The sequence below is a fragment of the Streptomyces sp. NPDC047072 genome (assembly GCF_040643855.1).
GTDB lineage: Bacteria > Actinomycetota > Actinomycetes > Streptomycetales > Streptomycetaceae > Streptomyces.
Window position 1 is genome coordinate 18489 of sequence record NZ_JBEYVC010000042.1, and the last position, 49998, is coordinate 68486.

Annotated in this window: 39 protein-coding genes; 20 read left to right on the forward strand and 19 right to left on the reverse strand. The window is 70.1% G+C overall.

The features are described 5' to 3' along the window. Positions 1 to 768 precede the first annotated feature (768 nt). Together ABZ896_RS19975 and ABZ896_RS19980 are read right to left on the reverse strand one after the other, a co-directional pair. On the reverse strand, positions 769 to 963 hold the full coding sequence (locus ABZ896_RS19975) for a hypothetical protein (RefSeq protein ID WP_360930363.1): 195 nt from the start codon (positions 961 to 963) through the stop codon (positions 769 to 771). Between the two features lie 1577 nt (positions 964 to 2540). After that, positions 2541 to 3797, reverse strand: a complete 1257-nt coding sequence (locus ABZ896_RS19980) for a Fic family protein (RefSeq protein ID WP_360930366.1) — start codon at positions 3795 to 3797, stop codon at positions 2541 to 2543. 2048 nt (positions 3798 to 5845) lie between these two features. Between ABZ896_RS19980 and ABZ896_RS19985 the strand changes: the two genes are divergently transcribed. From ABZ896_RS19985 to ABZ896_RS19995, 3 genes are all read left to right on the forward strand, one after another. Then, entirely contained in the window at positions 5846 to 7048 is a 1203-nt protein-coding gene (locus ABZ896_RS19985; RefSeq protein ID WP_360930369.1) for a hypothetical protein, read from the forward strand. A gap of 355 nt (positions 7049 to 7403) precedes the next feature. Continuing rightward, a complete protein-coding gene (locus ABZ896_RS19990) occupies positions 7404 to 8504 on the forward strand; it encodes a bifunctional DNA primase/polymerase (protein WP_360930372.1) in 1101 nt (366 codons plus the stop codon). Then, positions 8501 to 10111, forward strand: a complete 1611-nt coding sequence (locus ABZ896_RS19995; RefSeq protein ID WP_360930375.1) for a hypothetical protein — start codon at positions 8501 to 8503, stop codon at positions 10109 to 10111. The genes ABZ896_RS19990 and ABZ896_RS19995 overlap by 4 nt, the downstream gene beginning before the upstream one ends. Before the next feature lie 441 nt (positions 10112 to 10552). Here ABZ896_RS19995 and ABZ896_RS20000 read toward each other — a convergent pair whose 3' ends face one another. After that, positions 10553 to 11029, reverse strand: a complete 477-nt coding sequence (locus tag ABZ896_RS20000) for an NUDIX hydrolase (protein WP_360930378.1) — start codon at positions 11027 to 11029, stop codon at positions 10553 to 10555. A 605-nt stretch (positions 11030 to 11634) separates the two neighbouring features. Between ABZ896_RS20000 and ABZ896_RS20005 the strand changes: the two genes are divergently transcribed. Both ABZ896_RS20005 and ABZ896_RS20010 read left to right on the forward strand, forming a co-directional pair. Then, complete coding sequence (locus ABZ896_RS20005) at positions 11635 to 12183, forward strand: peptide deformylase (RefSeq protein ID WP_360930381.1); 549 nt, start codon at positions 11635 to 11637, stop codon at positions 12181 to 12183. 406 nt (positions 12184 to 12589) lie between these two features. Beyond that, on the forward strand, positions 12590 to 13261 hold the full coding sequence (locus tag ABZ896_RS20010; RefSeq protein ID WP_360930384.1) for an HAD-IA family hydrolase: 672 nt from the start codon (positions 12590 to 12592) through the stop codon (positions 13259 to 13261). Here the strand turns inward: ABZ896_RS20010 and ABZ896_RS20015 are convergent. Next, the gene (locus ABZ896_RS20015) at positions 13247 to 14539 is read right to left on the reverse strand and encodes a helix-turn-helix transcriptional regulator (protein ID WP_360930387.1); all 1293 of its coding nucleotides are present in this window, start codon (positions 14537 to 14539) and stop codon (positions 13247 to 13249) included. The two genes, ABZ896_RS20010 and ABZ896_RS20015, sit on opposite strands and share 15 nt — an antisense overlap. Before the next feature lie 212 nt (positions 14540 to 14751). On the opposite strand from ABZ896_RS20015, the gene ABZ896_RS20020 reads away from it, so the two are divergent. The 5 genes from ABZ896_RS20020 to ABZ896_RS20040 all read left to right on the forward strand — a co-directional run bounded on the left by ABZ896_RS20020 (position 14752) and on the right by ABZ896_RS20040 (position 21334). Next, complete coding sequence (locus ABZ896_RS20020; RefSeq protein ID WP_360930390.1) at positions 14752 to 14946, forward strand: FxLD family lanthipeptide; 195 nt, start codon at positions 14752 to 14754, stop codon at positions 14944 to 14946. A gap of 79 nt (positions 14947 to 15025) precedes the next feature. Next, the gene (locus ABZ896_RS20025; RefSeq protein ID WP_360930393.1) at positions 15026 to 17062 is read left to right on the forward strand and encodes a lantibiotic dehydratase family protein; all 2037 of its coding nucleotides are present in this window, start codon (positions 15026 to 15028) and stop codon (positions 17060 to 17062) included. Continuing rightward, a complete protein-coding gene (locus ABZ896_RS20030) occupies positions 17059 to 18126 on the forward strand; it encodes a lanthionine synthetase C family protein (RefSeq protein WP_360930396.1) in 1068 nt (355 codons plus the stop codon). Before ABZ896_RS20025 ends, ABZ896_RS20030 begins: the two co-directional genes overlap by 4 nt. A 54-nt stretch (positions 18127 to 18180) precedes the next feature. Then, on the forward strand, positions 18181 to 20235 hold the full coding sequence (gene fxlM / locus ABZ896_RS20035; RefSeq protein ID WP_360930399.1) for a methyltransferase, FxLD system: 2055 nt from the start codon (positions 18181 to 18183) through the stop codon (positions 20233 to 20235). Positions 20236 to 20239: 4 nt separating this feature from the next. Continuing rightward, positions 20240 to 21334 carry a hypothetical protein gene (locus ABZ896_RS20040; RefSeq protein WP_360930402.1) on the forward strand — a complete coding sequence of 365 codons (1095 nt, stop codon included), beginning with the start codon at positions 20240 to 20242 and terminating at the stop codon, positions 21332 to 21334. A gap of 138 nt (positions 21335 to 21472) precedes the next feature. Here ABZ896_RS20040 and ABZ896_RS20045 read toward each other — a convergent pair whose 3' ends face one another. Beyond that, on the reverse strand, positions 21473 to 22744 hold the full coding sequence (locus ABZ896_RS20045) for an MFS transporter (protein ID WP_360930404.1): 1272 nt from the start codon (positions 22742 to 22744) through the stop codon (positions 21473 to 21475). Between the two features lie 94 nt (positions 22745 to 22838). Here ABZ896_RS20045 and ABZ896_RS20050 point away from each other — a divergent pair, with 94 nt between their 5' ends. Further along, positions 22839 to 23615, forward strand: coding sequence for a phosphotransferase (locus tag ABZ896_RS20050; protein ID WP_360930407.1), 777 nt, complete (start codon positions 22839 to 22841; stop codon positions 23613 to 23615). 405 nt (positions 23616 to 24020) lie between these two features. Beyond that, positions 24021 to 24794 (forward strand): SGNH/GDSL hydrolase family protein, encoded by a 774-nt coding sequence (locus ABZ896_RS20055; protein ID WP_360930410.1) that lies wholly within the window; start codon positions 24021 to 24023, stop codon positions 24792 to 24794. Positions 24795 to 24939: 145 nt separating this feature from the next. Here ABZ896_RS20055 and ABZ896_RS20060 read toward each other — a convergent pair whose 3' ends face one another. From ABZ896_RS20060 to ABZ896_RS20070, 3 genes are all read right to left on the reverse strand, one after another. Next, positions 24940 to 25743 carry a class I SAM-dependent methyltransferase gene (locus ABZ896_RS20060; RefSeq protein ID WP_360930413.1) on the reverse strand — a complete coding sequence of 268 codons (804 nt, stop codon included), beginning with the start codon at positions 25741 to 25743 and terminating at the stop codon, positions 24940 to 24942. A 116-nt stretch (positions 25744 to 25859) separates the two neighbouring features. Beyond that, the gene (locus ABZ896_RS20065) at positions 25860 to 26504 is read right to left on the reverse strand and encodes a hypothetical protein (RefSeq protein ID WP_360930416.1); all 645 of its coding nucleotides are present in this window, start codon (positions 26502 to 26504) and stop codon (positions 25860 to 25862) included. Positions 26505 to 26817: 313 nt separating this feature from the next. Then, positions 26818 to 28044, reverse strand: coding sequence for an IS110 family transposase (locus tag ABZ896_RS20070; RefSeq protein WP_360930419.1), 1227 nt, complete (start codon positions 28042 to 28044; stop codon positions 26818 to 26820). A gap of 125 nt (positions 28045 to 28169) precedes the next feature. Here ABZ896_RS20070 and ABZ896_RS20075 point away from each other — a divergent pair, with 125 nt between their 5' ends. Further along, positions 28170 to 28505 (forward strand): helix-turn-helix transcriptional regulator, encoded by a 336-nt coding sequence (locus tag ABZ896_RS20075; protein ID WP_360930421.1) that lies wholly within the window; start codon positions 28170 to 28172, stop codon positions 28503 to 28505. Between the two features lie 211 nt (positions 28506 to 28716). Here ABZ896_RS20075 and ABZ896_RS20080 read toward each other — a convergent pair whose 3' ends face one another. Beyond that, positions 28717 to 29178 carry an NUDIX domain-containing protein gene (locus ABZ896_RS20080; RefSeq protein ID WP_360930424.1) on the reverse strand — a complete coding sequence of 154 codons (462 nt, stop codon included), beginning with the start codon at positions 29176 to 29178 and terminating at the stop codon, positions 28717 to 28719. Between the two features lie 118 nt (positions 29179 to 29296). Then, entirely contained in the window at positions 29297 to 30004 is a 708-nt protein-coding gene (locus ABZ896_RS20085) for a hypothetical protein (protein ID WP_360930427.1), read from the reverse strand. A gap of 386 nt (positions 30005 to 30390) precedes the next feature. Between ABZ896_RS20085 and ABZ896_RS20090 the strand changes: the two genes are divergently transcribed. Further along, positions 30391 to 32037: a hypothetical protein gene (locus ABZ896_RS20090; protein WP_360930430.1), complete on the forward strand. Its 1647-nt coding sequence runs from the start codon at positions 30391 to 30393 to the stop codon at positions 32035 to 32037. Between the two features lie 108 nt (positions 32038 to 32145). On the opposite strand, the gene ABZ896_RS20095 is transcribed toward ABZ896_RS20090, so the two are convergent. Beyond that, entirely contained in the window at positions 32146 to 33297 is a 1152-nt protein-coding gene (locus ABZ896_RS20095) for a tetratricopeptide repeat protein (protein ID WP_360930433.1), read from the reverse strand. Between the two features lie 254 nt (positions 33298 to 33551). On the opposite strand from ABZ896_RS20095, the gene ABZ896_RS20100 reads away from it, so the two are divergent. The 4 genes from ABZ896_RS20100 (at position 33552) to ABZ896_RS20115 (ending at position 37265) form a co-directional block, all read left to right on the forward strand. Then, entirely contained in the window at positions 33552 to 35042 is a 1491-nt protein-coding gene (locus tag ABZ896_RS20100) for an IMP dehydrogenase (RefSeq protein WP_360930436.1), read from the forward strand. Between the two features lie 193 nt (positions 35043 to 35235). Then, positions 35236 to 35883 carry an imidazole glycerol phosphate synthase subunit HisH gene (gene hisH, locus ABZ896_RS20105; RefSeq protein WP_360930439.1) on the forward strand — a complete coding sequence of 216 codons (648 nt, stop codon included), beginning with the start codon at positions 35236 to 35238 and terminating at the stop codon, positions 35881 to 35883. Further along, positions 35880 to 36683, forward strand: a complete 804-nt coding sequence (locus ABZ896_RS20110; RefSeq protein WP_360930442.1) for an imidazole glycerol phosphate synthase cyclase subunit — start codon at positions 35880 to 35882, stop codon at positions 36681 to 36683. Before hisH ends, ABZ896_RS20110 begins: the two co-directional genes overlap by 4 nt. Positions 36684 to 36872: 189 nt before the next feature. Then, positions 36873 to 37265, forward strand: coding sequence for an HIT domain-containing protein (locus tag ABZ896_RS20115; protein WP_360930445.1), 393 nt, complete (start codon positions 36873 to 36875; stop codon positions 37263 to 37265). Between the two features lie 47 nt (positions 37266 to 37312). Here ABZ896_RS20115 and ABZ896_RS20120 read toward each other — a convergent pair whose 3' ends face one another. The 5 genes from ABZ896_RS20120 to ABZ896_RS20140 form a co-directional block, all read right to left on the reverse strand. After that, positions 37313 to 38323 carry a transcriptional regulator gene (locus tag ABZ896_RS20120; RefSeq protein ID WP_360930448.1) on the reverse strand — a complete coding sequence of 337 codons (1011 nt, stop codon included), beginning with the start codon at positions 38321 to 38323 and terminating at the stop codon, positions 37313 to 37315. 402 nt (positions 38324 to 38725) lie between these two features. Next, positions 38726 to 39763: a serine hydrolase domain-containing protein gene (locus ABZ896_RS20125; protein WP_360930451.1), complete on the reverse strand. Its 1038-nt coding sequence runs from the start codon at positions 39761 to 39763 to the stop codon at positions 38726 to 38728. Next, positions 39763 to 39933, reverse strand: coding sequence for a hypothetical protein (locus tag ABZ896_RS20130; protein WP_360930454.1), 171 nt, complete (start codon positions 39931 to 39933; stop codon positions 39763 to 39765). The genes ABZ896_RS20125 and ABZ896_RS20130 overlap by 1 nt, the downstream gene beginning before the upstream one ends. Before the next feature lie 307 nt (positions 39934 to 40240). After that, positions 40241 to 40537 carry a hypothetical protein gene (locus tag ABZ896_RS20135; protein WP_360930457.1) on the reverse strand — a complete coding sequence of 99 codons (297 nt, stop codon included), beginning with the start codon at positions 40535 to 40537 and terminating at the stop codon, positions 40241 to 40243. Continuing rightward, a complete protein-coding gene (locus ABZ896_RS20140) occupies positions 40534 to 41076 on the reverse strand; it encodes a hypothetical protein (protein ID WP_360930460.1) in 543 nt (180 codons plus the stop codon). The genes ABZ896_RS20135 and ABZ896_RS20140 overlap by 4 nt, the downstream gene beginning before the upstream one ends. 538 nt (positions 41077 to 41614) lie before the next feature. Here ABZ896_RS20140 and ABZ896_RS20145 point away from each other — a divergent pair. Both ABZ896_RS20145 and ABZ896_RS20150 read left to right on the forward strand, forming a co-directional pair. After that, positions 41615 to 42292, forward strand: a complete 678-nt coding sequence (locus ABZ896_RS20145) for a hypothetical protein (RefSeq protein ID WP_360930463.1) — start codon at positions 41615 to 41617, stop codon at positions 42290 to 42292. A gap of 120 nt (positions 42293 to 42412) precedes the next feature. After that, the gene (locus tag ABZ896_RS20150; RefSeq protein ID WP_360930466.1) at positions 42413 to 45697 is read left to right on the forward strand and encodes a Helicase associated domain protein; all 3285 of its coding nucleotides are present in this window, start codon (positions 42413 to 42415) and stop codon (positions 45695 to 45697) included. A 23-nt stretch (positions 45698 to 45720) separates the two neighbouring features. Here ABZ896_RS20150 and ABZ896_RS20155 read toward each other — a convergent pair whose 3' ends face one another. The 3 genes from ABZ896_RS20155 to ABZ896_RS20165 all read right to left on the reverse strand — a co-directional run. Next, on the reverse strand, positions 45721 to 46350 hold the full coding sequence (locus ABZ896_RS20155; RefSeq protein ID WP_360930469.1) for a hypothetical protein: 630 nt from the start codon (positions 46348 to 46350) through the stop codon (positions 45721 to 45723). 56 nt (positions 46351 to 46406) lie between these two features. Then, on the reverse strand, positions 46407 to 47453 hold the full coding sequence (locus tag ABZ896_RS20160) for an SWIM zinc finger family protein (protein WP_360930472.1): 1047 nt from the start codon (positions 47451 to 47453) through the stop codon (positions 46407 to 46409). Further along, positions 47450 to 49998, reverse strand: a 2549-nt coding sequence (locus tag ABZ896_RS20165) for a DEAD/DEAH box helicase (protein ID WP_360930475.1), incomplete at its 5' end; no start/stop codon positions are given. The genes ABZ896_RS20165 and ABZ896_RS20160, both read right to left, overlap by 4 nt.

Below are 49998 nucleotides of genomic sequence, written 5' to 3' on the forward strand. Positions count from 1 at the left end.
ACAGGCTTCAGGAGTTACCTGGCGATTGGCTGGTCGGTCGAACTCGGGGGAGCCCGATTGCGACACCACGAGCCTGCCCTTCAGACACGCGCTACGTGTCCCCTCCGGATAGGACCTCCTTCAGGCCGCCATGAGCGCCATCACGGCGCCGTTTGGGTGAGCAAGTCGGCGGTCTATCGGAGCTGGCGTTTTGTAGCCGCAGTAGCGTGATTCCGGGCTATGCGGCTGTGATGCCGATGGGCAGGCCAGATTGCTGGTCTACTGACCCACGATCTTGCTGGAAGGCAGGCATAGCAGTTGGTGTGCCACAGTGCGGATCCGCTCAGAAGCCTCGCCAACCAGGACCGACTTATCCCTTTTGCGGGCATATAGGCGCGCCGAAAAAGGGCCTCTGACCTGCATGTTTACGCTGTGACGGCCGATCTCGCATCGGCTGCTCCAACTGTCCGCTCGCGGCCTGAACGGCCGCGAGAGGGGCCATTCTGTCCCTTGGCTGGTCCATGAGGCGCCCGGGAGTGCTTGTCACGGCGCGACTCGGGGGTCGGCTAACGTGTGCAGTCTGTAGCCACGGTCAGGTAGCCGCGGCGGAGACAGCGAATGCGCTGATGATCGTGCAGGGGTCAGGTGACTTCTCGTAGGTGCCCATCCGGTCAGGCTCAGTGCGGTCGGCAGCTATCGCTGGGTGGAGTCCGACGAATCGGCAGGATGACGGACTCCAGGGTGCCGAACACACCGGCCCACCAGTCGGGCCGCACAGCGCGTCGACACTCAGCGCGCTCCAGTGCAGCCGCGCACGAGCTTCTCCAGCGGCTCCAGCTCTCGCGGGCCGTCCGGCACCTGACAGGTGTCACCGTCACTGAAGGAGTCAGCGAGCCGGTAGAGCCGTTCTTCCTCGCCGGCCATGCGGTGTCCGCGCTCGGCGCGGCGGGTGCAGCGTTGCTCGGCGACGGCCGCAGCAGTCACCTTCGCCGGGCACCCGCGGGAACCGCCATACGCAGCAGTTCCTCAGCCGCCTCCAAGCCGGCGGCGCCGCAGGTGATTGTCCCGCTGGCAGCCAACCGGACCTGCGGGCAGACGAGTGGGGGCAACCTGCTACTCCAGGTTGGCGAGCATTGCGGGCCGGGGCGGCCACGAGCGCGCTGAAAAGAAGGCCCGGCCGCTCGAGGAAAGGCACCTCGCGGGAGCCATGGGGAACGTCCGAGCTCAGGACGGGGGAGGCCGCCAGATAGGCGACCGGCGACTCCCGGCCGCCAGTCAGCGGCCGGTCTCTCACCAGGAGCAGGCGGTCTGTCGCGTCGGCCGCTGGCCTCAGAGCCTTCCCCAAAGCGGGCGCACATCTGCGCAACCACGTCGGGCCACCTCAGCGCCAGCACCGCCATTTCCCAGGCCGAGGGGCTCGCCGTGGATGCTACCGCTGGCGTGCGGCGACGCGGGCAGGCAGGCTTTGTCGACGCTCCGGCTCCGGCCAGCTCCGCAGCGACCGCAACTCGGACCAGATCGGCGGCCTGGCGGGCCGAGTGACCGCGGAAGGACGCCGCCAGACATACCCCCGCACACCAGCGCCACGGTGCCCCGCTCAGACGGCGGCCCGTACATCCGCTCCCGCGTCCGGAAAACCGCGCCGACCTCCACGCTCACCCGCTCCGCTGCCCGGTGCAGCGGGAGTCCAGCTGAGCGGCGCACCGCGTCCCGAGCCCCGTTGTACGCCTCAGCCTCGGAGCAGTCGACGTAGGCGGCGCAGACGTCCAGTAAGGCCCGGTGATCGGCGGTGAGCCGGCGGGCCCCGGCCAACTTGTCGGCGACGTCGGCGAGCGCGAGATCAGTGCGGACGTCCTGAAGCCACTGCTCTACCTGCTCGTCGTCTGCGAGGTCGTGGCGGGCGGCGTTGCAGGCGTAGCCAAGCCGGGTCCGCGGTTCGGGGTCTGCCAGCGCCCTTTCCGCAACGTCGCGGCGCCGTGCGGCGAACGCGGCAGCGCGCGACAGGGCCTACGGTGCGGGTGGCGGGACGATGGCGCACTTCTATGCAGCCCCGGTCGGAATCCTCCAGCGACACATAGGTGGCGGCCTGATCGGCGGTCTTGGAGTGCTGGGTCGCGGCGCAGGCCCAGCCAGGAGGGCGTGGACGAGGCCGTGACAGGCGATGTTCACCAGCTCCTGCCACTCACGTTTCCGCGATCAACTCGCGCTGCACCAAATCGTCGACGACCAACTCCTGGCCAGGAACCCCGTAGCGTGCCCTCCGGCCTCGGCCCCCACGTACAGAGCACGCGCGTCGTAGCCAGCAGGGCCCGCCGCAGCGTAGCGGTGCTCTCGGGAACGGACGGGCGGAAGCTGCCGGCTGTCACCCTAAGAGACGCCTTGGACAGGCCGCTGTGGGCGCGGGTGCCCGGCAAGGGTTCACAAGCCGCAGGCCAGCGCCCGGCAGTACCCAGCCGCGCACTCCAGGCCTAAGCCAGGAGGCGATCACTAGAGGCCACCATCGCTACACAGTGTTACATTTGCCTTTAACTGGCGACGCGCCGCGTTAAAGGAAACCGCTCTCAGGCCCAAGCGTCGAGCTCCGGCAGGTCCCACTTCGTGTTTAGTCGGCGCTCTGCGCCACTGATCAAATCGAGGACATCCGTTGCCAGGTACGCACGGGTCCCGCGTTCCACTTCCTTGACCTGCACTACTCCTGAACCAGCCAGCTCTTCCAGTGCGCTCGAGGCTGCCACGAACGAGATCCCAAGCAACATCTGCGTCGCTCTGGCCGTCACGATCGGCACCCCTGGAAGTTGTTCCATCAGTCGCACCACGGCGGCGCCCTTGCGCGGCTGGCCTCGTCGGCCTTGAGACGCTCGAAAATGCGCCAGCTTGGCCTGCCAGGTCTTTCGCATGTGCGCCAGCTCGTCAGTGAAGCGCCTCGCCTCGGCGACGGCATCACGTGTAGCGGCCAGAAAGACGCGGATCCACGCATCCACGCCTGCCGCGGCGGCCGGGCTTCCTGGGTCGCCCACATACCGGTAGGCATTCAGCCCGGCGATGTACTCGCGGGCATGGGCCAAAAGTGACATAGAGATTGGCAGGACATGGCCGACGGCCAGGCCCTGACGGGCGAGGGCAGTGTGGATCAACGCGCGCCCTGTACGACCGTTGCCATCGTTGTATGGATGGATGGTCTCGAACTGGGCGTGCACTAGTGCCGCTTGGACGAGAGGCAGAGGGTGATCTTCGGAGATGAACCTCGCGAGATCATCCATGAGGGGCCCGACAAGTTCCGGGGCAGGAGGAACGTATTCCGCTCCGTGCGGACCATAGGCCGTTCCACCCACCCAGTTCTGCACGGTGCGAAGGAACCCTGAAGTCTCATGCTGTTCCGTCTCCACCATGAGCGCAGCCTGCAGGCTGTTGATGTCTTCCACCGTCACCGTCTCAGTCTCGGTTAGGGCAGTGACTGCTTGCCGCAGGGCTAGGACGTTGTTCACGACTTCTCGAGCGCTGTCGCTGATGCCGCGGTGAGACCGTTGTTCGTCGCCGGACTTGGTCGCAAGCATCAGTTCGAGGTGGGCGATGGCCCGAGCTGAAGCGACCACTCCCTCGATCCTCGACGAGGCCACGGCCTCGGAACGCAGGAGGAACCGTGCCAGTGATTCAAGGTGGGGGCTGGTAGGCGCAGCATCATTGAAGGACCGCACCAAGAGGTCAACCTCCGCGACCTCAGCCGCGAGCTCGGGCGAAAGTCGGATTTGTCGTCCGGTGAGCAAGTCCGGCTCGTACGCGGCGAACGTCCGGGGGTGCTGATCCTCCACAGCAGGCATCGCGCCAGGCTGTGATGACCAGTGCCGCTCCGAAAACCTTGCCACTAGACACGCTCCAAAGGTTCAGCCTCAGGCAGATCCATTTAAGGATAGTCTGTGCTCCGTGATGTTTGGTGTGATGCACGGAGCCGATCCGGCTGGCGGGGCACTCGCCTCGACTGCCGGGCATCGGTCTGCCAACACGCCAACATCACTTGCTTCTGGACGTGCTGGGGTGCGCCACACCACAGCGAGGTCAACGGTTCGATCATCGCCTCGGTCACTGACCGGGGAGCTCGTTCCATGGGGCAAAAGCGAAAAGGCGACCCCCAGGGCCGCCTCACCGGGCGACTTCGCCAAGCCGCCCATCGCCACCACTCGGGGAGCCACCCCGAGTTCTTTCCTGTCTGCCGCATCGAGCCGACTCAGTCGGCGTCACTTGTCGGCCTGCGGAGCCACCCGCACGCCGCAAGGGGAGGAGGAATCAACAACGGCCTGACCTGACCCATCCGCCTTGCGGCGGAATCCACTCTCACCCCCGCTGACCTGGAGTTTCACTTCAATCGGTCGAGCGGCCGGTCGTGTTGTGCCTTCATCCCTATGCAGTTCTGGAGCAGATCATAGCCGCCAGCCATAGGGCTAGTCCTGTATTGCCAAAAACAGGCTCGAACGAGTCTCCCCCGGACTTGGCCCCAAAAGGAACATATATCCCAAAAGAGGTCCATCGGCGAGGCGCCGCGCCCCGTCGGTGGCCGAACACACGTACTTCTACTGCCGAACTCGCGTCATCTAGTCCTCTACTGCTCAGCAGGGTTATGCGGACGCGCCTCTCGGCTGCGGTTCGAGCGCTGATCGCTGATCCGCGGCTGCGTGGCTGTACACACACGCAGGTCTTGGCTGCGGTTGTGCTCATGGGGAAGACGAACCATCGCACCGGGCAGGTCCAGGTGACGGCTCGGGAGCTGGGCCGGTGGCTGGGGGTTTCGGAGTCGAGTGTCGATCACGACGTGTTCCCTGACCTGGTGGCGGCGAAGGCGGTGACGACGGAGGTTGTCACCGCGTCGAGCGGCAGGGTCGAGGGGGTGTTGTGCCGTGTGGAGCCGGTGTGGGAGGTGCGTGGTGAGTACGGGGCTGCGCTAGCGCTCACGCGGAAGGAGTTCGCGGTCCTGCTGGGCTTGTTGGAGGCGTTGTTCGCTCCGGGGTGGGCGGGGGTCGATACGCCGGCGGGCCCGCTCGCGGAGCGTCAGCACAAAGGGGCGGCGACGGACCGGTTGGCGTTGCTGCTGCTGGTGCTGCATGCGCGTGAGGACGGGACGGTTCCTCTGGTCGGTGGGACGGTCCAGGGCGGGCGCGGTCGGTGTGCGGCGACGCTGGCGAAGTTGCTGGGGTGTTCGGTGTCGGGGGCGAGCAAGGTCCTGACGCGGTTGCGGCGGTGGGACGTGGTGGAGACGCCGTCGCGTCGTGCGGGTTCGGGGATGCGGGGCAAGCAGCTGCTGTTGGTGCCGGCGGTCGCGGAGGCGTCTGCCGGGGGACCTGCGTCCGCTGCTCCTGTCCCGTCCGGACCAGAGACTGCGGACGGTCCTTCCTCGGCCGGGCCGTCTGTCTGCCCGGGTTGCGCGGCCGTGGAGACGGCGGGGGAGGGGGAGGAGCCGGTTCGGTTGTCGGGGGAGGGGTGGTGCCAGGAGTCCTTCGAGGACCTCCTTGAGCAGCGCCCCGATACTGCACCCGGAGATCATGAGGCCTCTGTCGATGAAGAAGGCGCAGGTCAGGAGCTGGAGAGCGGCAGTATCGAGGGGGTGTTGCCGGAGGTTGAGGGGCGCTCCGGTGCCGCGTCCCTACACGCTGAGCACTCTGGGGTTGCTGAGGTTGCCGATGAGGGTGCGGGTAGTGGTGGGTTTTCCGGCTCTGCCGTCGGAGGCGGAGGTGGTCGGCGGGAGCGCGCGGGTACACGCGAGCACGCCGCTGGTTCGTCGGATGCCGCAGGCGGTGGGGCTGAAGGTGGCCCGCTGCGCGGGGAAAAGCCCGGTCAGCTCGGTTCTGGGGAGGGTGAGTTCGAACGCGGGCGACCGGTGTTCGCCCGTCCGGCGTCGTTGCCGCAGGACCTGGGTGAGGCGCTGGCTCCGGTAGCGGGGTTGTGGTCGCGGCTGGGCCGGTCGAGTACGCGGGCGTGGCTGGCCACGCTCGTGCGGGGTGAAGTCGGCCGGTTGCGGGGGCTGGTGGAGCCGGAGCTGGCGCAGCGGGTGCTGGCCGAGCGGCTGCAGCGCCGGCTGGATGAGCAGCTCAGTCCGGTGGTGGACCTGGTGAGCTGGCTGCTGAAGCGCGGGTTGCCGCAGCGGCCCGGGTGCTGGCAGACGGTGTGTGACGAGGGCCTGCGGATGGACACCCGGGGGGCGTGCGAGAGCTGCCGGGTGCTGGTGGGGGACCGGCGGGGGCTTCGGCAGCGGGTGGCCGAGCAGCTGCTTGCGGAGCGGCTGTCGGGCCGTGTGGTGATCGCGGAGCGGGAGGTGGGCCGGGAGGTCGAGCGGCGGCTGCACGAGGCCGTGCGCGAGGAGCTCGTGCGCAAGGCGGCGGCGCGGGAGCGGGCGGTGGCCGAGCAGGTGGTGCGGGAGGCCTCCTACGAGCTCAAGCGGCAAGCGTTCGCAGAGGCCCAGTGGGCGCGGGCGCAGGCGCCGTGTGTGGATTGCGGGCTGGACGGGGCGGCCGGACTGTGTCTGCAGTGCACGGAGCGGCGCGGGATCGAGGCCGCGGTGGGCGAGGCGACGGCCTTCGCGCTGGTGCTGACGTTCGATGCCGGTGACGCGGCCGGGACCCGCGCGTTGTGGCGGGACTGCGAGCGGGCGACCCGGGCCGTGCTGGAGGAACGCCTCGCGCGGCTCGGCGAGGACGGGCACGATGCCGCAGCGGTCACGTTTGCCGGGCGGCGGCTGATCGAGGAGCTGCGCGACCGGCGGCGGCGGGCGGCACTGGTGCGGCTCGGGCAGCACGAGGAGGCCGAGACGGCCGCGCGGATGGCGGCCGCCGCCCTGCGCCGCAAGCAGGTCGAGCCGAACGAACCGGAGGCCCGTCAGGCCGTGCGGGAGGCCGCGGAGGCGGCCCGCGTACGGGTTGCCGAGCGGTGGCTGGGTGAACTCCTCGCCGAGCTGCGCTGTGTGTGCTCGCTCGGCCCGGAGCCCGCCGAACGCACGGACTGGACGGTGGCGTTGCCCGCGTTGGCGGCTCAGCGGCTGCCGGAGGACCGGGCCGGTGCGGTGCGGGAGCGGGTGAGCGTGTGATCGGGATGCGCGTGTACGGGCTCGCCGTTGTCCGTGGCCGTCGGGGCACGGTTGCGGTTCGCAGGCGCCGTGGCCGGCTGGCGCCGGTTCGCGGGCCGGTGCCGCATGGCGTCGCCGACGACGCCGGGGTCGGCTGTCGGGTCACCCGGGCACAGGCGAGAGAGCGCTCGCACCCGAGCCGGAACGGGAGCGGGGCGGACGCCAGCGAGGCCCTGCCGCACGGGCATACGGCCGTGTGGGTGAGGGAGCGGCGGCTGCGGGGACGCACGAACCGGGACTCGGCCGGCGCCTGGTGGCTCAGGTCGGCACCGACGGCCTCTCGTCCTCAGGGCGGGGCGGCCCAGGTGCTGCGGCCGTGGGCGGGCGCGGGCCGGGAGACGGCGAGTGCGCCTTGACGCGGGGGCTGGAGTTGGCCCTTTGGTGCGCGGAGCAAGGGTGGTGGGTGCATCCGCTGCTGCCCGGGTCGAAGCGCCCGGCCGCAAACTGCCCCCAATGCCGGCCTCCGGCACCGGGCGAGCGTGCCGCGTGCGGGTTCGCCGGCCGCGACGCGGGGGAGTGCGGGTGCCTTACGGCGGGGCGCCACTGCCACGGGGTGCGGGCGGCGACGCGGGAGCGTGAGCTGGTCCACCGGTGGTGGCGCGGCCGGGACTTCGCCGTGGGGGTGGCCACCGGCCCGTCCGGCGTGCTGGTGGTCGACCTGGACGACCACCACCATCCGCTGCCAAAGCTGGAGTTGCTGCTGCCGGGGATCGACCTGACCGGCCACCCGGACGTGGGGCGGGTGCGGACCGGGGTGGACGTGCTCAAGCTGCTGTGCGGGGTGCGTCGGGCCGCGAGCCTGCTGGAGGCACCGCCGACGCTGACGGTGCGCACGCCGTCCGGCGGTGTGCACCTGTGGTACCGGGTTGAGGAGAAGGCGAGGTTCGTGCAGGGCGCGGGCCGGCTCGGGTGGCAGGTCGACGTGCGGGCCGGCTGGTCCACCGCGGTGGCGCCCGGCACCGTGACTGCGGCCGGCCGCTATCAGCTGGTCGGGCCTGAGCGGCGTTTGGCCCGGCTTCCGCGCTGGCTCGCGCTGGAGCTGGCCCGCGTCGGCTTGCGCACCCGCGATCCCGCACTGTCCCCGCCGCGCCGGCCCCGGCTGCCCCGCCCGGGCCCGGACCACCGGCCCCACGATGCACGCGCGTATGCCGCCGCGGCGCTGCGCAGGGAGCTCGCGACCGTGGCGGCGGCCCGTACCGGCCGCAACGACCTGCTCAACCGTGCCGGGTTCCGTCTCGGCCAGCTGGTCGGGGCCGGCCTGCTGGAGCACGACCAAGTTCACCAGGCGCTCACCGAGGCCGCCGCACTCGCCGGGGTCGACCCCGGCGAGGCCAAGGCGCAGTCCACCATCCGCCGCGCACTCCAGGCGGGCATCCGCTCGCCGCGCACCATCCCGATTCCGGGAGCACGGTCATGAACCACCCCCTCACCACCCGCGCGGCACTGCCCTTCCCGGCCCGGGAACCACACCCCGCCGACCCCACGCCCGAGCAGGGCGGACCCGGGGAGCCGGAGTCTGCGCCGCCCCCGCCGGCGCGGGCCGCGGAGCGGGGGCCGAAGCTGACGCAGGCCGACGTGCTGTTGCGCCTGGGCATGGACGAGTACCACCTGGTGCAACACGACAACACCTCCTACGCCGTCCCCTTGGACGGCCCCCCGATCGCCCGCCCGCTGCGCGCCAAGGGCGGCTTCGGCGGCACCGGCAGCCTGCGCCAACTCCTCAACCGCTCCTACGTGCTGCGCACCGGCCGGGCGCCGGGCCAGGGCTCGCTCACCGACGCGATCGCGGCCATGGACGCCCTCGCCCTGGACGCCGAGAAACAGCCGGTCCACCTGCGCGTCGCCCCCGACCCGGTGGACCCCCACGGGACCTGGCTGGACCTGGGCCGCGCCGACGGGCTGAGCGTGTGCATCGAACCGGGCACCTGGTCGGTCACCACCCCGCCCGTCCACGAGGGCCCCTTGTGGAGGCGTACCAAGCTGACCGGTGAACTGCCCCTGCCCGAACGCGACCCGGGCGGCTGGCAGACGGGCATCGGGCTGCTGCGCGAGCTGTCCCCGCTGTCCGAGCAGGCCTGGCCGCTGGCCGTCGCCTGGCTGCTGGCCGCACTCCGCCCGGACATGCCCCGCCCCGTCGCCTACTTCAACGGCGAACGCGGCACCGCCAAGTCCACCGCCGCCCGCCAGCTGCTGCGGCTGATCGACGGGATCGACGCCGAGGTGCGGGGCACGCCCCGCAGCGAGGACGACGGCGCCGTCGCCGCCTCGGCCGGCTGGACCATGGGCCTGGACAACCTCGCCGGCATCCCCCAGTGGCTCAGCGACTTCCTGTGCCGGGCCGTCACCGGACAGTCCGTGGCCAAACGCGAGATGTACACCGACGACGACGTCGCCTCCTGGTCCTACCAGCGCCCCCTCCTGCTGACCGGCATCGACGTCGGCGCCCTCGAACCCGACCTCGCCGAACGCCTCCTCCCCTTCACCCTGGACACCATCGGCCCCAAGTCCCGGCGCAGCGAACGCGACCTGTGGACCAGCTACCGTCGCGCCCACGCCCGCATCCTCGGCGGCCTCCTCGACCTGGCCGCCCTGGTCTGGGCGAAACTCCCCGACGCCGCCGACCAGCTCACCCAACGCCCCCGGATGGCGGACTGGGCCGAACTGCTGTGGGCCCTGGACGCCGTTACCGGCTGGAATTCCCTGGCCACCTACACCGGCTCCCAGCACGCGATCACCGACGACGTCATCGACGCCGACCCCGTCGCCACCGCCCTCACCCGCTGGGCCCGCACCACCGGCACCACCCACTGGCAGGCCCCCACCAGCCAGATCGACGAAACCCTCCGGCCACCCGGACCCCTCCCGGAGAAGTGGCCCAAGACCACCGCGCTGCTCTCCGCACGCCTGACCTCCCTCGCCCCCGCCCTGCGACAACGCGGCATCGACATCCGCAAACTCCCCCGCAGCAGCACCACCCGCGGCTTCCTCATCACCCTCGACCCCGACCCCAGTCCAAGCACCTGACGCTGGCCGTATCCCGCCCCACTCCCAAGGCGCCGCGGGCCCTCGCGATGCCCGCCCACGCCCCCGACACCGCGCCCCTGCACGGCACTTGACAGCCACCTCGGACACCCCACCAGCGCAGATGCTCATGCGACCGCCCCGGGACAGCCGCCGCGCCAGCGTGACCATCATCCAACTACCGCGGCGTGACCCGACCGGCCACCGCCTTGTGACCGTTCAGGCTGGTTGGCGGCTCCCACACGTCGACGAGGCACTCCACCAGCGAAAGCGCAGCTCACATGCTCGTCGTCGGCATCTCCGCCACCAGCCGTGAACACCCGCCATCTACTCGGTCACGGCCGCCGACTACCCGCCACGCTGCAGTTGTCCGGTGCCAGTGAATCTTGACCATTTGGCATACTTTGACCACTGCCTGCTGGCACAGTGGCGTCAACTGCTGGGTTACCGGGTGAGAGCGGCGAGATAGGCGTCTAGGGGCTGCACATACCCCGGGAGGGGTTCGAAAAGGTTCCACCAGCGGATGGCCGCAATCTCTTCGGTGGGCTCGAAGGCGCGGGCCTCGGTGCAGGACCCCGCGTAGAGGGCCAGATACTCGGCTCGCCGGTCAGGCGCCAGCACGAACCGCGCATAGCCGATGAACCGCAGCCGTTCATCAGACTGCTGCCCGCTCTCCTCCATCAACTCGCGCGCGGCAGCCTGGCGAGGGGATTCCCCCTCTTCGACGCTACCCCCTGGAAGCTCCCAGGACTGGCGGTACCGATCGAAGACCATAAGGACGCGACCGGCTCGCCACAAGGTGACCAACGCCGCCGGCAGCGGGGCGTCCTGCGGCGGCGCTGCCTCGCCGCCCCGTGAGAACGAGATTAAGGAGTTACCACGGCCGTCGACTGCCAGCGGTTTATCTGCGGGGAAGGCCACGGTGTGGATGCTTCCCCGTACGACTCCACGAGAAGCCCTGCCATCGCGCTCCGGCCGGTCAAAGTGGCAAACGGTCAGGGCTCACTGTCCCAGGCCAGCAATGACGCACCCTGACGCAGGCCATGACGCAACCACATCCACCCACACCAGTGTTGACCTGGATGTCATCCCCGGCACTGGCGCTGATGACGCAATGACGCTCTCGTACCCTTTCTCACTAAATAGAAAGAAGAGGGGGCGGAGAATCAGAGACATGGTGCGCTGTAGCGTCACCTGCGTCGTGGCGGGACGAAGTGCCAGGTCAGCCAGCGTTCCACCCCACAAGGCCGGGAGAGCCGAGCGTCAGATGACAGCGTCACCGCCGCGTGGAAAGCATCACCAAGGCGGAACAGGCGAGGAGAGCGTCACAGCCTGCCACTGACACCCAACACGCCCCCTCACCGGCTGCGCGCCTCCTTGTTGCAGGGCCAAGGCCACGACGGCAGCACCGGCAGCACCTGCCATGGCCGAAACCGCCTGGACCACATCACCGGTGCAGGACAATCCTGACGGAACCCAGGCCGGGCAGAGAAGGGACACAGACAGCGGTGCGACCCAGCGAACAGATGCGCGGTCTCGGAATCGTCCAGTACGGCGCGCCGATCCTGGCCGAGCCCACCCGCACTTTCCATCTCCCGTCCGAGCGGGCCCAGGCCGACACCGTTGTGCACCACCTCTTCGCCGTCATGGAGCGGCTCGCCAGGGCCCACGACTTCTCCGGCAAAGGTCTCGGCCTCGCGGCCCCGCAGATCGGCATCAACCGCGCGGCGGCCGTCGTCCGTGCACCCCACGCGGATCCGATTGTGCTGCTCAACCCCCGGATCATCGAAGCCTCCCAGGCGACCGACGAACGGTACGAGGGGTGCCTGTCACTCTTCGACGTACGGGCCCTCGTCCCCAGGGCGCTGCAGATCACGGTCGAGACCGCGGCGCCCGACGGCACCACGGCGACAACGGACTACGAGCACGGCACAGCCCGCCTGATCGCCCACGAGATCGACCACCTCAACGGGATAACTCTGCTGAACCGCATGAATCCCGGCGTCGAACCCATCCCCGTCGAGGAGTACCGCACCCGCCCCGAGGCCACCGGCCAGCCCTGGACGTACGAGTGAGCGAGCAGCAACACGATCACGGAGAAACGCAGTGAGGGCCCATGTGTGAGCGCCCGCCCTCGGAAGACGTGCAAGAGGATGGAGGGGGCGACGTCGAGGCGCCCCTGACCGGCGGGCGCCTCACTCACGGCGTCGTACAGGTCGGCGGCACGGTCCGAAGGCCCGTATCGGCCTTGTCGCCCTTCGCCGCACGGCTGATGCGTCACCTTGAACAACGTCGATTCGCCGGTGCGCCCCGCTAACTGGGCCTCGACGACGCAGGACGGAACATGTTCAGCTACCTGCCCGGCACCGTGCCAGCGAAGTTCCAGCGACATCAGCTCATCGCCGCCCGAAACGTTTGATCGCGCGCCCCCGATCACAGCGGGCCCTGCGCGCCCAGCGGACCGCACCACGATCGCGGGCGGTGCTGCCGCAACTGCCTTATGGTCCGTACGCTTTGGGAATGCCGACAATCGCAGAGCCCAAGTACGGTGCCGTGATCTTCGACTTCTTCGGGGTCCTGACCTTCAACATGGTCGAGGTGATCTCCTACTTCGAGGACCGGGAGAAGCTGGCCCGAGGCACCTTCCTGCGCGCCTGGGCCGACCCACGAGGGCAGGACCTCTTCCGGCAACTGGAACTCGGCGAGATCACCCAGACCGACTGGAACAACGGCTTCGCTGCCCTGATCGGCGTCGCTCCGGACAACCTGATGGCCCGCTACCTCAACGACGCCTTCCCGGCCCACCAGGTGATCAAGGTGGCCCGGCAGGCCCGCACTGCCGGGATCAAAACCGCGGTCGTGTCCAACAGCCTCGGGCGGGAGCCGTACGACCCCTACGCAGGCTTCGACTTGCACGGCGCCTTCGACGAGGTTGTGTTCTCTGCAGAGCACGGGGTGCGTAAGCCCGACCCCGCGATCTTCCGCCTGGTCCTCGGCAAACTCGGCGTGCCGGCCGAGCGGTGCCTGTTCGTCGATGACAGCGAAGAGAACCTGGCTGCCGCCTACCGGCTCGGCATCACGCCGCTCCTGGCGCTGGACGAGAAAGTCGTCGCGCGGCGTCTGCGCGAAGAACTTGGCCTACCCGACCTGTAGGAACTCCCGCACAGCGGCGTGCGAGGTGTGCGGCGCCAGCTTCTCGCGGAGCCCCTTCAGCTCCGAGGCCGAGCGCGCAGAGTCCACCGAACCGAGGCACCTGGCCGCGTGGCGTGCGGTGGCGACCGCAGCGTCTAGATCGTGCATGGCGAGATGTGCCTCGGCCGCGCGAGCGAGGTAGATCGCGTGGCTGCGCGGGTACTCCTCGTCGCCCGGGTACGCCGCTGCCATGCCCGCTTCGAAGCGGCGCAGCGCCTCGGCGGGATCGCCGAGCTGCAAGGCGGACGAGCCTGCGATCATCTCGATCTCGCCGTAGTCCACCCAGTACAGCGTCTTCGGATCGTCATCATGCGCGCCCTTGCCCAGCGCCTGGCGGGCGATGTCGAGTTGCCGGGCGCACGCCTTCTTCGCGCCCGTCTTCGACAGGGCGCGGGCGGTGCGGGCCGCCAGCATGGCGTGCATCCGCGGAGTCGCCTTCCGCCTCACCTGCTCCTCTGCCGTCTCCAGCAGCGACACCGCTCTGCCCGCCTGTCCGGGGGTGGAGTAGCACTGGATCGCGGCGAACGACAGCGCGTACGCGCCGCTGATTGGATCGCCGGCCTCGGCGGAGGCCCGGAACGAACCGTCGAAGAACCGCTGGGCGATACCGGGGCGGCTCTGGTCGAACGCCGCCCATGCGACCTGCCGGGCCGCTTCCGACGCCATCGAGTACAGGTGGTCCAGTGCCGGACCGTGGTAGCGGCGCGACTTGATCTGCGTGACGATCAAGGACAGCTCGCTTCGGGCGAGCTGGTACACCTCGCCGCTGCCCAGCTCGTCATCCATATGCCGCAGGTAATCGAGCCGGTCGCCGATATGGGCTAACAGCGCCGGGCCGCCCGGTACCTCTCCGTGCACCCCGTCTGCTCTGCCCGACCCGAGGGCCTTGGACCAGCTGCTCGCTGAGAGGGTGAGCGCCGCCCCGGCCGAGAGGAAACCTCTGCGATCCACGCTGCTCCCCTTCAACAGGTCGGTCAGAACGGTCAGGCTCCCTGGCTGGTCCCACGGCACCGCCGTGGCGGCTGCGGAGCCGGTCTCGTGCAGCGCCGCCGTGAAGGCGCCGCCGGTCTTCAGCACTCGGTCGTAGGCGGCAGCGACAGCCGGGGTCACCGACCTGTTCCCGTTCTCCACGTTGCGCAGGTACGCCTCGCCGAACCCCGCCTCACGGGCGAACCTCGCCCAGACGACGCCGGATGCCCTACGCGCCTCCCGCATATGGTCGCGGAGCTGATCAGACATAGGGGACCGCCTCACTGCGTGGGATCGGTGCTGGATCGGTGCACGCCATTGTCCAGCACGCCGTCACGGTGTGTTCTCAACTCGACACGTGCGCAAGGCACTTCGCGCAATCCCGCACCGCCGCGACCGGCGGTGCCAAGCCACGCGGTAGCACCAGACCGCTGGCTGCACACCCACCTCAGCAGTTCCTCCCTCAAGGAACAGGAGCAGTGATGAGCACGCAGACCATCCAGCGGACGGCCGGCACCCCCGAGCCCGCCGCGGCCGACGCCGAGACGGACGACCCGTTCCACCTCGACATCACCTTCATCGAGAACACGCCGGACACCGAGACGGTGCTCATGTGCAGCACCGGCGACACCTGCGGCTCCTCCTGCCCGAGCGCCTGTTCCGGCTCCACGGTGTAACCGGCCCGGCCCAGCCCCGCGGTGTGGGCCGGACGGGAGCCCTCGTCCAGCCCACACCCCCCGCCCAGAACGGAGGGTCATGACACGCTCCCGACACAGCCTGTACCAGAGTGCCGGCGAAGGGATCCTGCGCGCGGCCGCGCACGTCACCGGGCCGGACATGCCGCCCTGGCCGGGACCCGACGCACAGGCCGAACACTGGCGCTCATGGCTGGCCGCGGTGTGGGCCGATGACACCTTCCGGAAGACCGTCTCCGACGCCAGCCCGGATCTGAGCTGTCAGGTGCAATCCATCATCGACGGGCGGTCGCACAAGGTACGCCGGGTCCGGCGGGCCGCCCTGGCCGCCGCCCGGTACGCGATCAGGTACACCAGCCGCTCGGCCCCGTTCGGCCTGTTCGCGGGTGTCGCGCTGTTCGAGTTCGGCGGTGCGGCCGAAGTGCGCGTCGGGGACCAGCACCTGGCGGTCCGCCGGCCGGACCCGGTGGCGCTGGACACGGCGATCAGTGACTGGGAGACGGGCAGCGAGCGGATGTCCGACATCGAAGTCTGCGTCAACAACCTCGCCCAGCAGCGGGACGGGCGCGTCTACATCCCCTCCGAGGGCGCCTCGGAGTTCTCGCTCGCGCTCACGCCTGCCCTCGCGCTAGTCCTCGACGCCGCCCGCACACCGATCCAGTACGCGGCCCTGGCGGAAAAGCTCGCCGCCGAGTTCCCGAACACGGCCGAACATCACCGGGCAGGGATGCTTGCCCAGCTCCTGCAGGTGCGGCTACTGCGGTCCTCGCTGCGCGCTCCCGCCACCGTCGCCGACCCGACCGCACCCCTGCCGCCTGCTCTGCGGGAGGCCACCCAGATCCATGTGACGGCGCCGGATCTGCGGCTGGACGCCACGGTGCGGCTGCCGAAGGCAGTCCTGACGGAGGCGGAGACCGCCGCCACGGTTCTGACCCGGCTCGCCATGCATCCGGCGGGGACCCCCGCATGGCGCCGCTACATCGAGCAGTTCGCCGACCGCTACGGCGAGAACGTCAACGTGGCTTTGGACCTGGTGACGGACCCCGAGCAGGGCCTGGGATTCCCCGAGGGGTTCGGCCGCGTATCCGAGCCGCCCCGCCCGATGACCCGGCGAGACCGGCTGCTGCTGGAGCTCGCCGGTACCGCGGCCCTCGAGGGCCGCACCGCGGTGGCGCTGTCCGGCGCGATGATCGAGGAGCTGGAGGCGGCCGCCGGGAAGCGCATGATCAACCCGCCCCATCTCGAACTGTGCGCGCAGGTCCAGTCCGGCTCGCCGCAGGCTCTGGAGCACGGCGACTTCCGCCTTCGGGTATCCACCGCCTCCCGCGCGGCAGGCTCGTTCGCGGGCCGGTTCTGGCACCTGTTCCCGTCGGCCGGCGCCGGGTATGCCGGTCTGCCCACGGTCGAGCCCGGCGCGGAGCTGGCCCAGTTGTCCTTCCACGCCGGCCGCGTCCGGGCGGATCTGCTCACCCGGGCCCCGCAGGTGCTGCCCCGGCTGGTCAGCGTCGGGGAGTTCCGGCACCGGGAGCAGGGGGTGCTGTTCCCGTCCGATCTGGCCGTGGGATTCCGCGACGGCCGCCTCTACCTCGCCGAAGCCGCCACCGGCACCCGTCTGGAGCTGCTGGCGCCGACCGCGATCAACTTCGTGTGGAACAACTACACCCCGCCCCTGGCCCGGTTCCTCGCCGAGATCAGCCGATCCGCAGCCCCGCAGGTGTCCTGGTTCGACTGGGGCGCTGCCTGGACGCTGCCCTTCACCCCGGCACTGCACTACCGGCGGACGATCCTGACGGCAGCACGCTGGAAGCTGCGGGCCCGCGATCTGCCCGGCCGCGCCACGACGCGCGATGAGTGGGCCGGGCAACTGCACGCCTGGAGGCGACGCTTCGGCATGCCGGACCGCGTGCTGCTGGCCGAGGACGACCAGCACCTGCCGCTCGACCTGCGCCAGAACATGCCCGTGGACCTGCTGCGCGCCCACCTTGACGCCAGCCCGACCGGGGTCGCGGTGCTGTACGACGCGCCGCCCCCGGACGCCGACGGATGGATCGGCGGACGGGCCCACAGCATCGTCATCCCACTGAAGGCGCGCTCATGACAGCCACGGCAACCCCGCCCAGGACGCAGGAACTCTCCGAAGGCGCACTCGGGATGGCCCTGCTGCACATCGAGCGCGATGACCTCGCAGCCGCGCGACACAGCCTGGCCCAGGCCGTTGCGGGCGGCGTCAGCGCCGGAGGCAACGCGTCCCTGTTCCACGGCGCCCCGGCGCTAGAGTTCGTGCTCGGCCGCGCCGGGCGTACCGACCCCGCTGTACGGGACGCCGTCGACCGTGTGGTGGCCGCCCGACTGGCCACAGCTCGCAGCCGGCAGGCGACCGGGGAGCTGACACGTCCGGCGGAGTTCGACCTCATCCGCGGCCTGACCGGGCTGGGCGCGCTCCTGCTGACCCGCGGCGCGCCCTCGCCGCTGTTCCATGGGGTTCTGGCCTATCTGGTCTCCCTGGCCCGGCCGGTTCGTGTTGATGGCCGGGAGCTGCCGGGATGGTGGTCGGCGGTGGGGCCCGCCCACCAGGAGATGCCCGGCGGGCACAGCGACAACGGCGTCGCACACGGCATCGCCGGCCCCTTGGCGGTGCTCTCCCTCGCCGTCCGGCACGACGTCCAGGTGCCGGGACAGCGCGACGCCATCGACGTGTTCGCGCGCTGGCTGGACACCCACGGCTGCTGCTACTGGACCACCCACGACCAACTGTCACTCCCACCCCAGCCGGCACCCGCGCGACCGTCCTGGTGCTACGGCCGGCTCGGCATCGCCCGCACCCAGCAACTGGCCGGGATCGCGCTGAAAGACCCCGCCCGCCGACGCGCGGCGGAAGACACCGCCATACGCACGCTGACCGATCCGACCCTCCTGCGGCTGATCACCGACGCCTCGCTGTGCCACGGCTGGGCCGGCCTGCTGACCGTCGCCCGCGCAATGGCCGACGACAGCAACACTCCAGACCGGTTCGCACCACTGATCGACGACCTCACCCTGCGCCTCGCCGCCGACCTGGACCAGCTGCCCAAGCCCGGATTGCTGGAAGGCCGCACCGGCGCACACCTGGCACTGGACGGCACCAACAAGACGGACTGGACCAGTGCCCTGCTGATCACCTGACCACCTCTCCCGCCAGCCGAACCGAGCCCCCATCGACCAGGAGCGCCCACGACCATGGCCGAAGACCTCCCCGAACTACCCGCCGAAAGGGGCTGGTGGCACGCCAGCGTGTCCTTCCCAAACGGCGGAGGGGTGCCCCAACACGCCGCTCAGGCGCTGTCGTCCGCACTGTCCGACCAGCGGTTCCACTTCCTGCGCAAGGACGGCGGACTACGGCTGCGCACCGAACGCCCCGCGGCCGACGTGCTGGACCGACTCGTCGCCGCCGGCCAAGCCAGCGGCTGGACCGGCGGCATCTACGAGCCGGAGACCGAAGCGTTCGGCGGCCCCGAAGGCATGACCGTCGCCCACGACCTGTTCTGCGCGGACAGCCGCGCCGCCCTGGACCAGACCGGCATCCCCGGCGCCAGAGAGCGCTGCGTCCTGCTGCTCTCCACCATGATCCGGTCGGCCGGCCTGGACCCGTTCGAGGCCGGCGACGTATGGGCGAAGATCGCCTCCCTACGGCCACCCGCCACCCCGCCCACCGGCCCGGCCCTCGACCAGGCAGTTGAGGCCATGCGGCGCCTCATGAACGCGGACGCAGCCCGGCGGCCGGACGCCGAACCCGGCTGGAGCGAGCGCGTCGCCGCATTCGAGGACACCGGCCGCCAGCTGAGACGGCTCGCCTCCGAGGGCCGCCTGACGCGAGGCCTGCGCGCCGTCCTCGCCCACCACGCGATCTTCGCTTTCAACCGCGCCGCAGTACCCGTCGACGAGCAGGCCGCCACCGCATGGCTCGGCCGTCAAGTCGCCTTTCCCGAAAGGGGAACAGCCGACGTGTTCACCCGCCAGCCCCCCTCCCCGGACCATAACCTCACTCGCATGGAGAGCACCCTGACTTCCGTCACCGACCCCGCTGAACTGCGCGAAGCACTCGTGAACCGCTTCACCGACAGCGGCCACCTGCGCACCCCCGACGTCATCGCCGCCTTCCGGGCCACCGAGCGCCACCGCTTCCTCCCCGGCGTCAACCTCCAGGCCGCGTACGTCAACGACGCCGTACCCATCAAGCACGACGCGACGGGCGAGATGATCTCCTGTATCTCCGCACCCTCGATCGTCGCCACCCAACTGGAGCAGCTCGGCGCCCAGCCCGGGCACAAGATCCTCGAAGCCGGCGCGGCCACCGGCTACAACGCCGCCCTCCTCGGCCACCTCGTCGCGCCCGGCGGCCACGTGTGGACCATCGACGTCGACCAGGACCTCGTCGACGGCGCAAGCAAGAACCTCGCCGAGGCCGGGGCCACGAACGTGACCGCCGTACTGGGCGACGGCGCGGCCGGTCTCCCCGAGCACGCCCCCTACGACCGCATCCAGTTCACCGTCGGCGCCGGCGACGTTCCCGTGCGGATCCTCGACCAGCTCGCCCCCGGCGGACGCCTGGTCCTCCCGATGCGGATCCGTGGCAGCATCTCCCGTAGCTTCGCCTTCGAACGCGACGGCGACGGCAAGACCTGGAAGACGGTCTCCTGCGAGATGGCCACCTTCGTGCCCCTGCGCAAGGGCGTCTGCGACGACGTCTACACCCTCGTTCCCCACGAGGGTGAGGGCAATGTGCGCCTGGAGACATTCAGTGAACAGGAGGTGGACCGCGAAGCGATGCGCACCGTCCTGGACCAGCCGCAGACCACGCTCTACACCGGCGTGAAGTTCCGCAAGGGTGCCCCCTGGGAGTGGATGTACCTGTACCTGGCGTGCGTGCTGCCCAACGGCCTGTCCCGCATGCCCGGCTCCCGGCCCGGTTACGCCCCGAGTTTCGGATGGGGGGCCATGGCCGCCCTCGACGGTGACACGCTCGCCTACCTGACCCAACGTGAAGGCGAGGACGAGCAGGGCAAGTTCTGGGAGGTCGGCGTCACCGGCCACGGCTCGCGCGCCGCCGAGCTCACTGACCACGTCGTGACTGAGATCGGCGAGTGGCACCGCGGCTGGGGCAACGACGGGCCGGAGCCCGGCTTCCGGATGGCCGTCGGCGACGCCCGTGACCAGCTGCCCGCGGCCGAGCCGCGCTTCGTGATCGACAAGGCCTACAGCCGCCTCGTCGTCGACTGGCCGCGCAAGGACTGAGCCGATGATCCCGCCGATAGCCAGCCGCATCCCGCTGGTCCGCCGAGCCAAGAAGCCCGCGCTACCGCTGGACGAACGCCTCACCCTCCTGAGCCGGCTGACTGTCGCGCCCGCAGGTGCGGCCCACCACGACCTGGTGGCCCGCACCTGCTCGGTCCTCAACTACGCCGCGCTGATCGCCTCCGACGTCGGCATGCCCGACCTCGCAGCCGACCTGTGCTGGAGGCAGCACGAGGTCTTCGCCGACGCCGGACAGCACACCGGCGACATCGCGGTGATGTCGCTCATGCCGATCATCAACATCTCCCGGCTGCTGACCCGCGAGGGCGACGGCGAAGCCGCCTACGACGTACTCACACGGCTCTACCGCGCCGCCCAGCAACGCGGCACCGCCGACATCCGGGGCCACGCCGTCGACCTGTCCACGCTGATCAACACCGACGCAGACCACCAGACCATCTGCAAGGAGCTGTGGGTCACCGTCCTCGTCGACGGCGCCAGGGCCCTGGCCCGCGTCGGCCGCTGGACCGAAGCCGCCGACGCCATGACCGCGCATCGCGGCATCGGCAACCGCCTCCTCGACGGGCGCCAGATCAAGATCATGGCGCTGATGGAAGACGGCCTGCTCCGACAGGCCCGCGACACCATCGACTCCACCACCTCCACAGAGGCGTGGGAGAACGTCATCGCCGCCCTCCTGCGCATCTGCTGCAGGACTGAAGCCTCACCGGCACCGCGGCCGGAGCTGGATGCCGCCATGCAGGCGGCACACGGCCTGATCGCCACGCCCGACCCCGAGACCGCCGTGTTCCAGGCCCGTGTCGGCCTGTGCGCCCTCGACCTGGACGACGAGATCAGTCCCCGCGCCGCCCTGCTGCGCAACGCCGTCGTCGACGTCGCGCTCCTCGACGCGTACGCCGCCCGCGACGTCCTCGGCCACCAGCCGACCTGCGCCCACATGACCAGTGCGGCCCGGCAGAAGCTGGACGCCGTGCTCGCGGGATCGAGGCTCGGCGCTGGGAGTCTTCCACCAGCGGACATGGACGCTCTGACGGCGGCCGTGGACGAAGCCGAAGTCGCACTCCGTAGACTTCTGTAACCCGCTTGGTCAAGGTCGTCCCGGCCTCGCCGTGGTGGCGCCGGCCTGGCTCGACTCATCCGTCCTGCCCGTCGTACCCGAGCGCTGAGCGGCGGGCCCTGATCGCCACCCGCACCGCCAAGGATGCCTGACTCCACCTCACGCGGCGGTGGCGATCTCGCCGTCACTCTCCCCAGACCCTGCGCGACGGGCCCCGGCCAGGGTGCGAATGTCCAACGACAGCAGCGCGCATCCCACCGCGAGCACCACCAGTCCCGCACCGCCGGCGGCGATCACGGCCGGACCGAACACGGCGGCCAGCGGCCCGGCCACTGCCAGTGCCAGCGGCGCCAAAGCAAGGCAGCCCAGCAGATCGATGGACGAGACCCGTGAGATCGCCTCTGCCGGCACCTCGCGCTGCAGGCAGGTGCGCCACATCACCATCGTCACGTCCCACGCGACCCCGGAAACAAGAGCACCGGCCACCACCAGCAGCAGCGGAGCACCCGCCGCCAGCAGCAGCGCAGGCAGCGCGGCCGCCGCCGTACACACCGTGGCCAGCAGCATCGGCCGTGCCGGACGCAGTCTCGCCGCCCAGCCCGCACCGCCGATCTGCCCGACCACCTGCGCCACCATCACCGCGGACCACGCCCACGCCCCGCCGAGGTACTGAGTGGCGAGCATTGGTCCGAGCACGCCGTTCACGCAGTTGACCACCGCGATCACCAGCGTGAGCTGGCTGGTCGTCACCCACAGCCACTCGTGGCGGCGGAACTCGTCCCACCCCTGGCGCAGATCCGCCAGCACCGTGCCCCGATAGCGCACCGGGCGCGGCGGCACAGCCCGGCCCAACGACGCGAAGATCCCCGAGCACACGGCGAACGACACTGCGTCCAACGCGAGGGCGATGGCGGGCCCGACCACGCTGACCGTCGCACCCGCGAGGGCCATGCCCGCCAACCGCGCCGTATTCGTCGAGACCTTCAGCAGCGCGTTCGCCTCCTGGCGGTCCTCCTGCGGTACGAGGTCGACGACCACGCCCTCAAGCGCCGGGGAGAACAACGCCCGGGTCACACCGCCGGCCGCCGCACACACCGCCATCCAGACAACGGGCCCGTTGTAGTAGAACAGCGCGGCCTGCACCGCCCAGAGGGCGGCCGCGGCGGACTCGGTCACGGTGATCAGACGGAACCTCGACCGCACGCGGTCCCCGAGCACCCCGCCCAGAAGTACGAACAGCAGCTGCGGAATCGCCTGGCACGCCAGCACCAGCGACAGCGCCGCAGGCGAGCCGCCCGGCATCTGCAGCACACCGAAGGACAAGGCGATGGGCCCGAAAGCGCTCCCGAAAACGGACGTGAAGCGGGCAACGGCAAGGCGGCGGAAGTTCGGTGCACTCTTCAGTAAGCCGAAGCTGCGGCGGGAAATCACGCCCGGACCCTACCGACGCCCGGACCGGATTGCCCCGATAACGACGACAATCACCGGAGCAGCCGGACTGTTGCACGCCCGAGGAAGGAAGGGGATGACTGACATCTCGCCCTCTGGAGACACACCAGCAGATGCAGGAGCCGCCGTCGAGGTGCCCCTGACCGGGGGACGCCTCACCCACGGCGTCGTACAAGTCGGCGAAACGGTCCGAAGGCCCGTATCAGCCTCGTCGCCCTTCGTCGCACAACTGCTGCGCCACCTTGAACAACACGGATTCGCCGGTGCGCCCCGCTACCTGGGGGTCGACGAGGCGGGACGGGACATCTTCAGCTACCTGCCCGGTACCGTGCCGGCGAAGTTCCAGCAGTGGACCGACGCTCAGGTGGGCGCCGCCGGTGTCCTGCTCCGCAGGCTGCACGACGGTACGCGGGGCAGCACGCTGGCCGGACGGTTCCCAGTCGTCTGCCACCACGATCCCGGCCCCAACAACACCGTGTTCCTCAAAGATGTGCCAGCGGCGTTCATCGACTTCGACACCGCAGCCCCCGGCGAGCCGCTTGAGGACGTCGGATACGCCGCCTGGACCTGGACGATCTCGGCCCGCCCCGATCGAGGACCGGTCGACGTCCAGGCCGCTCAGGTGCGCTTGCTTGCCGACGCGTACGGCCTGGACCGGCACGAGCGCCAGCGTCTGGTCGCGGCCATTCTGGAGCGCCAGAGCCGCAATGCCCGGTTCTGGGCTGATCGGGCCCGGAGCCCTTCGGAGCCCGGCCCCGGTATGGACGTCATCCAGGCGCGAGTCGAGTGGAGCCGCCGCGAGCACGCCTTCGTCTGCGCTCACCGCGCAGCGTTCGAGAGTGTTCTGGGCTGACCGGGAGACGCGGACTGGTGGCATGGGTCCGGCCGGGGCGAAGTTTGCCGGACCGCTGTAGCGGACGAGCAGGTCACCGCGCCGGTGAGGACCGGGACTTCGGACTGTCCATGGGGATGGTCAACGTGGGCCACAGCGTGATGAGCGGCTCCCGCCCGGGGCAGACCGCGGCAGGCGTCCCGGTGGCGCTCGACGTCAGTCTCGGTGCCCGACCTGCTCAAGGAGCGTTCGTCGGCGCGCGCATCATCCCTTCGAGGGCTCCCGCCGGAGACACGGCGCCAACTCCGCCACGCGGCCTTAGAGTTGTCGCCGTTCCACGACGCGCCCAGCTGGGGAGGTCCCGTTGTATCGTCGGCACCGGCCTGACGCCGCTCCCACCGTGCCGTTCGCCCGGCTTTCCTCTTCATGACCTCGCCTAGCATCCCGCAGTCCTTACGGATCCTGTGGCTCGGCACCTCGATCATGGAACACCGCCAGGCCCACAGCCCGCGACTGACCGAACCCGCCACCCTTGCCCAGGTCGGCGAGACGGTCCGGATCACGGAGCACCGCTCCACCGGCTATGTCCACCGCGTCCACCTGGTGCTCCAGCTCGCCCATCCCCGCGTCTCCTTCATTTGCGACAACCGCGGTCAGGGCGGCGCAACCTCCCGCGACCTAGCCACCGCCGCCCACGCCCTCTCGCCGCACCTGCGGTACGACCTCGCGGTCTACGGATGCGGCATCAACGACGTCTGGCGCACCCATCAGGGGCGCACGGCCGAGGCCGTGTCCATCCAGGAGTACGCCGAGAACTACGCCGCCACCCTCGCCCTCCTGACCGGGCAAGCCCGCCGCACTCTGTGCGTCTCCGAAACTCCGTTCGGTCCGGTGTGCTCTCCGGAGAGCGTCGACTCCATGAACCGTGACCTCGACCGCTACAACCAGGCCGCCGCCCGGACCGCCGCTGCCGCCGGAGTCCCGTATATCGACGTCTGGACACCGTTCACCCGGACCGCCCGCGAATTTGCGCACCAGTCAGGGCGGGAGCAGCCGACGCTGTGGAGCGACGGCGTCCACCTCACCGATCTCGGCGTCACTCTCCTCGCCCAACACGTCGATGCGCACCTGCGCGCAGAGCGCGTCATCGAGCAGCTCCTGCGAGCACCAACCGACCCCAGCGAAAGACTGCGGGGATGAGACAGTCCGGGGTGGCGGCCCGTACCGAACTCGGGCTCCATCTCGAAGGTGCAGTCTCGCTCGCGGAAGTAGCAGCGACGCGTGCTTCGGCCACGTCGCCGATGCTGCCCGGTGTCACGCGGGCAGGATTCCCGATCCGGCACGGTCAGGGCCGGGTGGCGATGATCGCCTCGGTGCGGATCACCTCGTCGAAGAGCCCGCACGGGGCGAAGGCGAGCAGTGCCGCGCGCAGGTCCTCCTCGAAAGCGTGCTTCTGGTCGGCCAGTTGGGCGGGGCTGGAGTAGGAGAGACTGAAGACCCAGCCGACGACCTCGTCCACGGTGCGGGTGAGGATGTGGTCCCAGCGCGCGGTGTCGATCCGGGAGAACGGGGAGCGGGCGAGGACGTCCTGGTGGCGTTCTGCGGGGTGGGAGTAGGTGCCGGAGCCGGCGCGGCGTTCGGGTCCGAGGTAGCGGGCGCGGACCTCGTCGACGACGTGGCGCCAGGGGGCGGGCTCGAGGTTGCCGAGCGAGCCGCCGGAGGCGAGGACGATCGCCCCGCCCGGCTCGATGATCCGGTCGAGGTCTTGGGCAACCCGGGCGCGGTCCATCCAGTGGTACGCCGCGCCCATGACCGCCAGCAGCACCGGCCCGATGGACATCGCTGGGAGCATGGTGGAGTCGCCCTGGTGCCAGGTGATGTTGGTGATGCCCTGCGTGGAGGCCAGGCGGCGGCCCTCGGTGAGCATGCCCTTCTCCGGGTCCACGGCGATGACCTCGCCGACCAACGGTGCAAGGTCGAGGGCGAGGACGCCGGGACCGGCGCCCAGGTCGAGGACTCTCTGAGTCCCGTCCAGGCCGAAGCCTGCAGTGAGCAGGGTGTAGAACTCGGGAGCGTAGCGGGGCCGGAAGGCGGCGTAGTACGGGGCGGTGGACGCGAACAGCTCTTCTGGCGTGTACGAGGGGGGCACGGGCCCAGTCTCTCGCGGCAGCGCTCTGGCAATCAGCTGATCGGCACCAGTTCGTCCCCGCGGGCAGGGCCTGATCGTGCGCTGTTCGAGCACCGCGGACCGTACGGTGACCGGGGCTACTGCGGTGGCGGGTAGACGGCAGGCCCCAGGCCTGCATCGGGCGCCTCCACGCGGATGCTCAGGCGGGTGTCCGGGACGGCCAGCCGGGCCGCGACGGCGGTGTGGACCCACCGGGCCAGGTCGCTCGGGGTGGCCATGGCGCCGTCGCCGATCTGGTCCAGCTCGCGGTACTGCAGATCGCGCTGCAGTTCGGCGACCCGAGTCTTCAGCGCGGCGGTGCGGTCGTCGGTCATCAGCCGGGGCGGCGCCTGGAGTTGCACCGTGATGGAGTAGCTGTGGCCGCGGTCGGGGGAGCAGACGTGATGGGCGGGCGCACCCAGGGCGTGGTGGTAGAGGTACGCGGTGAAGGTGTGGCTGCTGGTCAGTGCCGGCTGGTCTAGGTCTGCGGTCTGCTCCAGGAGGTGGTGGACGAAGTGCAGGCGGGCCGGGTCCACCATCCTGCCGTCCTTGAGGTACATGGCCGTGTCGGCCATCGCGAACCGGGACATCGCCACCGCTGCTTCGCAGTCGCGGCACCCCTCCCGCCCGGCCAGCCGGACACCGGGGTGGTGGTCGAGGAGGTGCTTGTAGAGGGCCAGTTCGTCTGCTCTGAGGCTGACTCGGTCATCGGCGATGCCGTGCGTCCACCAGGCATCGGCCACGTCACGGCACCTGGGACAGGCTGCTATCTCGAAGGCCACGGTCACCCGGCGAGCCTATCCACCGCCGGCACCCCCGGCTCGCCCGGGCGGGGCCGGGCTGGGGGAGAGGCAGCCGGCGCCGTTCCCGCGTGAGGGCTCAAAAGGCCCAGGGAGTCATTTCAGGCGTTGTTCCGGCTGCCCGTCCACCAGCCCGGCCGGGCAGGTGGGCCGGGGCGGGGTGAAGGACGGCCAGGCACCGCTTCCGCTTCAGGGCTCAAGGCCCAAGGTGACATGCAGGTGTTCGCCCTGGCCGTCCGTCGGCCCGCCCCGACGGTCAGCCGGGGAACATGACGTGTTCCTGGTAGAGCCGGCCGGTGCGCACGCAGTGGTGCAGGCCGCTGAGCAGTCGGTTGCCGACGTGGCGCAGCGCGGCCGCGTAGCCGTCGCCGCGTTCGCGGCGTGCGTCGTAGAGGGCCCGGCAGCCGGGGGAGCGGGTGAGTGCACCGAACGCCCACTGGTGGACGGTGGCCTTCAGGGCCCGGTTGCACACCGTGCGGTGGACGACGGTGTGGCTGCTGCCGGAGGACCAGGTGATGGGCGCGGTCCCGGCGTAGGCGCGCAGATGGCGGCCGGTGGGGAAGCGGCCGGGGGCGTCACCGATCTCGGCGAACAGGCGGGCGGCGAGGAGGGGCCCGCAGGCCGGGAAAGAGCGGTAGATCCAGTGGTGGGGGTGGGCGGCGAACAGGGTGTCCGCCGAGATCGCCAGGCGCTCGGCGTTCTGGCAGGCCAGCGAGAGCTCGGCGAGGTGGAACCGGGTACGTTCGCCCATCGCCTGCTCAGTCTGCGGGCGCTGCCGCAGTTGCGGCGCGGCGAACAACTCCCGCAGCCGGGTGGCCTCTTCGTCCAGGAGCCGGGTGCGGCCGGCGGCGGCGAGCGTGTCGTACAGGCGGCGCTTGGACAAGGCGGCGGCCTGGCGGGGAGTGGGGGCGAGCGCGAGAACCGCCCGGGCTTCAGGCCGGCGCAGTCCGTGCTGCATGCCCGACCACGCCTCGACGGCGGCCGGGTAGTACAGGCCGAGGTGGGAGCGCAGCCGGAGCATGACCGAGCGGGCCGCCTCCGTACTGGAGGCCTGCGTGCGGGCCAGCACCGCGATGGCCGCGGCCTGGTCGGAGTCCTCGGGCAGGAGAAAAAGCCGGCCCGGGTTCTGGCGGATGATGTCGGCCAGCAGCGAGGCGTCGCCGCGATCGGACTTGGAGACGGCGGCGCCGTGGCGGCCGCGGTAGCGGGCGGTCACCGCGGGCGGGATGACGACCACCGGCTGGCGGCGCCGCTGCAGTTCGGCGACCAGCAGCCGGCTGCCGTCCTCGATCGCGATGGGCACCTGGCGGCGGGAGAAGCGGTGCGAGGTCGGGTTCAACGCGCGCAGCGCCCCGAGGATCTGCTCGACGCCCTCGCGGGACTCCTCGACCCGCAGGTGGGTGACCACCTTGCCCTCGTCGTCGATGATCACGACGTCCTGCAGTCCCCACGACCAGTCGATCCCGGCCCACCACCGGCCCATACGCGTGCCCCCTCTACTCTGAGTGATGCATATATACATCACTCTGGCGGGGTGTCAGACCACCGGGGCCGGGTGCGGGATCATACGGAGGGCACACAGTGGTCAAGACACTTCCAGGGGGCGACATGCGCGGCGACAAGGCGCCCCTGACGTACACCACGGGCGAATGGCCCGAGGAAGCGACGGCCGGCGCCGACGCGCCCGCGGGCGTGCAATACGCCCTCGTCCTGGCGCGGGCCCTCCACGGCGCTGCCGGGGCGCGGGGCCTGTCCCACCGGGCGGTGTCCGTGCAGGCCGGTCTCAATCCGACGGCGGTCGGCCGGATCGTGCGCGGCGAGGTCTATCCGGACCTCGCGACCATCGCCCGGCTCGAGGCCGCCCTCCAGCAGGACCTCCTGCCCCCGCACCGCTTCCGGACCCTGCCGGCCGCCACGACCGACGACAGCGCGGCGGACGGCTGACCCGCCGCCCGACCGCGGCGGCGGCCTCCGTCAGGAGGCAAGCCACCGGCCCAGGAGAACGGCGCCGACGATCAGCGGGGAGAAGATCCCCAGCAGATTGACGGCCGTCATGAGGGGGCCGTCCCCTCTGCGCACGCGGGCCATGGGCTTCGTTTCCTCTCTGCGAACTCGGATGCCGCGGCGGCAGCGGCTGACGGCCGCCGTGCTCACCTCAGCGAAGGGCGACCGGTCGCCGCGGGGTGCCGTCGGCGAGGACACCGGCGATCAGTTGTGCGAGACCGTGAGGGTAGACCGTCTCGCCGGTGGAGCGCAGTTCGTCCAGCGTCCACCAGCGGCTGGACCTGATGCTGTCGGGCCGCGTCGCCCGCGACGGGTCGATGTCGCCGGCCGCGGCCCGTACGAGGAAGTACTTCTCGATCTGACGGACAAGTCGGCCGCCGACCGGGTGGTCTACGACGCGCTCGGCGATCTGATCGCCGAGGTCGGCCTTCAGGGCGCCGACCTCTTCGCGGAGTTCGCGCAGCACCGCGGTGGGATGGTCCTCGCCCGGCTCCAGGCTCCCGCCGGGGGTGGCCCAGAAACCGGCGTCCTCGTCATAGCGCACGAGCAGGACCCGCAGATCGGCATCGAGTACGACGGCTCGTGCCGCTTCCCGTCGGGGCGCCGTGGTCATGGCGTCAGTCTGGCAGCCACGTCAGATCCCGTCGATGGGACACCCGGCGCCGGGGAAGCGGCACGACGGCACCCGTACGCCCGCCGGGGGCCGGGCCGGAGCGGCTTGGGCATGCGGCTCACAGCCGCGCGTGGTCGGGCAGTGCGCCCGCCTTGGACTGCTTCAGGTACCAGCTGATCTCGTTGGGGAACTGGTCGGCGAAGCGCAGGAGCCGTTCCAGGGCGCCTTCGTAGAGCGGATCCGTGCCCGGGCGGTCGAAATCGGTGAGCCGCCCGGCCCACAAGGCAGCCGCGTTCTCGGGGACGCCGTCGCCGAGTTCGGCAGCACATTCGATGACGCTCTCCACGGCAAGAATCAGCTCCTGGCGATCCTGCTCGTGCCGGTCCCGGAACTGGGGCTCGCGGGCGACCAGCAGGTCGGTGCACGGAGTCGCCAGGGCCTCGCGCAGCCGGCCGAGGGCCGGCTCTTCGCACAGCGCCGTGACCGCGGAGGCCGTCAGCGCGGGCCGGCCTCCGACGACGCGCTCCAGGATGGTGGTCCCGAGCACCGCCGCCGCGCTCGCGTAGCGCCAGGTGAGCAGGCCGACGCTGCGCTCGTAGCGGCCGGCCAGGAGGCTGAGCCGGTGCAGCGAGTCGGGGTGGTGGGTCAGAGCCCGGCCCTGCGTGTACACCTGCGCGTTCTCTTCCAGCCGGTAGGAGCGGCCGGTGACGGCGAGCGCGGACTCGTACTCGTGACGCAGATCCTGCAACGTCACGTGCAGGGAGCGCAACGCTTCGATCTCCAGCGAGGTCAGCGGTGCTGCCTCGGTGAACAGCGGGAAATCCATGGGACGTTGTCTCCTTACAGCGCTGTCGGAGAAGCTGTGGGCGGCTGGCCCTCGGAAATGGCCGCCCCTGGCTGAGAGGGAGAGCCAGCACGTCCAGCAATGCCCCGATCGCCTCGGTGCCATGCTGACCGTCTCTGTCTAACTCGCCTTCGCGACGGCACCCTTGAGGACTATAGAGGCCGGGACCGACAGCCGGGTCCGGCACCGTGCGTTTGCGTCGTACGCCGCATCGCCGACGGGCGCGGGGCGTCGACTGCGGCACCGTCCGTTGCGGGCCGCCGACACGGGCATGCCGCGCATGGCGCCCGTTGCCGGGGCCGAGCGGCCGATATCCCCGATGATGGGGACCGCCCAGGACAACGGATCAAACCAGACGGGGAGTACAGATGGCGGTGGAGGCTGGCACGCAGCCAGAGCGCGTCGCAGGGCGGGTATGGACGGTGCGCCTGGACCCCTACGGCCGTCCCTCCGCCGGCGAGGTGAGGCTCTCCTGCTCCCGCCCGGCCTGCGCGCCACACCGCATCTCCGGCGGCACCGGTGCCGGACGCAAGGCTGCAGTAGAGCACATCAACATGCACCTCGCCCGCGTCGGTCAGGACGGCGGGCCGCGCGGCGACGCGACGTGCGCCTGCCGCGCCGCCGACTGCGCCTGGCACACCGCCGACCCCGACGCCGGACGGCGCGGCGGGCCGCGGCCGGCAGCAGTGCCGGCGCGGTGCGGCGGTGCGATGGTCCTGGCGATGTATGCGGACCGCGTCGGAAGGCTGTGGCGGATCGCGGAGATGTGCGCGCGCTGCGCCGCCGCCACCTCCGGCTGCCGGGTCCTGGACACCGCCCGATCCCCGGCACCCACCACCCCGGCTGGGGCGGATCAGGCGCTGGGAGAGCTGGCCGCGGAGGCGGAATCCGCAGACGGCTCGGCGGGGCTGGACCGGGCGGCGCTCTTCTCCGACACCGGCCCCGCCTCCGCTGCCGGCGCTTCGCGTTCCGCCGCAGCCTCACAAGGGCCGGTCCCTCAGGCCCGCACGGCTTCGCCCGGCGGCACGTCCCGCCGGGCGAAGCGGTGGGGAAAGATCGCACAGCGGATCGTGCCGCATGACCTTGAGCCTGATGTGCTGAGAGTGGAGCTCATCGAACTCGGGGACGCGTTCCGCGCCTACCAGCAGCGCACCGAACCCGACCTCGCGCTCCTCGCAGAACTGCATGAACGCAAGGGACGGGCCTTCCGCCTATGGGCCGACGTGAGCGGCGACGGCTCCCTGCACCACGAGGCGAAACGCGCCGAGAAGGCCGCACAGACCACCCGCGAGATGGACCAGAACCGCACCGGCGCACCCGCCGAGGATGCTGTGGGCGGTGACGGGCCGGCGGTGGAACGGCTGCTCACCCGGCAGCAGGCCGTGCACGCCCGCACTGTGCTGGAGTACGCCCACTCCAACGCCCCGTACCCGGAGGCCGAGGTCCGTCTCGCAGTGGTCATGCTCACCCTGCGGGCGGCACGCGCCGGCACCGGGAACGTCACCGGCCAGGACCTCACCGGCTGGCTCCCCGACGACGCCGAGCGGGTGCTCGAACGGCTGGTCGAGGCCGACTGGTTGCGTCTGCCCGGCACCGTCGCCGACGCGATGGCCTCGCTGCCCGAAGAAGCCACCACGTTCACCGTCCCCGCACTGCTGGCTACCGAGCCCCGCCCGCTCGCCCTCGGCAAGACCACCCGCGCCAGGATCTCCGGCTGGGCGCAGAAAGCGGTAGGCGACCGGAAGATCCGCAAGAAGAAGCTGGGCGCCGCCACCCGGCTCCTGGCCCTCTACACCGCCGCCCACACTCGCCCCGACGGCCGCCTCGGCCACGCCGCGGACGGCGGCCTTCCCCTGGAGAAGGCCGCCGCGTTCTGCTCCCTGCCCCTCGATGAAGTCACCGGACACACCGAACTGCTGGTCACCGCCGACTGGCTCGCCGAAGCCGACACCGCCGCGGGCAAGCTGCGCGGGCAGCTCGCCGAGCGCGTCCTGCCACTGGGAGGGCTGCTGTAACGCGCGGGCCCCGCACGCCGAAAGACTCGAACGCGTACGCACCCGCAGGCACGAGCACTCTGCGCCGCGTGTCCGCGGCAGCCGGCCCGGGTAGCTGACGCGATCCTGTCACGCTCGCAGCGTAAGTCGTTCGACGAGGCCCTGGCTGTCCTGACTATCCGGCAGGTTCGGGAGGCGGGCCCGGATCTGGCTGATGCCATCGTTGATGCGTACGGACTGCACCCCGTCGGAAGAGTCGAGGAACTCGTGCCAAGTTCCCACGGCCTCAGCGGTGTTCCCACGTTTGTGCTGGACGTGACCCAGGTCGGCGAGCACGATCGCGCGGGTGCGCCGCCGGTCGAGGCCGTAGATCTCCAATGCCTGATGAAGATGGGCCTCCGCTGCGGTCAGGTCACCCATCCGGGCGTGGATCATCCCGGCTTCGTGGGCCCATCGGCCGTGGCTGTAGTGGCTGGCCCAGGACTCGCCCGGCTTCACCGGCGCGTTCTCGATCGCCTTCTGTGCAGCTTTCAGCAGCCGTGCGGCGAGGACACGGTCGCCGTCGGCGGCAGCTGCCCGGGCGTAGGTGTTGCTGTAGTAGGCGAGGGCCTTCGGGTTGCGCAGCTTGCGGCCGCGCTGCTCGCACGCTTCGGCAAGCCGTACGGCGACAGGCAGGTGTCCCAGGTCGATTGCCTGGTCGGCGAGGCCGCGTAAGGCGGTGGCGGCGAGTTCGTTCTCGCCGGCCTCTGCAGCGAGGCGGTAGCTGTGGAGGTGGTAGCGCTGGCCCAGGCCGTCGAGGCCCTCGTCACGGGCCATCCACCCGATCAACTGGACCAACTGGCTGGCCGCGGCGAACAGTTCCCGCCGCACCGGATCCGTGGACCGGCCGTCGAGCCAGCGCTGCACGTCGATCGTGAGGTAGCGCACCGCGAGATGGCGAGCGTGGCCGCCGCCGGTTTCGGAGGCGGCGTTGCCCAGCTCGGTGGTCACCGTGCGGATGGCGGCGACCTCGCCCACACCTACCGCGACGGGGCCGGGCCGGCTCACGCGGCGGGTGAGCGCCTCGGCGTCGGGCAGGTCCAGGGCAGCCAGACCGATCGCCGCCGAGGCCGTCAGAAACTGCCGTCGATCCACGTCCGCGCCTCCCGGATGCATGACTGCGACGACCATGATGCGCGCCATATCGCCTCTCCACCAGTGGTGCTGTTTCCTACCCCCTCCTTCGTCGAGACCTTGGCCGAAGAACGGTGGCTTGTTCGCCTTGGCGATCCGGATGAACACGTCGAGTGCGGTACGCTCCTGTATGGCGTAATGGAAGTCAGCGCCTGTGCAGCATCGCGCGAATCGAACCTTCGGCGCATTGACTGTCGATTCGGTCGCGCGTGCGAGCACTGCCCCGCCGGGTATGCCCGCTCTCAGGAAATCCAGAGTGAATTCTTCCCCTAGTGCGCTTTCCAGCTGGTGTCTGTCTGCACTGCCCGCACGAGCCTGATTAAGCGCCCCTATTGGGTTTCGGGCTCCGTTCTGGAGAAGACGTGAAAATCCTCCCCGAGACCTCCCGTACGTTGAGTGAGTACCTCCTCCTCCCTGGGCTGACCACGGAAGACTGCACGCCGGACAATGTGGACCTCAGGGCGCCGCTGGTGCGGCACCGAGCGGGCGAGGAGTCTTGGATCCGGATCGCCACACCGATGGTGAGCGCCATCATGCAGGCGGTGTCGTCCCCGACGCTGGCGGTAGCCCTGGCACAGGTCGGCGGGTTGGCGTTCATCCACCAGAACCAGCGGATCGACAACCAGGCCGCAGACGTGCTCGCGGTGAAGCGGCACAAGGCAGGCTTCCGGACCAGCAAGGTCGCCGTGGCGCCGCAGACACAGCTCGGCGTAGTCGCCCGGCAGCTGACCGGGATCGAGCACGGCGTGGCCGTGGTCACGGAGACCGGCGCTGCCGACGGTACGTTCCTCGGAATCATCGGCCTCGACGACTTCCACCTGGAGCGCCACGTCTCCGAGACAGCGGGAAGCCGGATGCGCGGGCGCGACGGTCTCGTCACCGCGCCCTCCTCGGTCTCGCTGTCCGATGCGAACGAACTCCTCTGGAACCACCACCAGGACGTATTGCCGGTGATCGAGGACGGCCGAGTCGTCTCGCTGGTTCTCAAACGGGACTACCAGGCCCACAAGGCGTTTCATCACGCGTCCGTCGACAGCAAAAAGCGGCTCCGCGTGGGCGCTGGAATCAACTCCCGGGATTTCAAGGACCGCATTCCCGCACTGGTGGAGGCTGGTGCAGACGTACTGTGCCTGGACTCCTCCGACGGATACTCCGTCTACCAGGCTAAAGTCCTCGAATTCGCCCAGGAGAAATACGGGGACGATGTCTTCGTCGGCGCGGGGAACGTCGTCGACGGAAGGGCATTCCGCTACCTGGCCGAGGCGGGCGCGGCATTCGTGAAGGTCGGCATCGGCGGCGGGGCCATCTGCACCACCCGGGAGCAGAAGGGCATCGGCCGGGGGCAGGCCTCCGCTCTGCTCGATGTGGTCCAGGCCCGCGACGCCTACGCCCAGGAGACGGGAGTGTACGTGCCGCTGGCTTGCGACGGCGGCCTGCTCAACGACTCGCACATGGCCCTGGCCCTGGCCATGGGCGCCGACGTCATCATGCTCGGCCGCTACTTCGCCCGGCTCGACGAAAGCCCGTCGCGCAAACTCCAGATCGGCGGCCAGTGGTACAAGGAGTACTGGGGCGAGGGATCCCGCCGCGCGCAGAACGCGGCCCGCTACGGCCAGCGAGGCCAGATGCTCTTCGAAGAAGGCGTCGACGGCTACGTGCCCTACGCCGGCAGCCTGTACGACAACGTGGAGCGGACCCGGGCGAAGCTGACGGCGACGATGATCAGCTGCGGGTCGACGAACCTGCGGGACTTCCACCGGGACGCGGTGCTTGTTGAGGTGTCCGCGGAGTCCTTCAAGCAGACCGGTGCGGAGATCCAGGTACGCCGACCCGCCTTCGACACCGCAGAGTAAGCGACCGTCCTGGCCGTGGCTGCGCCGTACGGCCAGTGCGGGCGGCCGCCAACTCCAACTTCGGCAGCAGGCGGCCTGTCCAATTTCCCCGGCGCAGCAGCCCTGATCGGCTACGATGAGCACGCAACTCTATACGTTAGGTTGCATACCCGACCAGGTCCAGTCTGTGACGGGACCTTAGATTGAGGCTTCAATGAGCTATCGCGACCGGCCGATCGCCGGCGTGATTGACTACAGGAGCGGCAACTCTCAGAGCGTGGTGCACGCTCTGGACGCTCTGGGCGTCCCCAGTCGTCTGATGACGGCGCCCCATGAACTCGACAGTGTGGACCGGGTCGTCCTGCCCGGTGTCGGGTCAGCAGGCACCACGATGGAGTACCTCACCAAGGCCGGCTGGCCCGAAGCCCTTCACCCGCGAGTCGTAGAAGACGGAATGCCGTTCCTGGGCATCTGCGTGGGACTCCAGATCCTCTTCGAATCCAGCGCGGAGCAGGACGCTACGTGCCTGGGCTGGCTTCCGGGCACGGTGCGACCGTTCGACAGGCAGCAGGTGCGGGTTCCGCAGATCGGCTGGAACCAGGTACGGCGGGTCTCCGACCACCCCTTCCTGGCGGGGTTTCCGGAGGACGGCGAGGGCTACTTCTACTTCGTCAACTCCTACTACGCGGTGCCCGAGGACCCCTCGGACACCTGCGCGGTCACGGAGTACGGCCTGCCCTTTCCGGCAGCGGTCGCACGGGGGAACATCATGGCCACGCAGTTTCACTGCGAGAAGTCCGGTCCGCTCGGGCTGGACCTGCTGTCCCGGTTCGCCAAGCTCCCGCAGGAGGAGCTGTGTTGACATCTGGACTGACCGCCCGGCTGATCGCGTGCTTCGACGTGATCGGCGGGCGGGTGACCAAGGCCCGCCGGTTCGAGGACAACATCGACGTCGGAGCAGCGGCGGAGATCGCTGCAGCGGTGTATGCCGACGGCGTCGATGAGCTGATCTTCTACGACATCCTCGCCAGCGCCGAGCGGCGGCAGGCGGACCTGCGCACGATCCGCGAGGTCGCGCGGCAGGTGTTCGTGCCGTTCACCGTCGGAGGCGGGATCCGCTCTGTGCAGGACATGCACGCCGTGTTGGCTGCTGGGGCTGAGAAGATCTCTGTGGACTCCATGGCCGTGCGTGACCCGCAGATCATCGCCCAGGGGACGGCTGAGTTCGGCACCCAGTGCATCGTGCAGTCGATGCAGGTCAAGCATGTCGGGAAGACCGAGGCTATCCCCAGTGGCTACGAGGTGTTCATCGACGGCGCCCGGGTGGCCACTGGAATGGATGCCGTGCAGTGGGCGCGTCGCGGGGAGGAACTGGGTGCCGGCGAGATCGTGGTCAACTCCGTCGACCAAGACGGCACGCACGCCGGCTACGACCTGCGGATCACCAAAATGATCGCCGGCGCGGTCAATGTTCCGGTGATCGCATCGGGCGGTGCCGGTTCCACCGACCACGTCGCCGATGCTTTCAGGGAGGCGGGCGTCTCAGCGGCCATCATCAGTTCGCTGCTGTACTCGCCGCGTATGGAGCGGACCATGTCGGTGCCTGAGGTCAAAGCGGACCTCGCCAAGCAGCACGGGCTGATCGTCAGGCCCTGCCCCTAGGCAAGCCGGACTGCGCACGCGGGGCCGGCTGACCGCAGCCGCCCCCGTCGGCAACGCTGCGGAGCACTCGTTGCTGCGGCGTTCCCATTTTTTCGATGCGGTGTTCGGGGCCGTAAGGGGCGTTTGTGCTGCGTGGCAGGACGGTAATCTTGCACATACATCACCGACAGGCACCGGAGGTGACGAACTGTGACCGATGCTGTTGCGGCCGCCGAGAGGGTCTCGGACTTCTACTGCCACCAGGCCATTCCTGGCGTCGTGGAGATCGAGCGGGTGATGGAGACGGACCGAGTGCTGGCGTTTCACCACACCAAGCCGTCATACCCGGTGCACATCGTGGTGGTGCCCAAGGAACACATTCCGTCTCTTGTGGACTTGGGGGACGGCGGCCCGGAGCTGCTGGCGGAGGTCATGGACGTGGTGGCCAAGGTCGCGGACCAGGTCCGTGAGAAGCACGGTGCCGCCTCAGTGACCACCAACGTCGGCCTGTACCAGGAGTCCAAGCACTTGCACTGGCACGTCTACCACCGCGGCGAGACTGACAGGCAAATCCTCGAGATGTACGGCCACGGTGACGATTGACGCCGAGCGGAGTCGGTGGCGCCATGGCCGGGCGGCGGACAGGGGTCTCACGCTGCCAATAGGGTGCGTGCGCGCTCTCGGAAGTCCCGGGCCGCTGGTATGGCCCCGTACGGGGCCAGCCGCTTGCTGAGGTCGAGCAGCGGGCCGGTGGAGCGGTGTGAGCTGATCCCTTCGGTGAGGTCCAGGGCATGGCTGGCGGCTTCACAGGCGCGTTCGACTTCTCCCTGGTCCAGCAGCGCGTCCGCCTGCCTGGCCCTGTAGAGGGCGGTGGTACGAACGTGCGCCGGGTCGATGAGGGCATGGACCCTGGCGAACTCGGCTGCGGCGGGGCCGGGTTGGGCCATGTCGCGGTGGCTGGAGCCCCTGGCCCCAAGAATCTCCGCCTCGTTGAACCAGTACGCCCAGTCCGGGTCATCGTGCCCGGACGCCGCTGCAAGGAGGCTCTGGGCTCGGTCGAAGTCGTCCCAGCAGCGGGCATCGCCCAAGTGGGCGCGAGCGCGGCCGCGCCGCGAGGTGAGCATGGCCTCGACGCGAGGGGTGGAGCGTCCGCGAACGGCAGCGAGCCCGGCGGAGGCCATGGCTTCCGCGTCCGTGAACCGGCCCGTGTTGTAGGCGGAGACGGTCCAGAAGTTCAGGACGTTCGCGCCGAGTGCGTTGTCGCCCGCGATTCGGGCGGCACGCAAGGCACTGTCGAAGGTCTCGTCAGCGCATTCCCCGTGAACGTCGAGCATCGCGGCGGCCCGCTGGCGGGCGAGGTCGGTGGCAGCCGCGTACAGCCGTGCGCCGTGCGCGTTGCTGTAGGAGCGGTTGCGGATAAGGCTGGTGACCAGGGCAAGGGCGCTGTCTGTCTCTTCGAGGATGATGCCGCCGCCCTCGGCGTCATCGCTGTGACGTAATTCTGAGACGCGTGCCTCGATGCGGGCGACGGCCGCTTCACCGATGCGACGGCCGGTGGTGATCTGGCCGGCGGCGGCCGGGTCGGCGGTGATCCAGGCCAGAAGAGTGGCGGTCAGCATTCCGCCGGCGATGAGGACGAGTTCCCTGCGCGTGGGCTCCATTGCGGCGCTCCCTGCGAGTTCGGTCAGTGACGTAAGGGCGCCGAGGAGCGACCAGGGCCGGGGCCCGGGCCGCGTAAGGGGTCCTCGGCTAACCACTCCGGCCATGGTCGCGCAAATACGGCGTCGGGCGGAATGCCGAGCACGGCGGCGATCACCAGCGGGGTCGGGGACACGGTCGAGCTCCCAGTGGCATACCCCGTCCCTGCCGGTGCACAGCGGTCGGCGCGTGCGGCAACAGCGGCTCAGCGGCGCCGCCGTGCAGCTCGGCCAGTTCCACGGTCGGCGACTGGGCCAACTGCTTCCGTGCGGCGGGCAGTAGCTTCGGGAGGGGCGAGGAAGACCGACCCGGCCTGTCGGATATCCGGCTCGGCCAACAACTCACCCATCGGGGTGTCTCCGTCGTCAGTTGGTGGAAATCGTCTTGAGCGCGAGGGCACGCAAGGGCGCGATCTTCGTGCGGGCGTTGCCGTGGTAGACGGCGTTGGTGCAGATCGCCAGGTAGCGGCCTGTGTCCGGGGCGAGATACAGGCTGGTGCCGGTGAATCCGTGGTGGTAGGCGACGCGTCCGCCGGCGGCGAGGATCCAGGACAGACCGCGGTCCAGCCCCGGCTCGATCGGGGTTTGGGGGACAAGACTGGCGCGCAGCCACTCGCCCAGGCCGTGCTCGTCGCCCTCGGCGTGCGCGAGCAGGAGCCGCTGGGCGTACACCGCGAGGTCGGCGGGGGTGGAGAAGACGCCGGCGTGTCCGGCGATGCCGCCGAGAAGTGCGGCGTTGTCGTCGTGCGCGGCACCCCAGATGCGGGGAGCGCCTGGGATGCGCTGCTCGGTGGGGGCGACCTGGTGCGTGCGGGCGACGGGACCGTACACGGTGGCGTCCATCGTGAGCGTTTGCCATAGAGCCGCACTCAGCTGGTCGAGGGGTCGGCTGTTGACGTGGGCGAGGGCGAGGCCGAGCAGGATGTAGCCGCGGTTGATGTACCGGTGTTGGCCGGGAGCGTCTTCCAGGGGTTCACGGCACAGCAGTTCGTGCAGCGGCAGTTCGGCGCTGCGGTAGTGGTCGAGGCGGGTGGAGGCCTGCAGCCCCGAGGTGTGTGCGAGGAGCTGCCGGACGGTCGCTTCGCCGCTGGGGCTCTCGCTGCTGATCGGCGGCAGGAAGTCCCGGATGGGAGCGTCGAGGTCCACCAGGCCGGCGTCGAGGGCCTGCCCGATCAGAGGCCAGGTGGCGACGACTTTCGTCAGCGAGGCGATGTCGTACGCCGTGTCCTGGTTGGGCGCCCCGTCGCCGCACTCGGCGGCAACCGTGCCGACGCTGAGGAAACCGGGAGTGCTGTCGGTGGTGCCGTAGGCGATGACCCCGCCCGGGGTCGCGCCGTCGGCAACTACCTGGTCGCAGGTGTCCCGGAGGCGGGCGGTGTCTTCGGAGGTGAATGGGACGGGCATCAGCGGCCTCCGGGGATGATGGTGATCTCGGCTCCCAGCGTGGCGCGGCTCGGCAGCAAGTGGCCGTAGCCGCGCCGGACATGGAACATCTCCCGGATCGTAGAGGTGCCGTCGGCGATCAGAGCGGCGATCACCAGCGCGTTCACCGCACGGATGTCCTGGGCCTCCACCTCGTCGTCCGCAGAGCCGTGCAGGCCCGCGGACGACGATCACGGAGCTGGCTGCAGTGACGCCCGTCGGCCTGGGTGAGCATCGCAGCCAGCTCCCGTGCGGTGTCGTCGGCAGGCCCGGGTGCGGACCGGTCGCAGCAGCCACAGCCCGAACGGCCCCTCGGTTCGAGCGCGTACGCGCCGCTCGGCTGGTCTGCCAGGACGCGATTGAGGAGCGCGGGGCGCTCATCGCCGTGACTTTCCGGCTGGCGCTCGCCTCGGAGACGCGGAGGAGCAGCTTGGTGACCGTGGTCAGCGGGACCAGAGATCAGGTCCTTCGCACCTGGCGGGCTCTGGGCGGCAGTTCGCCGCGTTCGCGGGCCAGCGCCTCGGCCTCGGCGCGGGCTTCGGCGGCCCGGTCCTCGGCGTACTGGGCATGGTAGCGGGAGGACTCGCAGCCGGTGGCGTCGACGAGCCGGTGCAGAAGTGCGGCCCGCGTGTCCAGATAGTGCAGGCGGGCGGCGGCGCTGGCAGTCGGGTAGTGCTCCGCGGCGTTGAGGAGGCCGACCACCTCGACGATCAGCAATGTGTCCGCCCCCGGGCCCGCAGGCTGCCGGGCGGTCACGACGGCTTCCCAGCGAGCCTGGCCAGGCGTTCCAGCTCGACCAGGCCATGTGCGCAGCACTGCCCGCACAGCAGCCGCCGGGACCCGGGGCGCTCCGGCAGACGGATGTCGTAGGGCAGCCGGGGCTCGTCCTTGATCTCGCGCAGGTCGTAGCCGCACTCCGCGCACACCAGCCCGGCTGCGTGGGCCTGCTTCTTCGACCAAGTCGGCCAGTCTGCCGACAGCGCGAGGTTGGCGATCGCCATGCCCTCGGCGTGGGGCTGGAACAGCCGGAAGGCCCAGCCGGGGCCGCCCTCGGGGATGGCGTCGATGGACTCCTTCAGCGAGGCCATCCAGCGCACCAGGTGCGTGAGATCGTTGCGGACGATCCGGACCTCCTGGCCCCGCCGCATCGCCTTGTGGGAGCTGGCGAGCGGGAAGCGGAAGGCCGTCACGATCGTGTACGGCACCTCCAGCAGTACAAGCGCCCGGCCGATCTCGGCAGCGGTGGCCTTCCACTCGCCGCAGTCTGCTTCCCGCCACAGCGCGAGCCCGTCCATGTTCAAAACTCCGGACACCCTGACCGTGCTGATAACGCGACGCTGGGCGGCCCGTACCTCTGGGAGAACTGCTTCCGTCATCGGGATCACCCTCGTCTCCGCGGCACCCGGGCGGGCACCGTCCCTACTGGTCAACGACGGGTGGCAGTCTGCCGTCCGGTGCGACTTTTCCGGGCTCGGAATCAGGCGGACAGCGCCCGCCGCCCCCTACTCAAGGGGGGAGCGCCGAGGTGCGATCAGCTTGGCACTACCGCAGCATCTCCTTTCGATCGAGTCCACGGGGCAACTGCTGTAGCGGGGGCGCTGGTTGGCCACGTTAGGCTGCGGAAGCGGCATGGTCCTCATCGCCGCGATGCGTGGAGCGGACTTCGGTCTGCGGCGTCTGCATGGCCGGGATCGCCGGACCGCGCCAGGTCGACGGGAAATAGGAGGCGGCCGCGTGCAACTGGCCCATCAGCGTGGCCGACCGTCGGGCTGTGTCGGCATCGACGCCCGTGCCGAGGGCGGTAGCGAGCCGGGATCAGTGTTGGCGATCTCCATGAGCCGGCACGACCCAAGGCCGGTACCCGAACCCGACGAGACGCTGTTGACCACCTTCCTCACCTCTGTCGACTCCAGGGTCTACGAAGAACCGGGAGGGAAAGCCGCGTACCTGCGTGGTTCGCAGACTTCACCGGCGGTAGCGGCGTGGGTGCTCCAGGACGAGCCGCCGGAACTCGTCGTGGACCGGCTCATGTCGACGTTGGTCGTCGTGAACACCGCAGGAGCGTTGATCGACGATCAGACCTGCCGTGCCGGCCTGTGGTCGACATTCGACCACCTGGACAACCGCAACGGCGTGCTCCTCACCATGACGAGCGAGACCCCCGGCGCTCCGGTGGAGCTGTTTCCGGCACTCCTGTACTGCTGGCTGTTTTGGTGGCGCAAACAGGTCGTCGCACTGCGCGACGGCCCGGAGGTCCCGCCCGCGCCCAGGCGAGGAAAGGCAGAGGAGTACGCCGACGACCTCGCGGCGTGGATCGAGCAGGCCATGGAACTGCACCGGCACCGTCCGCCGGCGCGCGTCAACGTGCCGCTGCCACCGGAGCGTCTCGAACTGATCGAGGACAGACGCCGTTTCGCCGTACGGCTGAGCGACTTCGAGCTCACCTTCTGGCCGGATCCGCTGTCACGGGACCGCATCGACCCGTTCTTCGGAGACAGCCTTGACCAGTAACCAGGCCGTCTGCGGTCGGCGGGGAACAGGAGCCGTTGATCCCCGTGCTTCCACCACGGACAATGCGGTGCGTCACGGCTTCACCGGTTGCCGTGTTCGGACTTCGGTTTGCGGGTGGGGATGACGTCGGGCAAATTGTGGCCGCACCAGGCCGACGCGGTCGAATCGGTCACCCGGGCCATCGGCCGCGGCGGCCGGACAAGTCTGATCGCCGCGTGCGGCACCGGAAAGACCCGGATCGGCCGAGCGGCCGCAGTCCGTCTGGGAACCGTCCGGCGGGTGCTCGTCGTGCTGCCCACGATCGATCTGCTGGTCCAGACCCTGCGCGGCTACCGCGATGCCGGCGACGGCGCTCTCGGCACGGTGGCCGCGGTGTGCTCGGACCCCAGCGTCGCGGAACTCGAACTGCTGCACGGCGAACCCGACATCCTCGTCACTACCACCCCGGCCGTGCTCGCGGACTCCGTCCGCGACCAGGAATGCGTCACCGTCCTGTCGACCTACGCGTCCCTGCCGGTGATCGCGGAGGCACACGGGCTCCACGGTCTCCCTGACTGGGACCTGGCCGTAATCGACGAGGCCCATCGCACCACCGGCCGGGCGGACGGCCCGTGGAAGACCGTGCACCGCGATGAACAGGTCCCGGCCCGCCGTCGCCTGTACATGACGGCCACCCCGCGGATCTCGGAACGCGGGGGAGAGGCGATGGTGTCGATGCACGACACCACTATCTTCGGGGAGGTGTCCTACCGGCTGCCGTTCAGCCGGGCGATCGAGATGGGCCTGCTGGCCGACTACCGCGTCGTGGTCCCGGTCGTGACGGACGAGGAAGTACACCGGCTCGCCGCCGACGAGAGCCTGGAGATGCGGCTGGGCGGCTCCAAACTGTCCCCGGCCATGCTGGCGGGCCAGATCGCGGTCCTGCGCACCATGAAGGAATTCGGGGTGCGGCGGGCGATCTCCTACCACCATCGGGTCGCCGAGGCGAAGAAGTGGGCGCAGACCCTGCCGGCGGCGGCAGCGCTGCTGCCCGGCGGCATCGAGCTGTGGGCCGGGCACGTGTCCGGCATGCAGGCGCCGCACCTTCGCCGGCGCATCATCGAACGGCTGGCCGACCCGGGCGGGGAGACCGTCGTCGTCTCCAACGCCAAGGTCCTCGCCGAGGGCGTGGACGTCCCCGCCGTCGACGCCGTGGTGTTCACCCGGCCCCGCGACTCCGCGGTGGACACGGTCCAGGCCGTCGGCCGGGCGCTGCGGACCGGCGGCCGCAGCGACAAGGTCGCCACCATCGTCGTGCCCCTGCTCCTGGCGGCCGGCGAGAGCCCCGAAGCCGCGCTGGAGGGCAGCGCGTGGGAACCGGTGTGGCAGGTGATCCGCGCGCTGCGCGACCACGACGACCGGCTGGAGGACTTCCTAAGTGTCAAGCGCGTCCAGCTCGGTGAAGGCTCCCTGTTCGAGGGCGCAGAACGCGAAGCGAAACTCCCGCCCTGGCTGCACATCCGGGGCGTGGACGTCCCGACGGAGTTCGCCGAGGCCATCACCATCCGGGCGCTGCGCGCCAGTTCACCCAGCTGGGACGAGTTCTACGGCGCCGCCCGCGCGTACGCCTACGTGCACGGGCACGCCAACGCGCCGGCCAAGTGGGTCAGCCCCGGCGGGCTGAAGGTCGGCCAGTGGATCCTTGACCAGCGCCGGGCACGACGGGAAGGCCGGCTCAGCGCCGACCGCGAAGCCGCGCTCGAAGCCGTCCATGTCGTGTGGAACATCAAGGACGACGGCTGGACGGCCGCGCTCGGGCACGCGCAGAAGTACTTCACGCAGCACGGTCACCTCGACATGCGCCAGGACGAGCGCGCGGAGGACGGCTACCAGATCGGCCGGTGGATCGGCTGGCAGCGCATGGCCTACCACCAGGGCAAACTGCCCGATGACCGCGTCGCCGCCCTCGACAAGCTGGGGATGGTCTGGAACAAGGCCCTCACCGCCTGGCAGCGCAACTACAGCGAGGCCCAGCAGTACTACGAAGAGCACGGTGACCTCCTCGTTGTCCCCTCGCACGTCACGGCGTCCGGCTGCCGCCTGGGGACCTGGATCGCAAAACAGCGCGACAACTACCAGAAGGACAAGCTGTCCGCCGAGCAGATCGTTCTCCTGGACGAGATCGGCATGGCTTGGCGGCCGCTGGACGAGGCATGGCAGCAGGCCTACCAGCACGCGTGCGCCTACCGCGAACGCCACGGCCACCTTGATGTACCGACCGGATATGTCGCCTCCGACGACTTCCGGCTGGGGAGGTGGATCATCAATCAGCGCAAGGCCCGCCGGGAAGACCGCATGCCCGAGGACAAGATCCGCGCCCTGGAGGACCTGGGCATCGTCTGGGACCCCCTGGAAGCGAAGTGGGAGCGGGGCCTGGCCGAGGCCCGCGCCTACAAGGACCGGTACAAGGACCTCCGCGTCCACGCGAGATACGTGGCCCCGTCGGGGTACAAGCTCGGAGGCTGGATCGCCGACCAGCGCAAGGCCCAGGCGCGGGAACGGCTGCCGAAGGACAGGATCGACAGGCTCAACGCCCTCGGGATGTCCTGGGCCGTGCCCGACGACACTTGGCAGGTTGCCTACCGCGACCTGTGCGCCTACCGCGAAGCGAACGGCAACCAGGACCTGCCCCAGGACTTCCTCTCCTCGTCGGGCATCAACCTCTACAAGTGGGCGGCGACCCAGCGCATGGCCCGGGCCGGCGGCCAGCTCTCCGACGAACGCCAGCGGCTCCTGGACCGGATCGGCTTCCCGTGGGATCTCGAGCACGACCGCTGGATGCGCCGCTACTACGAAGTGTCCGCCGCGATGGGAGAGATCAAGAGTCCCCGCAGCCTGGACGTCGGCTCACCCGAGCGGATCTGGCTCGACAACCAGGCCGTGGCCTACCGCAAGGCCCGGCTGGACGCCGAGCGCCGGGAACTGCTCGAAGCCCTCGGAGTGACGGCCGACCAGGTCTGGACGATGTGGCGCAGCGCCTACGACGAACTCGCCGCTTTCCGCAAGGAAGAGGGGCATTTCCAGGTTCCCGACGACTACCGGACCATCGACGGTGTGCTGCTGGCCAAGTGGAAGACGTTCCAGCGCTCTCAGCGCAACAAGGACAAGCTCGCCGAGGAGAAGGTCAGGCTCCTGGAAAAGATCGGATTTCCGTGGGACCCGGTCGCCGAGCGCTGGGACATCCGGTACGAGGAGGCCGTCGCCTTCAAGCGGCGCAACGGCCACCTCCTGCCGGCGCAGGGCTCCAAGCTGCACACCTGGCTTGTGCGGCAGCACCGCAACAGCGAACGCGGGATCCTCAACCGCAGCCACCGCACCCTGCTCGACCATCTGGACCCTCAATGGTCCGCCGTGGCCACCGGCTGAGGCTCCCAGGCGCGCGGCATGATCTACCGGAGCGAGTCGACGGAGACGGACAACGAGTGTCCGGTGGGCAACAGGGCACGGTAGCGGCGTCCCGGCCGGTGCCCGAGGGAGTCCGTGTCGGTCACCAGCCCCTCCATCAGGCTGTGCGCGTCCTGGTCGGCGGTGACGACGGCCAGGACACGGTGCGACCGGCTGCTGTCCGTGATCACCAGTTCGTGCAGGAGCGGCTCCGCCGCCCGGGCCCACGCAGTCAGTGACCGCAGCACACGGGCCGTTTCACGGGTGGTCGTCGAGCGCGGCGGCAGCGCGGCCGTGCCCGGCAGCTGCGGAGCTGCATTCGTGCACGCGACGATCACGGTGTCCGCCCACTGCCCGCGGACCGAGGCCCCGTAGCGGCCCATCAACACCTCACCGACCGCCGGCACCGACCCCACCCGTTGCGCGATCTGGTCCACGGCCAGGCGCTGCTCGGCCAAGGGAAGTTGATGCGGCGTGGCGATGATGACGCACGGACCGTCGTCGGGGACGTCGGTGAAGGTGACGTCGAGTGGCGGCAGATCCCCTACGCCGTCCAAGAGCCTCGCCACATCGCCGAGTTGCCGTTCCAGATCCCGCATGCGGGCCAGCATGCCGTAGCCGCCGCGGGCTGTCACAGTACGGGCTGCTCCTCCCGCCGCTTGGCGTCAGCCTCGGCCGGATACCTCGGTGATCAGTCGCCGGTGGGGCGCCAGGCGGTGACAGCGCGCGCCAGCTCGTCCGCGCTCATGCCCAGGGTCTCCTGCAGCCGACGTTGCAGTGGGATGCGGAGGTGATGGCGGGCGGCCAGCCGCACCGCGTCGTGGGCCGCGTCGGCGGGAACCTCGGTCTCCTGCGCGGGGACCGAGCCCTCTGGTGTGGTCAGGGCGCGCAGCATGGCGTGGGCGCGCCAGCTGGTCTCGGTGGCGAGCACGGACACAGCCTGCGTGTCGGTGCCGGGCATGCCCGGCAGTACGGGCCTGGCCAGATCCTGGGACGGCAGCGGGAGCGGAGGCAGAGGAGGGCGGGGGGAGTGCTGCCAGCGGTCATAGGCGGCGTCGGCAGAGGTGTCCGGCGGGTGGGTGTGGCGACCGGGCCGGTAGTGGGGGAGGAGGCTGGGATGATCGGGGTCCAGGATGCCGGCGAAGAAGTCGGTCGCCGAGCGGCCCCGGATGAGCAGAAGAGCCAGCGGCATGTGGTCGAGAAGGCGGGCCGTCTGGTACAGGGCAGTCGCGGCGTGCTGGCACAGGGCGCTGCGGCTGGAGCAACTGCACGAGGCCTGGCACTGGTCGATGGTCGGCAGGAGCCGGATGCCGTTGCGGGCGCCCGCGTTGATGATCTCGTACAGGACGTCCTCGGCGGGCCGGTGCGGCCACCGGGCGGCGAGGTGGCGGGTGATCAGGGTCAGATCGCGCCATTGTGACCAGTCCAGGACTGGGATCCGCACCGTGGGGTTGGGCTGGGGGGTGTAGGCGTAGGGGGAGGGGGCGGGGTTGGTGTTCTCGTTGATCCAGCACCGGATCGTGCCGGCCTCGATCACGAGGTGGGTGACGGGGGCGGTGCGCGCGTAGGCGCGTGCGCGGGGGAGCGGGCTGGAACTGCTCTTGGGGGAGCCCTTGGCGCGGGGGGAGAGGGAGTCCAGCCAGACGCGGCCGCCGAGGTGTTCGCACATGTCGGTGCCCGGCAGCGGGCCGAAGGGGTCGCTGCGTACCTGGTAGGAGCCCTTGTCGGGGAGAGTCATCGCATGCTCCTGAGCGCGATCAGGTCGAAGAGCTGTGCGTCGGTCAGTTCCGTCAGCCCGCTGCCGGTGTCGGCGAGGACGGTGTCGGCCAAGTCCTTCTTCGTGGCGAGGAGGTCGGCGATGCCCTCTTCGACGGTGCCTTCGCTGATCAGGCGGTGGACCTGGACGGGATGCCGGGAACCGATGCGGTGAGCGCGGTCGGCCGCCTGGTCCATGACCGCGGGATTCCACCATTGGTCGATGAAGACGACGTGGCTCGCGCGGGTGAGGGTCAGACCGGTGCCGGCCGCCCGCAGGGACAGGAGGAAGACCGGGAAGCGGCCGTCCTGGAAGTCGTCGACCAGAGCGTGCCGGTCGGCAACAGGAGTGCCGCCGTGCAGCATCCGATGCTCGACCGACTGCTGACCCAGACGGGCCGAGACGAGACGGGCCATCTCCACATACTGGGAGAACACCAGTACCGACTGCTGTTCGGCGAGCATGACGCCCAGCAGATCGTCGAAGAGATCGAGCTTGCCGGAGCGGCCCGACAGACGCCGGGGATCCTTCTCCTTGAGGTACTGGGCCGGGTGGTTGCAGATCTGCCGCAGCGCGGTGAGAAGCTTCAGGACCAGGCCGCGCCGCGCAATGCCCTCGGCGGCGCGGATCTGGGTCATCGTCTCCCGGACCACCGCTTCGTACAGCACGGCCTGTTCCCGGGTCAGGGGGGTGTACTGGGCGGTATCGGTCTTGGGGGGAAGCTCCGGTGCGATGCCGGGGTCGGTTTTGCGGCGTCGCAGGACGAACGGGCGGATCAGAGCGGTGAGCCGGGCGGAGGCGGCCGGCTCGCGGTGTTTCTCGATCGGTGTGGCGATACGGGTCCGGAAGGCCTTGAGAGGACCGAGGAGCCCGGGGACGGTCCAGTCCAGCAGGGCCCACAGCTCACTGAGGTTGTTCTCCACCGGTGTGCCGGTGAGCGCGACGCGGGCGCGGGAGGGGATTTCGCGGAGCGCGCGGGCGGTGGACGAGGCCGCGTTCTTGACGTGCTGAGCCTCGTCCAGGGTGATCAACGACCAGTCCAAGGCGGCGAGCTGGCCGGCGTTGAGCCGGGCGGTGCCGTAGGTGGTCAGGACGAACACGTCCTCGGCGAGGCCGTCCAGGCTGCGGCCGGCGCCGTGGAAGCGGCGCACACCGCTGGTCGGGGCGAAGCGGCGGATCTCGCGCTCCCACGTGCCCAGGAGGCTGGCGGGGCAGACCACCAGCGTCGGACCGCGGCTCGAGGTCGTCTCCTGACGCATGAGGTGGAGCGCGATCAGGGTGATGGTTTTGCCGAGTCCCATGTCGTCGGCGAGACAGCAGCCCAGGCCGTGCGAGGTGAGCTGCCGCATCCAGGACAGGGCGTGCTGCTGGTAGTGCCGTAGCGTGCCGGCCAGCGCCTCGGGGACCGCGGCGGGGGGCGCCGGCGTGGTCAGCGCCGTGCGCAGGGTGGCGAGCCAGCCGACGGGTTCGACCGGGACGATGTGATCGCCTACCTCGGCCTGGCCGGTCAGCGCAGCGGCGACGGCGTCGATGGCCGCAAGTTCCGCGATCTGCCGCCGGCGGGCCTTGCGCAGCAGGGCCGCGTCGACGCGGACCCACCGGTTGCGCAGCCGCACGAACGGGCGTTTCGCCTCGGCCAGCCGGTCCATCTCGGCGTCCGTGAGGTCTTCTCCCTTCCTCAGCGCGGCCTGCCAGCAAAAGGGGAGCAGCAGATCCGGGCCCAGCAGGCCCAAGGAGGCGGCCTGGTTCTTCTTGGGCGCCAGGACGGCCCGCACCGTGAGAGCGCGGACCAGGTCGCGGGGCCAGTGCACCTCGCATCCCGCCGAGACGAGATCGGTGACGGCGTCCCCGAGCAGGTCGTCGACCTCGTCGACGTCCAGCTCGAGAGCGTCGGGGACCGGGGTGTCCAGCAGGCGTTCCAGCGGGGGCCACGCACGCGCGGCCCCCCGCAGCGCCACCAGCGTGCCCATCTGCCGGGCGGCATCCACCGATCCGGGCGGCGCGGACCGTCTCCACAGGACGCCCGCATCCACCAGGTCCTGCGGAGCCTCGACATCCTGCACCTGCAGCATCGCGCGAACCCCGGTGTCACCCTCTTCGGAGATCTGCAGACGCAGCGAGATCTGCACACCCACCGCCGGTCCCGCCGGCCGGATGCCGCCGGCGCCCAGCACCAGGTGCGGCACATGCTGAGGCGGGCGGGCCGCGAACGCATCCGAACCGGTCAGGTAGGCGGCGCCCGGTGTACGCGGCAGAGTGTCGGCGACCGCGTCGAGGAACGCGTCGAGGATGAAGACCGGATCCGGGATGGTCGGCGGGTAGGCGCTCGCGCTGAACGGCAGAGCATGGGCCTGAGGCGGCATTGCCGCGATCAACTCGTCGAAGTACTCGCCCTCGTCGGGAAACTGCGGAGCACTGCGCCACGTGTCGAAGCCCGTCGGCGTGACATCCAGGCGCATACGCCCGCGCGCCAGCAGCTGAAGCGCGAACAATGCGGCCGCACCCCAGAATTGGCAGCTCTCATCAC

What these genes read in the sequence shown, in the direction of transcription:
- fxlM (WP_360930399.1), top strand. Translation starts at nt 18,181, where the DNA reads ATGGCCGAAGACCTCCCCGAACTACCCGCCGAAAGGGGCTGGTGGCAC.
- ABZ896_RS20125 (WP_360930451.1), bottom strand. Translation starts at nt 39,763, where the DNA reads ATGCCCGTCCCATTCACCTCCGAAGACACCGCCCGCCTCCGGGACACC.
- ABZ896_RS20005 (WP_360930381.1), top strand. Translation starts at nt 11,635, where the DNA reads ATGCGCGGTCTCGGAATCGTCCAGTACGGCGCGCCGATCCTGGCCGAG.
- ABZ896_RS20040 (WP_360930402.1), top strand. Translation starts at nt 20,240, where the DNA reads ATGATCCCGCCGATAGCCAGCCGCATCCCGCTGGTCCGCCGAGCCAAG.
- ABZ896_RS20055 (WP_360930410.1), top strand. Translation starts at nt 24,021, where the DNA reads ATGACCTCGCCTAGCATCCCGCAGTCCTTACGGATCCTGTGGCTCGGC.
- ABZ896_RS20050 (WP_360930407.1), top strand. Translation starts at nt 22,839, where the DNA reads ATGACTGACATCTCGCCCTCTGGAGACACACCAGCAGATGCAGGAGCC.
- ABZ896_RS20085 (WP_360930427.1), bottom strand. Translation starts at nt 30,004, where the DNA reads ATGGATTTCCCGCTGTTCACCGAGGCAGCACCGCTGACCTCGCTGGAG.
- hisH (WP_360930439.1), top strand. Translation starts at nt 35,236, where the DNA reads ATGAGCTATCGCGACCGGCCGATCGCCGGCGTGATTGACTACAGGAGC.
- ABZ896_RS20025 (WP_360930393.1), top strand. Translation starts at nt 15,026, where the DNA reads ATGACACGCTCCCGACACAGCCTGTACCAGAGTGCCGGCGAAGGGATC.
- ABZ896_RS19980 (WP_360930366.1), bottom strand. Translation starts at nt 3,797, where the DNA reads ATGCCTGCTGTGGAGGATCAGCACCCCCGGACGTTCGCCGCGTACGAG.
- ABZ896_RS20120 (WP_360930448.1), bottom strand. Translation starts at nt 38,323, where the DNA reads ATGGAGCCCACGCGCAGGGAACTCGTCCTCATCGCCGGCGGAATGCTG.
- ABZ896_RS20080 (WP_360930424.1), bottom strand. Translation starts at nt 29,178, where the DNA reads ATGACCACGGCGCCCCGACGGGAAGCGGCACGAGCCGTCGTACTCGAT.
- ABZ896_RS20070 (WP_360930419.1), bottom strand. Translation starts at nt 28,044, where the DNA reads ATGGGCCGGTGGTGGGCCGGGATCGACTGGTCGTGGGGACTGCAGGAC.
- ABZ896_RS20090 (WP_360930430.1), top strand. Translation starts at nt 30,391, where the DNA reads ATGGCGGTGGAGGCTGGCACGCAGCCAGAGCGCGTCGCAGGGCGGGTA.
- ABZ896_RS20140 (WP_360930460.1), bottom strand. Translation starts at nt 41,076, where the DNA reads ATGGACGGGCTCGCGCTGTGGCGGGAAGCAGACTGCGGCGAGTGGAAG.
- ABZ896_RS20160 (WP_360930472.1), bottom strand. Translation starts at nt 47,453, where the DNA reads ATGACTCTCCCCGACAAGGGCTCCTACCAGGTACGCAGCGACCCCTTC.
- ABZ896_RS20150 (WP_360930466.1), top strand. Translation starts at nt 42,413, where the DNA reads ATGACGTCGGGCAAATTGTGGCCGCACCAGGCCGACGCGGTCGAATCG.
- ABZ896_RS20075 (WP_360930421.1), top strand. Translation starts at nt 28,170, where the DNA reads ATGCGCGGCGACAAGGCGCCCCTGACGTACACCACGGGCGAATGGCCC.
- ABZ896_RS20020 (WP_360930390.1), top strand. Translation starts at nt 14,752, where the DNA reads ATGAGCACGCAGACCATCCAGCGGACGGCCGGCACCCCCGAGCCCGCC.
- ABZ896_RS20145 (WP_360930463.1), top strand. Translation starts at nt 41,615, where the DNA reads ATGAGCCGGCACGACCCAAGGCCGGTACCCGAACCCGACGAGACGCTG.
- ABZ896_RS19995 (WP_360930375.1), top strand. Translation starts at nt 8,501, where the DNA reads ATGAACCACCCCCTCACCACCCGCGCGGCACTGCCCTTCCCGGCCCGG.
- ABZ896_RS20030 (WP_360930396.1), top strand. Translation starts at nt 17,059, where the DNA reads ATGACAGCCACGGCAACCCCGCCCAGGACGCAGGAACTCTCCGAAGGC.
- ABZ896_RS20015 (WP_360930387.1), bottom strand. Translation starts at nt 14,539, where the DNA reads ATGTCTGATCAGCTCCGCGACCATATGCGGGAGGCGCGTAGGGCATCC.